Source organism: Salmonella sp. HY31, from assembly GCF_042604575.1.
In the GTDB taxonomy this organism is placed as follows: Bacteria; Pseudomonadota; Gammaproteobacteria; order Enterobacterales; family Enterobacteriaceae; genus Salmonella; species Salmonella diarizonae.
Genome location: NZ_CP170479.1, coordinates 57,672 through 115,342, shown reverse-complemented (window position 1 = coordinate 115,342; position 57,671 = coordinate 57,672). Strand labels below are relative to the sequence as shown.

The 57,671-nt window shown below is 51.8% G+C and carries 47 protein-coding genes, 1 tRNA gene and 6 pseudogenes (2 of these 54 cut by a window edge); 22 read left to right on the top strand and 32 right to left on the bottom strand.

The window, feature by feature from the left end; all coding sequences use genetic code 11:
* The 4 genes in view from ACE15A_RS00535 to rfaQ are tightly spaced (at most 54 nt apart) and all read right to left on the bottom strand, a layout consistent with a single transcriptional unit that may run on beyond the window.
* On the bottom strand, positions 1–538 hold the 5' portion of the coding sequence (locus tag ACE15A_RS00535) for a glycosyltransferase family 52 (protein WP_077950628.1). It extends 386 nt beyond the left edge of the window; only the first 538 of its 924 coding nucleotides appear in the window; it begins with the start codon at positions 536–538; its stop codon lies off the left edge, out of view.
* Positions 539–592: 54 nt separating this feature from the next.
* Positions 593–1,390, bottom strand: coding sequence for a lipopolysaccharide core heptose(I) kinase RfaP (gene rfaP / locus ACE15A_RS00530; RefSeq protein WP_053509314.1), 798 nt, complete (start codon positions 1,388–1,390; stop codon positions 593–595).
* The gene (locus tag ACE15A_RS00525) at positions 1,383–2,507 is read right to left on the bottom strand and encodes a glycosyltransferase family 4 protein (protein ID WP_053509312.1); all 1,125 of its coding nucleotides are present in this window, start codon (positions 2,505–2,507) and stop codon (positions 1,383–1,385) included. The genes rfaP and ACE15A_RS00525 overlap by 8 nt, the downstream gene beginning before the upstream one ends.
* Entirely contained in the window at positions 2,504–3,574 is a 1,071-nt protein-coding gene (gene rfaQ, locus ACE15A_RS00520) for a lipopolysaccharide core heptosyltransferase RfaQ (protein WP_071790770.1), read from the bottom strand. The genes ACE15A_RS00525 and rfaQ overlap by 4 nt, the downstream gene beginning before the upstream one ends.
* Before the next feature lie 408 nt (positions 3,575–3,982).
* Between rfaQ and waaA the strand changes: the two genes are divergently transcribed.
* Together waaA and coaD are read left to right on the top strand one after the other, a co-directional pair.
* Positions 3,983–5,260, top strand: a complete 1,278-nt coding sequence (gene waaA / locus ACE15A_RS00515; protein ID WP_023247297.1) for a lipid IV(A) 3-deoxy-D-manno-octulosonic acid transferase — start codon at positions 3,983–3,985, stop codon at positions 5,258–5,260.
* A gap of 8 nt (positions 5,261–5,268) precedes the next feature.
* Complete coding sequence (gene coaD, locus ACE15A_RS00510) at positions 5,269–5,748, top strand: pantetheine-phosphate adenylyltransferase (protein ID WP_001171884.1); 480 nt, start codon at positions 5,269–5,271, stop codon at positions 5,746–5,748.
* Between the two features lie 23 nt (positions 5,749–5,771).
* On the opposite strand, the gene mutM is transcribed toward coaD, so the two are convergent.
* The 4 genes from mutM to radC form a co-directional block, all read right to left on the bottom strand.
* A complete protein-coding gene (mutM, locus tag ACE15A_RS00505; protein WP_023247296.1) occupies positions 5,772–6,581 on the bottom strand; it encodes a bifunctional DNA-formamidopyrimidine glycosylase/DNA-(apurinic or apyrimidinic site) lyase in 810 nt (269 codons plus the stop codon).
* Positions 6,582–6,679: 98 nt separating this feature from the next.
* The gene (gene rpmG, locus ACE15A_RS00500; RefSeq protein WP_001051798.1) at positions 6,680–6,847 is read right to left on the bottom strand and encodes a 50S ribosomal protein L33; all 168 of its coding nucleotides are present in this window, start codon (positions 6,845–6,847) and stop codon (positions 6,680–6,682) included.
* A 20-nt stretch (positions 6,848–6,867) separates the two neighbouring features.
* Complete coding sequence (gene rpmB / locus ACE15A_RS00495; RefSeq protein ID WP_001519051.1) at positions 6,868–7,104, bottom strand: 50S ribosomal protein L28; 237 nt, start codon at positions 7,102–7,104, stop codon at positions 6,868–6,870.
* A gap of 216 nt (positions 7,105–7,320) precedes the next feature.
* The gene (gene radC, locus ACE15A_RS00490) at positions 7,321–7,986 is read right to left on the bottom strand and encodes a DNA repair protein RadC (RefSeq protein ID WP_023247295.1); all 666 of its coding nucleotides are present in this window, start codon (positions 7,984–7,986) and stop codon (positions 7,321–7,323) included.
* A gap of 175 nt (positions 7,987–8,161) precedes the next feature.
* Here radC and coaBC point away from each other — a divergent pair, with 175 nt between their 5' ends.
* The 3 genes from coaBC to slmA all read left to right on the top strand — a co-directional run bounded on the left by coaBC (position 8,162) and on the right by slmA (position 10,522).
* The gene (coaBC, locus tag ACE15A_RS00485; RefSeq protein ID WP_114048390.1) at positions 8,162–9,382 is read left to right on the top strand and encodes a bifunctional phosphopantothenoylcysteine decarboxylase/phosphopantothenate--cysteine ligase CoaBC; all 1,221 of its coding nucleotides are present in this window, start codon (positions 8,162–8,164) and stop codon (positions 9,380–9,382) included.
* Positions 9,360–9,818, top strand: a complete 459-nt coding sequence (gene dut / locus ACE15A_RS00480; RefSeq protein ID WP_000976078.1) for a dUTP diphosphatase — start codon at positions 9,360–9,362, stop codon at positions 9,816–9,818. The genes coaBC and dut overlap by 23 nt, the downstream gene beginning before the upstream one ends.
* Positions 9,819–9,925: 107 nt before the next feature.
* The gene (slmA, locus tag ACE15A_RS00475; RefSeq protein ID WP_023247292.1) at positions 9,926–10,522 is read left to right on the top strand and encodes a nucleoid occlusion factor SlmA; all 597 of its coding nucleotides are present in this window, start codon (positions 9,926–9,928) and stop codon (positions 10,520–10,522) included.
* An 81-nt stretch (positions 10,523–10,603) separates the two neighbouring features.
* Here the strand turns inward: slmA and pyrE are convergent, their stop codons facing one another.
* Both pyrE and rph read right to left on the bottom strand, forming a co-directional pair.
* Positions 10,604–11,245 (bottom strand): orotate phosphoribosyltransferase, encoded by a 642-nt coding sequence (pyrE, locus tag ACE15A_RS00470; protein ID WP_023247291.1) that lies wholly within the window; start codon positions 11,243–11,245, stop codon positions 10,604–10,606.
* A gap of 78 nt (positions 11,246–11,323) precedes the next feature.
* The gene (rph, locus tag ACE15A_RS00465; RefSeq protein ID WP_001247078.1) at positions 11,324–12,040 is read right to left on the bottom strand and encodes a ribonuclease PH; all 717 of its coding nucleotides are present in this window, start codon (positions 12,038–12,040) and stop codon (positions 11,324–11,326) included.
* 125 nt (positions 12,041–12,165) lie between these two features.
* On the opposite strand from rph, the gene ACE15A_RS00460 reads away from it, so the two are divergent.
* Positions 12,166–13,029 carry a YicC/YloC family endoribonuclease gene (locus ACE15A_RS00460; RefSeq protein ID WP_053509308.1) on the top strand — a complete coding sequence of 288 codons (864 nt, stop codon included), beginning with the start codon at positions 12,166–12,168 and terminating at the stop codon, positions 13,027–13,029.
* 49 nt (positions 13,030–13,078) lie between these two features.
* On the opposite strand, the gene ACE15A_RS00455 is transcribed toward ACE15A_RS00460, so the two are convergent.
* Positions 13,079–13,981: a LysR family transcriptional regulator gene (locus tag ACE15A_RS00455; RefSeq protein ID WP_023247278.1), complete on the bottom strand. Its 903-nt coding sequence runs from the start codon at positions 13,979–13,981 to the stop codon at positions 13,079–13,081.
* Between the two features lie 73 nt (positions 13,982–14,054).
* Here ACE15A_RS00455 and ACE15A_RS00450 point away from each other — a divergent pair, with 73 nt between their 5' ends.
* Together ACE15A_RS00450 and ACE15A_RS00445 are read left to right on the top strand one after the other, a co-directional pair.
* A complete protein-coding gene (locus tag ACE15A_RS00450) occupies positions 14,055–14,936 on the top strand; it encodes an HARLDQ motif MBL-fold protein (protein WP_053509305.1) in 882 nt (293 codons plus the stop codon).
* A 250-nt stretch (positions 14,937–15,186) separates the two neighbouring features.
* On the top strand, positions 15,187–15,804 hold the full coding sequence (locus tag ACE15A_RS00445) for a trimeric intracellular cation channel family protein (protein WP_000924334.1): 618 nt from the start codon (positions 15,187–15,189) through the stop codon (positions 15,802–15,804).
* On the opposite strand, the gene ligB is transcribed toward ACE15A_RS00445, so the two are convergent.
* Positions 15,801–17,486, bottom strand: coding sequence for an NAD-dependent DNA ligase LigB (gene ligB / locus ACE15A_RS00440; protein ID WP_053509303.1), 1,686 nt, complete (start codon positions 17,484–17,486; stop codon positions 15,801–15,803). The two genes, ACE15A_RS00445 and ligB, sit on opposite strands and share 4 nt — an antisense overlap.
* 256 nt (positions 17,487–17,742) lie before the next feature.
* Between ligB and gmk the strand changes: the two genes are divergently transcribed.
* The 5 genes from gmk to recG all read left to right on the top strand — a co-directional run bounded on the left by gmk (position 17,743) and on the right by recG (position 23,808).
* Positions 17,743–18,366, top strand: coding sequence for a guanylate kinase (gene gmk / locus ACE15A_RS00435; protein ID WP_000046966.1), 624 nt, complete (start codon positions 17,743–17,745; stop codon positions 18,364–18,366).
* A 54-nt stretch (positions 18,367–18,420) separates the two neighbouring features.
* Positions 18,421–18,696 (top strand): DNA-directed RNA polymerase subunit omega, encoded by a 276-nt coding sequence (gene rpoZ, locus ACE15A_RS00430; RefSeq protein ID WP_000135058.1) that lies wholly within the window; start codon positions 18,421–18,423, stop codon positions 18,694–18,696.
* A gap of 18 nt (positions 18,697–18,714) precedes the next feature.
* On the top strand, positions 18,715–20,826 hold the full coding sequence (gene spoT / locus ACE15A_RS00425; RefSeq protein ID WP_000280481.1) for a bifunctional GTP diphosphokinase/guanosine-3',5'-bis pyrophosphate 3'-pyrophosphohydrolase: 2,112 nt from the start codon (positions 18,715–18,717) through the stop codon (positions 20,824–20,826).
* A gap of 205 nt (positions 20,827–21,031) precedes the next feature.
* Positions 21,032–21,721, top strand: coding sequence for a tRNA (guanosine(18)-2'-O)-methyltransferase TrmH (gene trmH, locus ACE15A_RS00420; RefSeq protein WP_053509301.1), 690 nt, complete (start codon positions 21,032–21,034; stop codon positions 21,719–21,721).
* A 5-nt stretch (positions 21,722–21,726) separates the two neighbouring features.
* The gene (gene recG / locus ACE15A_RS00415) at positions 21,727–23,808 is read left to right on the top strand and encodes an ATP-dependent DNA helicase RecG (protein WP_053509299.1); all 2,082 of its coding nucleotides are present in this window, start codon (positions 21,727–21,729) and stop codon (positions 23,806–23,808) included.
* Between the two features lie 35 nt (positions 23,809–23,843).
* Here the strand turns inward: recG and gltS are convergent, their stop codons facing one another.
* Positions 23,844–25,049: a sodium/glutamate symporter gene (gltS, locus tag ACE15A_RS00410; RefSeq protein WP_000462243.1), complete on the bottom strand. Its 1,206-nt coding sequence runs from the start codon at positions 25,047–25,049 to the stop codon at positions 23,844–23,846.
* Between the two features lie 227 nt (positions 25,050–25,276).
* Between gltS and xanP the strand changes: the two genes are divergently transcribed.
* Both xanP and ACE15A_RS00400 read left to right on the top strand, forming a co-directional pair.
* A complete protein-coding gene (gene xanP, locus ACE15A_RS00405) occupies positions 25,277–26,668 on the top strand; it encodes a xanthine/proton symporter XanP (RefSeq protein WP_053509297.1) in 1,392 nt (463 codons plus the stop codon).
* Between the two features lie 120 nt (positions 26,669–26,788).
* A complete protein-coding gene (locus tag ACE15A_RS00400; RefSeq protein ID WP_053509296.1) occupies positions 26,789–28,498 on the top strand; it encodes an AsmA family protein in 1,710 nt (569 codons plus the stop codon).
* A 102-nt stretch (positions 28,499–28,600) separates the two neighbouring features.
* Here ACE15A_RS00400 and yicI read toward each other — a convergent pair whose 3' ends face one another.
* Both yicI and ACE15A_RS00390 read right to left on the bottom strand, forming a co-directional pair.
* Positions 28,601–30,919, bottom strand: coding sequence for an alpha-xylosidase (gene yicI, locus ACE15A_RS00395; protein ID WP_053509294.1), 2,319 nt, complete (start codon positions 30,917–30,919; stop codon positions 28,601–28,603).
* An 11-nt stretch (positions 30,920–30,930) separates the two neighbouring features.
* On the bottom strand, positions 30,931–32,313 hold the full coding sequence (locus ACE15A_RS00390; protein ID WP_053509292.1) for a glycoside-pentoside-hexuronide family transporter: 1,383 nt from the start codon (positions 32,311–32,313) through the stop codon (positions 30,931–30,933).
* A gap of 286 nt (positions 32,314–32,599) precedes the next feature.
* On the opposite strand from ACE15A_RS00390, the gene ACE15A_RS00385 reads away from it, so the two are divergent.
* Positions 32,600–32,694, top strand: a tRNA-Sec gene (locus ACE15A_RS00385).
* A gap of 49 nt (positions 32,695–32,743) precedes the next feature.
* On the opposite strand, the pseudogene ACE15A_RS00380 reads toward ACE15A_RS00385, so the two are convergent.
* Positions 32,744–33,068 (bottom strand): annotated as a pseudogene (locus tag ACE15A_RS00380) (transposase); the annotation flags it as partial.
* 1,277 nt (positions 33,069–34,345) lie between these two features.
* Between ACE15A_RS00380 and ACE15A_RS00375 the strand changes: the two are divergent.
* Together ACE15A_RS00375 and misL are read left to right on the top strand one after the other, a co-directional pair.
* Positions 34,346–34,963 (top strand): helix-turn-helix transcriptional regulator, encoded by a 618-nt coding sequence (locus tag ACE15A_RS00375; RefSeq protein WP_053509290.1) that lies wholly within the window; start codon positions 34,346–34,348, stop codon positions 34,961–34,963.
* 74 nt (positions 34,964–35,037) lie between these two features.
* Positions 35,038–37,879, top strand: a pseudogene (gene misL, locus ACE15A_RS00370) (intestinal colonization autotransporter adhesin MisL).
* A 267-nt stretch (positions 37,880–38,146) separates the two neighbouring features.
* On the opposite strand, the gene ACE15A_RS00365 reads toward misL, so the two are convergent.
* Together ACE15A_RS00365 and ACE15A_RS00360 are read right to left on the bottom strand one after the other, a co-directional pair.
* Positions 38,147–38,611, bottom strand: coding sequence for a hypothetical protein (locus ACE15A_RS00365; protein ID WP_023247267.1), 465 nt, complete (start codon positions 38,609–38,611; stop codon positions 38,147–38,149).
* A gap of 10 nt (positions 38,612–38,621) precedes the next feature.
* Positions 38,622–39,479, bottom strand: coding sequence for a transcriptional regulator (locus tag ACE15A_RS00360; protein WP_077944430.1), 858 nt, complete (start codon positions 39,477–39,479; stop codon positions 38,622–38,624).
* A gap of 783 nt (positions 39,480–40,262) precedes the next feature.
* Between ACE15A_RS00360 and ACE15A_RS00355 the strand changes: the two are divergent.
* A pseudogene (locus tag ACE15A_RS00355) lies at positions 40,263–40,942 on the top strand (hydrolase).
* Between the two features lie 103 nt (positions 40,943–41,045).
* Here ACE15A_RS00355 and cigR read toward each other — a convergent pair.
* The 5 genes from cigR to ACE15A_RS00330 form a co-directional block, all read right to left on the bottom strand.
* A complete protein-coding gene (gene cigR / locus ACE15A_RS00350) occupies positions 41,046–41,525 on the bottom strand; it encodes an anti-virulence regulatory inner membrane protein CigR (RefSeq protein WP_053509286.1) in 480 nt (159 codons plus the stop codon).
* Positions 41,526–41,626: 101 nt separating this feature from the next.
* A complete protein-coding gene (gene mgtU / locus ACE15A_RS00345; RefSeq protein ID WP_252997328.1) occupies positions 41,627–41,713 on the bottom strand; it encodes a magnesium transporter protection protein MgtU in 87 nt (28 codons plus the stop codon).
* Between the two features lie 12 nt (positions 41,714–41,725).
* Positions 41,726–41,818, bottom strand: a complete 93-nt coding sequence (gene mgtR / locus ACE15A_RS00340) for a protein MgtR (RefSeq protein ID WP_001082119.1) — start codon at positions 41,816–41,818, stop codon at positions 41,726–41,728.
* A 21-nt stretch (positions 41,819–41,839) separates the two neighbouring features.
* Positions 41,840–44,566, bottom strand: coding sequence for a magnesium-translocating P-type ATPase (gene mgtA / locus ACE15A_RS00335; RefSeq protein ID WP_063389918.1), 2,727 nt, complete (start codon positions 44,564–44,566; stop codon positions 41,840–41,842).
* Between the two features lie 216 nt (positions 44,567–44,782).
* Positions 44,783–45,478 carry an MgtC family protein gene (locus tag ACE15A_RS00330; protein WP_064055762.1) on the bottom strand — a complete coding sequence of 232 codons (696 nt, stop codon included), beginning with the start codon at positions 45,476–45,478 and terminating at the stop codon, positions 44,783–44,785.
* Positions 45,479–45,985: 507 nt separating this feature from the next.
* Between ACE15A_RS00330 and ACE15A_RS00325 the strand changes: the two genes are divergently transcribed.
* The gene (locus ACE15A_RS00325; protein ID WP_023247261.1) at positions 45,986–46,888 is read left to right on the top strand and encodes a carboxylate/amino acid/amine transporter; all 903 of its coding nucleotides are present in this window, start codon (positions 45,986–45,988) and stop codon (positions 46,886–46,888) included.
* Between the two features lie 31 nt (positions 46,889–46,919).
* Here ACE15A_RS00325 and ACE15A_RS00320 read toward each other — a convergent pair whose 3' ends face one another.
* The 4 genes and pseudogenes from ACE15A_RS00320 to dagR form a co-directional block, all read right to left on the bottom strand.
* Complete coding sequence (locus tag ACE15A_RS00320; protein WP_053509281.1) at positions 46,920–47,873, bottom strand: Rpn family recombination-promoting nuclease/putative transposase; 954 nt, start codon at positions 47,871–47,873, stop codon at positions 46,920–46,922.
* A 235-nt stretch (positions 47,874–48,108) separates the two neighbouring features.
* Positions 48,109–48,748: pseudogene (locus ACE15A_RS00315) on the bottom strand (KDGP aldolase).
* Positions 48,735–49,235 (bottom strand): annotated as a pseudogene (gene dgaE, locus ACE15A_RS00310) (D-glucosaminate-6-phosphate ammonia lyase); the annotation flags it as partial. The pseudogenes ACE15A_RS00315 and dgaE, both read right to left, overlap by 14 nt.
* Positions 49,231–50,754: pseudogene (gene dagR / locus ACE15A_RS00305) on the bottom strand (transcriptional regulator DagR); the annotation flags it as partial. The pseudogenes dagR and dgaE, both read right to left, overlap by 5 nt.
* A gap of 196 nt (positions 50,755–50,950) precedes the next feature.
* Between dagR and ACE15A_RS00300 the strand changes: the two are divergent.
* Positions 50,951–51,244 carry a YicS family protein gene (locus tag ACE15A_RS00300; protein WP_053509279.1) on the top strand — a complete coding sequence of 98 codons (294 nt, stop codon included), beginning with the start codon at positions 50,951–50,953 and terminating at the stop codon, positions 51,242–51,244.
* Positions 51,245–51,348: 104 nt separating this feature from the next.
* Positions 51,349–52,731, top strand: a complete 1,383-nt coding sequence (locus tag ACE15A_RS00295; RefSeq protein WP_053509277.1) for a glycoside hydrolase family 1 protein — start codon at positions 51,349–51,351, stop codon at positions 52,729–52,731.
* 59 nt (positions 52,732–52,790) lie between these two features.
* Here ACE15A_RS00295 and nepI read toward each other — a convergent pair whose 3' ends face one another.
* The 5 genes from nepI to uhpB form a co-directional block, all read right to left on the bottom strand.
* Positions 52,791–53,984 carry a purine ribonucleoside efflux pump NepI gene (gene nepI, locus ACE15A_RS00290; protein ID WP_023247253.1) on the bottom strand — a complete coding sequence of 398 codons (1,194 nt, stop codon included), beginning with the start codon at positions 53,982–53,984 and terminating at the stop codon, positions 52,791–52,793.
* 128 nt (positions 53,985–54,112) lie between these two features.
* Positions 54,113–54,565: a DUF1198 domain-containing protein gene (locus ACE15A_RS00285; RefSeq protein ID WP_023247252.1), complete on the bottom strand. Its 453-nt coding sequence runs from the start codon at positions 54,563–54,565 to the stop codon at positions 54,113–54,115.
* A 192-nt stretch (positions 54,566–54,757) separates the two neighbouring features.
* Positions 54,758–56,149 carry a hexose-6-phosphate:phosphate antiporter gene (gene uhpT / locus ACE15A_RS00280; RefSeq protein WP_129382336.1) on the bottom strand — a complete coding sequence of 464 codons (1,392 nt, stop codon included), beginning with the start codon at positions 56,147–56,149 and terminating at the stop codon, positions 54,758–54,760.
* Between the two features lie 142 nt (positions 56,150–56,291).
* Complete coding sequence (locus ACE15A_RS00275; RefSeq protein WP_053509275.1) at positions 56,292–57,620, bottom strand: MFS transporter; 1,329 nt, start codon at positions 57,618–57,620, stop codon at positions 56,292–56,294.
* A gap of 9 nt (positions 57,621–57,629) precedes the next feature.
* Positions 57,630–57,671, bottom strand: the 3' portion of a protein-coding gene (uhpB, locus tag ACE15A_RS00270; protein ID WP_053509273.1) for a signal transduction histidine-protein kinase/phosphatase UhpB. Its footprint extends 1,461 nt past the window's final position; the window shows 42 of its 1,503 coding nt (coding positions 1,462–1,503); its start codon lies off the right edge, out of view; it ends in the stop codon at positions 57,630–57,632.

Below are 57,671 nucleotides of genomic sequence, written 5' to 3'. Positions count from 1 at the left end.
GAAGACCGTTGTGGTGTACCAATATAATTCCTTCGGTTTTTTTAATTATGTTGGTTCTGTTAGGGAATAGAGTATAATGTTTTGCGTCTAACTTTAATATTTCATCTTTATGATATTTACGCCCCATCAGTTTTCGTATTAACTTTGATGTTGCGCTTATATTCTTATTTTCATACATTATACTTTTCTGATTGATATTATTTGTACCATCATCAAAGGTTTTTATTTCAGAAAAAGAGATACACGATAAAATATGGTGTATAAGTGGGACATGAAAATTCGCAAAGAAAACGGTATGATATTCTCTGGCATATGATTCCATGATTTTTTTAGCATACCGTGTTCTATGAATCGTTTTAAATGCCGAAAATTTTGAAACCTGAGAGACTATGCTTGAGTACCGACATAACGGTTGCATTTTTTTTAAATAGTACTGATTTTTTACGTTATCTACATCGCCAATAAATAAAACATCAACACTCTTCAACTGCTCTTTTTCTATAATTGACCGCGCAATGAGCAATTGTAAATTAGTCATGCATATGAAAAGGAACATACAGCCTCTATGCTATTTATAAATACAGCATTTATATTAAAGATTTTTCCTTATTGTTCTTTCTTTGATTCGTGCGGCTTTAACATCCGCCTGATGAATCAACCCCGATTCTTTTCGCAAAATCTCTCGCAGGGGAAGAGAGAAATACTCACGCATAAACCGGAATATATCTCGCTGAGTCAGGCCAATATTCATTGAAGAAAAATAAAGCCCAATTAAATCTTTATCACGCCAGCGAAGGGGAACGCGCTGGCGTATCTGCGCGCGATGCAGGTCGATTACGGAGATTTTTAAATCCTCTTCGCGGCCAGTGAAAGGCAAATGCAGAAGAAAGTGGCAAATATAACAGTCGCGATGGTTAATTCCCCCGACGTGCATTTTACGTACCATGGTCGCAACACGCTTAATGATCATCCGCTTCACCTGCACGTCCGGTGGATTAACAGCCCAGTCAGCGCAGTAGTCTTCAAGGCTAATCGTGGGCGTTAAATCTTCGGTGATAATAAATGATGTTCTGGTTAGCGGGTTTACGCCTTTTTCACCAAAACCAACGCCGTGCATCGTATCTACCCCTAGCTCTTGCAGGCGGTGAATGGCGTGCCATTCTCTGTCAGCGCCCAGAACAGGCATACGTAATGAAATCAGATTCTTCACAATTTCTTTTAGAGAAGTACCTTTATGCCACTTCAGGAAGTAGCTTTTGCCGTCCAGCTCAAACCGCAATGTTCGACGCGTCTCCAGCTCTCTGAACACTTCGCCCTGTAACGTTTTCACTTCCTCAAAAGCATCTTTACCGCGCCATAGTGTGGTTAACGGCGCTTTCAGCTCAACCATCTAAATCACCTGTAATAATATCTGCGGCCTTCTCCGGTAAGCTGTATAAATCCTGGGTATCAGCATAATACCGCGCATTTTCAGCCCAGGCGCTGCGTAAGGAAGGCTGTGTCAGCGCTTTGAGTAAAACCTCATTTAGCACATCCTGACGGAAAGGTTCAGCCATCGCTTCGCCACAGTTTGCATCCACAATATAATGTGCATAACCGCACACCGCGGTTGTCAATACCGGCAAACCAGCAGTAATGGCTTCCAGCAAAACAATACCAGCGGCTTCCTGATAGGCTGGATGCAGTAAAAGGTCGGCTGCCGCCATTAATTCCGCGATATCACTACGTCCGGAGAAAAAATGCACATTCGTGCCGACGCCGCTTCTTTCAGCCAGTGCTGCAAACTTCTTCGGCTTATCCTGTCCGACAACATAGAGCACCGTATTTTGTCGTAAAGATTCGGGTAGCGATGCCAGCGCTTCAATAGAGCGATTTACACCTTTACGGGTAAAGTCAGACCCTACTTGCAACAGTAATTTTTGCTGTTCTGAGATACCATTTTTCTGACGATAAATTTGACGACTGTTCGGGATCTGTTGGCTATATTTTCTGTCCGGGTAAATCCCCGGAGGAAGAATATGGAAACGCTCCGCTTCAGTCTGATAATGTTTTTGGAAGTCAGCAATCTGCTTATTCGTCAGCATTAATAGCTGCGTCTGCTTGCCGTGTTCAAACGTGGCGCGTTCAAAAGCAGCATAATGCCGGTAACGTGATGTCAGGCGATAGAAAAAACCTTTTTCCTGTGCGACTTTTTCGGCGTAACACACGTCCGCGGCATAATACACATCAAGGCCCGGCATCTTATTGAATCCAACAACCCGATCGACGGGGTGGTCGCGCAAATGGTGTTGTACCCAGGCATAATATTCTGCGTTACGACCGTGGTTCGTACGGGATTTAACCGGCACGCGGATTAATTCAAAGTTATCCGGGCATTCCCCCTCCCATGTCTGAGTATAAACACGAACCTGATGACCTCGCGCCGCCACGGTTTGGGCAATGCGCATAAAATCACGCTGCAGACCACCAAAAGGAAAATATTTATATAAGCAAAAGGCAACTCTCATAGCAGGCTGTCCAAATCTATTGGGCGTGCCTCATGCGGCAGCATTTTTTCCGTCGCGGCGATAACATCTTCAGCCGGAATAACGGAAAGGTATTTTTTATTACGATCAAGCTCATGCCGTTCAGGCATCGGCTGATAATTCCCTGCCCAAAACTGAATCATGTCGTCGGTCCAGGGACGCCAGAACACATGATCCGTCGCGCCGAAAAGGCAAATGACCGGCGTTTTGACTGCTGCGGCGATATGACCGGGGGCCGAATCAACACCGATAAACAGATCCGCATGGTCAATCAATGCGCCCAACTCAGGAAAGCGAGTTTTACCCGCCAGACCGGTAATCGGTTTTGTCTCACAGCCGCGTGCAATATCATCCACGCAGGCCATCTCGTCTGCGGCCGGGCCTGACGTCAGTACAACCTGATAGCCACGGCGCTGCACGGCATCAATAACCTGAGAGAATTTATCGTTATCCCAGCACTTAAATAGCTGCCGTGCCGTAGGCTGAATAACGACATATTGCCGGGTTACGCCAAGTTGTTTGAGCTGTTGTCGCATGTTTTCCCAATGTTCCGGGCGATAGCTCATGGTGGTTTCCGTGACATACTGTTTTAGCGCTAACGGCTTTAGCGCGGATAACGTGCGCTCGACAGCATGCTCTCCCGCATAAGGCACTAAATGCGTAAAGCTCTTTTTCCATAAAGCAGACTGACGATTACCGAAATCCTGCGAGATTTTTATTTTTGCGTCTAAAAAACGCACAATAAGCGCCACGCTCCACTGATCGGTAAGATTGACAACCAGATCATACGGGTTAGCACGCAATTTTTTGATCAGCGATAGCGCGTTTTTAATCTTCTCTTTTGTTCCTGCGCCTTTGTTACTGATGCCATAGAGTGCATTAATCTCCGGATTTTCCGACAATATCGGTATGGTGTTCTGATAAAGAAGCACATCGATTTTTGCATCGGGATAATTCTGCTTCAGCGTACTGATGACTGGGGTGGTAAGTAACATGTCTCCATGAAAACGCATTTTTATAATCAGAATTCTTCGAAATGGCTTTTCCACAAGCGACTCTTTGGTTGAAATTGTCCGGATAAATAAGCAGAAAAAAGCACGCTACCGCCCCAGGCTTCACAGCAACCCGATGGCTAATACCGCACTCATTTTAGATGCGCTAGTGTAACACTTCTTTCGCAGCAATCCGATACGAATAAATTTTATACACAATCATTTTTTTAATTATAAATTCAAAGAGATATTAATTTACCCCTCTATTTTGAATGGTCATTCCAATTGCCTGGGGCGACAAGGGCGGCAAATTTCAATGGATTGCGTAAAAATGCAAAAATAATGAGGTTTCGCGCCTGGAATCCCCGCTTCTGAGCCAATTTGGCGCAAAAATGGGAAAAGTAATGGTAAAGCCCAGGCTAAATACATAGAATCCCCAGCACATCCATAAGTCAGCTATTTACTATGCTCGAATTGCTTTACACCGCTCTTCTCTACCTTATTCAGCCTCTGATCTGGATACGGCTTTGGGTGCGTGGACGTAAAGCGCCGGCCTATCGTAAGCGCTGGGGTGAACGCTACGGATTCTACCGCCGTCCGTTGAAACCGGGCGGAATCATGCTGCATTCCGTCTCAGTGGGCGAAACTCTGGCGGCCATCCCATTGGTCCGCGCTCTCCGTCATCGCTATCCCGATCTGCCTATTACCGTAACGACCATGACGCCGACCGGCTCGGAGCGCGTCCAGTCTGCCTTTGGCAACGATGTTCAGCACGTTTACTTGCCTTATGATTTGCCCGATGCGCTCAATCGTTTCCTCAATAAGATTGACCCTAAGCTGGTATTGATCATGGAGACTGAGCTCTGGCCAAATCTGATTGCTGCGCTGCATAAGCGTCATATTCCGCTGGTAATCGCTAATGCGCGGCTTTCCGCCCGTTCCGCCGCGGGTTATACGAAGCTTGGCAAGTTTGTCCGTACGCTCCTGCGCCGTATCACCCTGATTGCCGCGCAAAACGAAGAAGATGGCGAACGTTTTGTGGCGTTGGGCGCGAAGAACAATCAAGTCACGGTCACAGGTAGTCTGAAATTTGATATTTCAGTTACGCCGCAACTGGCGGCTAAAGCCGTTACGCTACGTAGCCAGTGGGCGCCGCACCGGCCAGTCTGGATTGCCACCAGTACCCACGATGGCGAAGAGAGTATCGTTATCGCCGCTCACCAGGCGTTATTACATCAATTCCCGAATTTATTACTGATTCTGGTGCCTCGCCATCCGGAGCGTTTCCCGGATGCTATCAATCTTGTGCGCCAGGCAGGGTTAAGCTATATCACTCGCTCTTCGGGCGAAGTGCCGTCCGCCAGTACTCAGGTCGTGGTAGGCGATACCATGGGCGAGTTAATGTTGCTCTATGGAATTGCCGATCTCGCCTTTGTCGGTGGTTCACTGGTTGAGCGCGGCGGTCATAACCCGCTGGAGGCTGCCGCCCATGCGATTCCGGTACTGATGGGGCCGCATACCTTTAACTTTAAAGATATTTGCGCCCGTCTGGAGCAGGCGAGTGGACTTATCACTATTATTGATGCGGCTACGCTGGCAAAAGAAGTTTCCTCTTTACTGACCGACGCTGATTATCGTAATTTCTACGGACGTCACGCAGTTGAAGTGCTCTATCAAAATCAGGGCGCGCTCCAGCGTCTGCTGCAACTGTTAGAACCCTATCTGCCACCGAAAACGCATTGAGGGCTGTCATGCAAAAACGGGCGATTTATCCAGGCACGTTTGATCCGATTACCAACGGTCATCTCGATATTGTGACGCGCGCAACGCAGATGTTCGACCATGTCATTCTGGCCATCGCCGCCAGCCCCGGTAAGAAACCCATGTTCACTCTGGACGAACGTGTGGCGCTGGCGCAAAAAGCGACCGCACACTTGGGTAACGTAGAGGTGGTGGGCTTTAGCGACCTAATGGCCAATTTCGCCCGCGACAGACAGGCGAATATCCTGATTCGTGGTCTGCGCGCGGTGGCGGATTTTGAATATGAAATGCAGTTGGCGCATATGAATCGTCATCTGATGCCGCAACTGGAAAGCGTTTTCCTGATGCCGTCCAAAGAGTGGTCGTTTATTTCATCGTCGCTGGTCAAAGAAGTGGCGCGCCATCAGGGCGATGTGACCCACTTTCTGCCGGACAATGTGCATCAGGCGCTAATGGATAAGTTGAAATAAGTCTCCTTGCCGGGCCTGGCGTTTTACTTCTGACAGTGACGGCAATAGAACGTCGCACGCTGTGCGTGTTTCGTTGCGACTATCGGCGTACCGCATACCCGACACGGCTCGCCTTTGCGCCCGTACACCTGCAACTCCTGCGCAAAATAGCCCGGTTTTCCATCGCTTTGCAGAAAATCCTTCAGCGTTGTCCCGCCTTGTTCGATAGAGCGCAGCAAAACGGCTTTAATCACTCGCGCCAGCAGGTCGCACTCCTCTGTCGAGAGTGACGACGCCAGGCGGTCAGGGTGAATACCAGCGGCAAACAGCGACTCGCTGGCGTAGATATTCCCCACGCCGACCACCAGCTTGTTATCCATCAGCCAGGGTTTAATCGCCGTCTTCTTCTTCGCGCATTTCTGCTGCAAATATTCGCCATTAAACTCATCGCTTAGCGGCTCCGGTCCCAGATGCGCCAGTACGTTATGCCCTTCCAGCTCTTTGGTCCATAACCAGGCGCCAAAGCGGCGAGGATCGGTATAACGTAGAATTTTGCCATTGCTCATCACCAAATCGACATGGTCGTGCTTTTCCGCCGGCAGCGCTTCCGCCAGTATCCGCAAGCTTCCCGACATCCCCAGGTGAATGATTATCCAGCCGTCAGGCAGCTCCAGCAGCAGATACTTGGCACGACGCTGCACGCTGAGGATGGGCGTATCGCTCAGACGATAAATTTCATCTGAAACCGGCCAGCGCAGACGACCGTTACGGATATGGGCGTGCAGAATAGTAGCGCCAACTAAATGGGGTTCAATACCCCGGCGGCTGGTTTCAACTTCGGGTAATTCAGGCATAACGTCTCCGGCAGTGTGACAGGTCTTATTAATATGGGGACGGCCAGAAAAACAAAAAACCCCGCCGAGGCGAGGTTTTTGTTACATCAAAGCGAGAATTATTTGATTTTCGCTTCTTTGTAGATCACGTGCTGACGGACAACTGGATCGAATTTTTTCAGCTCCAGTTTTTCCGGTTTAGTACGTTTGTTCTTCGTAGTGGTATAGAAGTGACCAGTACCAGCAGAAGAAACCAGCTTGATTTTCTCACGAATACCTTTAGCCATGATTTATTTCCTCTTAGTACTTAGTACTTTTCGCCACGGGCACGCAGTTCAGACAGAACTGTTTCGATGCCTTTTTTATCGATGATACGCATACCTTTAGCAGATACACGCAGGGTGACAAAACGCTTCTCGCTCTCAACCCAGAAACGGTGAGAGTGCAGGTTAGGCAGGAAACGGCGTTTAGTCGCGTTCAGTGCGTGGGAACGGTTGTTACCGGTCACCGGACGCTTGCCAGTAACTTGGCAGACTCGGGACATGTCTATTCTCCAAAAATCAAATTAGCTCGAGCTTCGTATGGGGTATTGGCGCCTCGTCAGGCTGTAAAGCCCGGTCACGACGGTTCTAAGTGAACCCCCGATTGCCAGGCCCAAATGCCAAACCCGAGATTCTCAAAGGTGGCGTAGTATACGCTGACCCGGCGATATGCTCAAGTCCCGAACAGACAAAGATCCCGATGGATCGCGCAAAGTACCTTAAATCCAGCCGCGTTCGGCAAAAGAAACGTACTCTCCGCGGCCAATTATCAGGTGATCGAGCACCCGGATATCCATAAACTGGCAGCATTTTATCACGCGCTCGGTGATAAGTTTATCCGCTTTACTCGGCTCTGCGCAGCCTGAAGGGTGATTATGCGCCAGAATGACCGCCGAGGCATTGAGTTTAATCGCTTCCCGGACAATCTCACGCGGATGCACCTCTACGTGGTTAAGCGTGCCGGAAAACAGGCGGCTGTGCTGAAGCACACGGTGTTGGGCATCGAGGAAGATCACCAGAAAGATCTCACGCTCCTCGCCCGTCAGTTGGCTTTGCAGAAATTCCCGCGTCATTTCCGGACTTAGCAACGCACTTTCCTCATTCATGCGCACGCTGTAATAGCGCCTTGCCAGCTCAGCAATGCCTTTCAACTGCGCGAATTTCGCCAGGCCGATACCGTTTACGCCGCGAAACTGCGCAAAGTCCGCCGACAGCAGGCCATACAGCGACCCAAAGCGCTGCAACATCTCTTTTGCCAACGTCATAACATCTTTTCCCGGCGTGCCGGTACGTAAAAAAAGCGCCAGCAACTCAACATCGCTAAGGGAAGCAATGCCGGATCTGAGCATTTTTTCACGCGGCAATAATCCGTCCAACGTATCCATACGCGCACCTCCTTTTTTAAGGAAGCGGCATAGTGGCACAGCCTTTGGGAGAGATCGACGCCCCGATTTTGTTCTTGCGTAGCGCCTCGCAAAGTGGAGCGCAGGCAAAGACACGACGCCGTAGAGATTGTGATAAAATAGCCGCCTTTCAAAATCACCCAACAGGAAAGACATGATGAGCCTGGCCGGTAAAAAAATTGTTCTCGGCGTTAGCGGCGGTATCGCTGCGTATAAAACGCCGGAGCTGGTACGCCGTTTACGTGAGCGCGGCGCTGACGTGCGCGTGGCAATGACCGAGGCGGCAAAAGCCTTTATTACCCCCCTGAGCTTACAGGCAGTGTCGGGTTATCCGGTGTCCGACAGTCTGCTTGACCCTGCCGCCGAAGCCGCGATGGGGCATATCGAGTTGGGGAAATGGGCCGACCTGGTTATTCTTGCCCCCGCGACCGCCGATCTGATCGCCCGTGTAGCATCGGGTATGGCTAATGATTTAGTCTCCACCATCTGCCTGGCGACGCCAGCCCCGGTAGCCGTTCTTCCGGCCATGAACCAACAGATGTACCGCGCTGCCGCCACGCAACATAATCTGGAGGTACTCGCCTCTCGCGGTCTGTTCATTTGGGGGCCGGATAGCGGCAGTCAGGCATGTGGCGATGTAGGTCCTGGCCGAATGCTGGACCCATTAATTATCGTCGATAAGGCCGTCGCGCATTTCGCTGCTGTCAACGATCTGCAACATCTTAATATCATGATTACGGCAGGTCCGACGCGCGAACCGCTCGACCCGGTGCGTTATATTTCCAACCACAGCTCCGGTAAAATGGGCTTCGCTATTGCGGCGGCCGCCGCGCGTCGCGGCGCAAATGTCACGCTGATCTCCGGTCCCGTTTCGCTACTGACGCCGCCTTTTGTAAAACGGGTTGATGTCATAACTGCGCTGGACATGGAAGCCGCTGTTCAGTCCGCCGTTCAGCAGCAGCATATTTTCATTAGCTGCGCCGCCGTGGCTGACTATCGCGCAGAGACTATCGCCAGTGAAAAAATCAAAAAACAGGCGGCGCAAAGTGATGAATTACTAATAAAAATGGTCAAAAACCCGGACATTATCGCTGGGGTGGCCGCGCTCAGTGACAATCGCCCCTACGTTGTTGGGTTTGCCGCGGAAACGAATAATGTGGAAGAATACGCCCGGCAAAAACGTATCCGTAAAAACCTTGACCTGATTTGTGCAAATGATGTTTCACTTTCAAATCAGGGATTTAATAGCGATAAAAACGCTTTACACCTTTTCTGGCAGGATGGAGATAAAGTCTTACCGCTTGAGCGAAAAGAACTCCTGGGCCAATTATTACTCGACGAGATCGTGACCCGTTATGATGAAAAAAATCGACGTTAAGATTCTGGACCCGCGTGTTGGTCAGCAGTTTCCGCTGCCGACTTATGCTACTTCTGGTTCTGCCGGGCTTGACCTGCGCGCCTGTCTCGACGACGCCGTAGAACTGGCGCCTGGTGCAACGACGTTGGTGCCTACCGGACTGGCCATTCATATCGCCGATCCATCACTGGCGGCAGTCATGTTGCCGCGTTCGGGCCTGGGCCATAAACATGGTATCGTGCTGGGCAACCTGGTCGGGCTGATTGATTCCGATTATCAGGGGCAACTGATGGTTTCGATCTGGAACCGTGGTCAGGACAGTTTTACCATTGAACCGGGCGAACGTATCGCGCAAATGGTGTTTGTTCCGGTCGTTCAGGCCGAATTTAATCTGGTGGAAGCATTTGACGCCACCGAACGTGGCGAGGGCGGCTTCGGTCATTCTGGCCGTAAGTAAATTGTACGCATCCCAATAACGTCATAATACTGCCGCAAGCGCTGAGTTTGCGGTTATAGCGTGGGTGCTCGCCTGGCAAGTGCTTATTTTCAGGGGTATTTTGTAACATGGCAGAAAAACAAACTGCGAAAAGGAATCGTCGCGAAGAAATACTTCAATCACTGGCGCTGATGCTTGAATCCAGCGATGGAAGTCAACGCATCACGACGGCAAAACTGGCGGCCTCGGTCGGCGTTTCCGAAGCGGCGCTATATCGCCATTTTCCCAGCAAGACCCGCATGTTCGATAGCCTGATTGAGTTTATCGAAGATAGTCTGATTACCCGTATCAACCTGATTTTAAAAGATGAAAAAGACACCAGCACGCGTTTGCGACTGATTGTGTTGCTGATTCTGGGTTTTGGCGAACGCAACCCTGGCCTGACGCGCATTCTTACCGGGCACGCGCTGATGTTTGAACAGGACCGCCTGCAGGGGCGCATTAACCAGCTTTTTGAACGCATCGAAGCGCAGCTCCGCCAGGTGCTACGAGAAAAAAGAATGCGTGAAGGCGAAGGCTACGCGACGGATGAAACACTGTTGGCAAGTCAACTGCTCGCCTTCTGTGAAGGTATGCTTTCACGGTTCGTGCGTAGCGAATTTAAATACCGTCCAACGGACGATTTCGACGCCCGCTGGCCGCTCATTGCCGCTCAGTTACAGTAACGCTAACCGGATAGCGGCTCACGCCTTATCCAGGCGACAGAAACATAGGCCCGGTAAGCGTAGCGCCACCGGGCAATTCGCTTACACCCCAAATTCTTCCCGGTATGCCCGCACAGCAGCCAGATGCTCAGCCATATCAGGTTTTTCTTCCAGATAGGCAATCAGGTCTTTCAGCGTAATGATGGAGATAACCTTACAGCCATAGTCACGCTCCACTTCCTGAATCGCGGAAATCTCGCCGCGGCCACGTTCCTGGCGATCCAGCGAAATCAGTACGCCTGCCAGCGTGGCCCCGTGCGCCTGAATAATCTCCATAGACTCGCGAATCGCCGTACCTGCGGTAATCACGTCATCCACCAGCATCACGCGGCCCTGTAGCGCGCTGCCCACCAAATTCCCGCCTTCGCCATGATCTTTTGCCTCTTTGCGGTTAAAGCAGTACGGCAGGTCTTTATCGTGATGTTCCGCCAGCGCAACCGCTGTCGTCGTCGCGATCGGAATACCTTTGTATGCGGGGCCAAACAGCAGATCAAATTCAATACCGGAATCAACCAGAGCTTCGGCATAAAAACGGCCTAACAACGCCAGGTCGCGCCCGGTATTAAACAGCCCGGCGTTGAAGAAATAGGGGCTTTGGCGCCCGGATTTCAGCGTAAACTCGCCAAACTTTAGTACCTGCTTGTTAAGCGCAAACTCAATAAACTGGCGCTGATACGGCTTCATGGATTCGCTCCTTTTCTTACTTTCATCATTTACGAAATTTACGGACAAAAAAAAGGCGACTTTTCAGTCGCCTTAAAATCAATTTTCTAACGCCGCCTTCTGCGTCGCTACAATGGATTCAATTCCCCCTCGGGCCAGCGCCAACAAAGTGAGAAGTTCTTCATGGCTGAACGGTTCGCCTTCCGCGGTGCCCTGTACTTCAATGATGCGGCCGTCTTCGGTCATCACGACGTTCATGTCGGTTTCTGCGGCGGAATCTTCAACATACTCCAGATCGCAGATCGCTTCGCCGTTAACGATGCCTACGGAAACCGCCGCCACCATGCCTTTCATCGGATTGGTTTTCAGCTTACCGTTTGCAACCAGCTTATTCAGCGCATCCGCCAACGCCACGCAGGCACCGGTAATAGACGCTGTACGCGTACCGCCATCGGCCTGGATTACATCGCAGTCCAGCGTAATGGTAAATTCGCCGAGCGTTTTCAGATCGACCGCCGCACGCAGCGCACGCGCGATCAAACGCTGAATTTCCATAGTACGACCACCCTGCTTACCCTTTGCCGCTTCGCGCGCGTTACGGGTATGGGTGGCGCGAGGCAACATGCCATACTCAGCGGTGATCCACCCCTGGCCTTGTCCTTTCAGAAAACGCGGGACGCCTTCTTCAATGGAGGCGGTGCACAACACTTTGGTATCTCCAAATTCGACCAGTACCGAGCCTTCAGCGTGTTTTGTATAGTTACGGGTCAGGGTTACGGGACGCACCTGATTAGCGCTACGGCCTGCTGGACGCATATTGAGATCTCCGACTTAAAACGAATGTGGCTGCGCATTATACGGACTTCCGATGGTTATTCCTATCCTGACAAGGCCTGGATAGCTATAATCCCCTCATCTCTCCTTTAAAAACGGGAACATCTATGATCCGCAGTATGACCGCCTACGCCCGGCGTGAAATTAAGGGTGAATGGGGTAGCGCGACCTGGGAAATGCGCTCGGTAAACCAGCGTTATCTGGAAACTTACTTTCGTCTGCCGGAACAGTTCCGTAGTCTTGAACCCGTCGTGCGCGAGCGCATTCGTACACGTCTGACGCGCGGCAAAGTCGAATGCATGCTGCGTTTTGAACCCGATGCCAGCGCGCAAGGCGAGCTTATTCTGAATGAAAAGCTGGCAAAACAACTGGTTAGCGCCGCAAACTGGGTCAAAATGCAGAGCGACGAAGGGGAAATCAATCCGGTTGATATTTTGCGCTGGCCAGGTGTCATGGCGGCGCAAGAGCAGGATCTGGACGCGATTGCCGCAGAAATTTTAGCCGCGCTGGACGGTACGCTGGACGACTTTATCGTAGCGCGTGAAACGGAAGGCCAGGCGCTAAAAGCGCTGATTGAACAACGGCTGGAAGGCGTCAGCGCCGAAGTAGCGAAAGTTCGCGCGCATATGCCGGAAATCTTGCGGTGGCAGCGTGAACGCCTGGTTGCCAAGCTGGAAGACGCGCAGGTACAGCTTGAAAACAACCGTCTGGAGCAAGAACTGGTGATGATGGCGCAACGCATTGATGTGGCGGAAGAGCTGGATCGTCTGGAAGCGCACGTCAAAGAGACTTACAACATTCTGAAGAAAAAAGAGGCGGTAGGTCGCCGTCTGGACTTCATGATGCAAGAATTTAACCGTGAGTCGAACACCCTGGCGTCCAAATCCATCAACGCTGATGTAACTAACTCCGCTATTGAATTAAAAGTGTTGATCGAGCAAATGCGCGAGCAAATTCAGAATATCGAATAATTCTGGCGCTCAATACGTCACAGCGCCCGCCTTATGCGGGCTCTCGCGTTTATTGGTAGTACGTTTTTAATTTCCGGCGAATGGCTTCGATAAGGCGTCGCTTCCACTCTACCGTCGAAGCCCGGTACTGCATGAAAATCGCGCCTTCCGCCTGCTCTCCGGCAAGCGGCAGGACAAAAAGACCACGCTTATCGGATAAATTTTCATACCAGGGGCACGGTACAATAGCCATCAGCGGTGCCGACTGGACAGCAGGCGCAAGTTGGCTGTAATCATGACAAACAAACGCCAGCGGACGTTCAAATCCGGCACGAGCCTGCTGCCTGTCCAGTTCGTTGTTCTCTTTTGTCCATGGCAAACAGTAAATGTGCTGATAATGCTGTAGATCAGCAAAATTCAACGCTGCGGCATTCTCCAGACGTGAACGCAATGGCGTGCCATAAACCGCGATCAAACGCGTAGTCCCCACCCGTTCGTAATGCAGAGCGCTGACCTGCTTTTGATGGTCGCCAATTGCCAGCACCAAATCAACCGAGCTATCCAACAATTCATCACGCCAGGGTCGGCGGGCAAAAGGAAGGCACTCGATCACCGCCTGATGAAGATAACCTTTCTCTGCGAGAACGGGCGTAAGCAGCGCGTTCAATGCGGGAGGAAGTACCACCCGGAAACAACGGGAGCCGTTCTCTTTATCGCCAAACAGCTCCTCATTAAGCGAAACAAACACAGGCGCCAATTTGTCACGTAGCGCCTGCGCATAAGGCGTAGGAATTTGGCGGTTCCCTTCCCGTCGAAACAACGGATCGTTTAGCGCATCGCGCAATCTCATTAGCGCATGACTTACCGCAGAAGGCGACAAAGCCAGCTTTTGCGCCGTTTTCCCCGTAGAGCTGGTCTCTAGCAGCACATACAGTACTTTTAACAGGTTCATATCCATTTGCAGCAAGTTCATTAAATGTCTCTCTTATTGAACCTGGCTAAATTACTGCCAGGTATACTGCGGGCGCTTCAATCAGGAGAACATTATGAATCGCTATGTATTATTCTTTGTATGTATATTTTCAACATCAGCACTTCCTGCAATGGCGGCATTAGATCCTTCACAACCGTTATCACCCGCTCCGCCGTTGTCACTGTTTAAAGCGTGGGCTAAGCCTATGGAGCCGTTTCAAATCACGGAAGGCGTGTGGTATGTCGGCACAGAAAATCTCTCTTCTATTCTACTGACCACCCCGGCAGGGCATATTCTTATTGATGCGGGGTTGGATGAAAGCGCACCGCAAATTAAAGCGAATATTGAAGCGGCAGGATTTCGCCTCACTGACGTGCGCTATCTGTTGAACAGCCATGCGCGGCTGGATCAAGCGGGGGGCATGGCACGTTTAAAAGGGTGGAGTGGCGCACAATTGGTCGCCAGCCAACCCAACGCCGATCAGATGGCGAGGGGTGGACGACAGGATTTTGCGCTTGGCGATGCGCTCCCCTTCCCGCCCGTCACCACCGATAAAATTATCCACGACCAGGAAAGTATCAGCCTCGGAGGGATAACCGTGACAGCACTATTCACGCCTGGACATCTACCCGGCTCAACCTCCTGGCGCGTAACGCTCCGCAACGGCAAGACGCTAATTTACGCCGATAGTCTCGCCACACCCGACTATCTGCTGATTAACAACAAAAATTACCCTGACCTGGTTACTGATATTCAGAGCAGCTTTAAAACACTGGCCGCCCAGCATGTTGATATCTTTATTGCCAACAAAGGTGACCGCTTCGGGCTACTGGAGAAACGACAGCAACTTCGCAACGGCGATACACAGGCATTCTTTGATTCCAATGGCTTGCAACAGTATGTGGAACGCTCGCGTCAGCGCTTCACCACACAGCTTACCGCACAGCAGCCATAATGAAATGACGAATCGGCGGCGCGTCCAGGGCGCCGTTCAGGTAATTTATCTAAGTCAAAATAGAAATGCTTCACATAAAATAAACCACAAAAATGATGTTCAATTTATTGATATTTATAATAAATAATTATTAATCATAAATTTAAAATCATTACTAAAATTTATTAATAGAGTAATGCCTTAGAAAATCTCAATCGTGATACAGCGCACAAATCGTTAATCTTCGCCCCCAGTAAATTAGGGGGAAATCATGCTGTTGCACGTTCTTTATTTAATTGGCATTACTGCCGAGGCCATGACGGGCGCACTCGCTGCGGGTCGTCGTCGCATGGATACATTCGGCGTAATTATTATTGCTACCGCTACCGCCATTGGCGGAGGCTCGGTTCGCGACATTCTGCTCGGTCACTATCCGCTAGGTTGGGTGAAGCATCCCGAATATGTCATTATTGTGGCGACTGCCGCTGTATTGACCACAATTGTTGCTCCCGTCATGCCCTATTTACGCAAGCTTTTCCTGGTACTTGACGCGCTGGGGCTGGTAGTTTTCTCTATTATTGGCGCTCAGATAGCCCTTGATATGGGCGAGGGGCCAATTATTGCCGTAGTGGCCGCCGTCACTACCGGCGTCTTTGGCGGCGTACTCCGCGATATGTTCTGTAAACGCATCCCACTGGTGTTTCAAAAAGAGCTATATGCCGGCATTTCGTTCGCCTCGGCGGTGCTCTATATTGCGCTACAACATTACGTCATGAATCCGGATGTCGTCGTTATCTCTACGCTACTGTTTGGCTTTACAGCAAGGTTATTAGCGCTACGTCTTAAACTTGGCCTGCCGGTATTTTATTACCGCCATGAAGGACACTAAGATCCGAATCCTGGAATATGCTGAGCAGCCAGCCATCTGCTCAGCGCCTTGATCTGCGGATTATCCCGCCAGTCGATAACTCTCCCGGCACGACGCTCGCTCGTCGCTGGCAACTGCCGCCATTGTTGATCTGTTCGCATTAATAACTGTTCCCATGAACGATCGCCGCTGGCCTGTAATGCGGCCTGCGTTAAGGGGATATCCATCGCAATGATCCAGCGGGTAAACGACTGCCGACGCGCCAGGTTAAATTGCCGCCATATCTGCTCGCTTTTTCCTTTAGCAAAGCCTGGCGTATTAGCTATTTGCGCTGGCGTCAGGGCAAGCCAGGAGAAGATATGCGCAAAGCGATGCGTCTGATGCAAAGCCCGCCAACTGGCTTCGCCCATTCCGCCCAGACCCAACGCCGACCGTGACCCCAGCCATACCAGCCTGGAGATAAACTGTTCCTGACACATTGCCGACGCGTAAAAGCAGGTCAGCGAGTTAAAATGGCTACCAGGCGGCACAGGCTTACTCCGCTCACGACTCCGCCAGACAACCTCATCAAGCCGGGGAATGCCTTGCCCGGCCAGACTCACCAGGATCTGATCGCCCGGCGCTATATCCCACGCTTCCCAACGTTTCACAGAACCGATATTGACCCGCTGAACCCGCTTATCATCCAATATAATGGGGACAAGTGACGCTACTACGGCAATTTTGCCGCTTTTCCCCACCGAGAATTGAATAGCGCTCACTTGCGCGACCTGCGCTACCGGTGGATATTTCCATGCCGCCAGCCAGTCGCCCTGCCCAGGTCGCCAGTGTTGTGATGCGGGCTCTTTAGCCATGCGTATCACTACGCCATCCGTCACAAAGGGTAATGCTGACGTCAGCCATGACTGGCGCGCGCGCTCGACCTCGCTGGCATTTTTTACCGCCAGGGAATATGTCTGCGTCAGACTGAATCCAGCCTTAGCAAGTTGACTTAATCTGTCGGACATATTTGCCGGACCATCCGGCCACGCCCAAATAAAAATACCCAACGAATTTAGCGCGGAGGCGTTATCCTGGCGCATTAACATCCCTGCGACTTTCGAGCGCGCATTCATCCCGCCCATTTGTTGCTGGATATGACCCTCGCGCTGTAGAAAAATTTCGCCCTGCAATACCGCGTTGGCAAGCGCGCCTCGCGTTGTCTGCGGTATAGAGGGGATCTGGCGAATTTTTGGCGTCCAGTCCTCGCCTTGTAGTCCGTTACCCCGGCTGATAGCCCTGATCAGTTTACCGTTCTGATAAACCAGCGTTACCGCTACGCCATCCACTTTTGGTTGTACCCAAAGCTCGCTGCGCCCGCGCATCCACTGCGCTACCGCCTGCCGGTCCGCGAGTTTACGAACGCCCGTATGTGCAACAGGATGCATTGTTGTACCGTTTAACGGCGGTGAAACCGGAGTAGATGAAACATCCTGACCAATACAACGTTGCCACAGAACCAGCCTTGCGCTGAGCTGGTCGTACACACTATCGTCAACCGCGCTAACACCTTGTTTCCAGTAGATGTCATTCCAGTCAGCGAGCTGTTGCTGTAAACGGGCGATTTCTTCAGTGGCCCTTGCTGGTGGCCAGGCCGGGCAAAGCGCCCCACTCTGCGAATGCCACAATAAAATGCCCCACGCCACGCTTTTCCATAATCTCATCACGACCTCCTGTGCATATTGCCCGGCAGGTATAACGCTTCAGGGAATAAAAACCGAGAGGTAAAAACGCATCATCCGAGCCGCTTTCCAGATTTTTTAGTGGGTTGCTGCAACGACGCGATAAAAGCGGAAAAAGGGACGCAAAATGCAATAATCTGGCGCAAAAAGTGTGACAAAGACTACGTCGCATAACGGCGATGTGTATAATAAGCCCGTATCAAGGCTCTATTTCGATAATCACATACGTAAGATACTCATGGCTCAAGGTACGCTTTATATTGTTTCTGCCCCCAGTGGCGCGGGTAAATCCAGCCTGATTCAGGCTTTATTAAAAACCCAACCGTTGTATGACACCCAGGTTTCCGTTTCACATACCACGCGCGCGCCGCGTCCGGGTGAAGTGCACGGTGAGCACTATTTCTTTGTAAATCATGACGAGTTTAAGACCATGATTGGCAGGGAGGCGTTTCTGGAGCACGCGGAAGTGTTTGGCAATTATTACGGCACTTCTCGCGAAACCATTGAGCAAGTGCTGGCAACCGGCGTCGATGTTTTTCTGGATATCGACTGGCAGGGCGCCCAGCAAATTCGCGAAAAAATGCCGCAAGCACGCAGCATTTTTATTTTGCCGCCGTCAAAGATCGAACTGGATCGCCGTTTACGCGGTCGCGGGCAAGATAGCGAAGAAGTCATTGCCAAACGAATGGCGCAAGCGGTTGCAGAAATGAGCCATTACGCCGAATATGATTATCTTATTGTGAATGACGACTTTGATACCGCGTTAAGCGATTTGAAAACCATCATTCGCGCTGAACGTCTGCGTATGAGCCGCCAAAAGCAGCGTCATGACGCTTTAATCAGCAAATTGTTGGCAGACTGAACCCACTTTCAGTATCATGCCCAGTCATTTCTTCACCTGTGGAGCATTTTAAGTATGGCACGCGTAACTGTTCAGGACGCTGTAGAGAAAATTGGTAACCGTTTTGACCTGGTACTGGTCGCCGCGCGTCGCGCTCGTCAGATGCAGGTAGGCGGAAAGGATCCGCTGGTACCGGAAGAAAACGATAAAACTACCGTTATCGCGCTACGCGAAATCGAAGAAGGTCTGATTAACAACCAGATCCTCGACGTCCGCGAACGCCAGGAACAGCAAGAGCAGGAAGCCGCTGAATTACAAGCCGTTACCGCTATTGCTGAAGGTCGTCGTTAATCACAAAGCGGGTCGCCCTTGTATCTGTTTGAAAGCCTGAATCAACTGATTCAAACCTACCTGCCGGAAGACCAGATTAAGCGTCTTCGGCAGGCGTATCTCGTTGCACGTGACGCTCACGAGGGTCAGACACGTTCAAGCGGTGAACCCTATATCACACACCCGGTAGCGGTGGCCTGTATTCTGGCCGAGATGAAACTCGACTACGAAACGCTGATGGCTGCTCTGCTGCATGACGTGATTGAAGATACCCCCGCCACCTACCAGGACATGGAACAGCTTTTCGGTAAAAGCGTTGCCGAGCTGGTAGAGGGGGTGTCGAAACTTGATAAACTCAAGTTCCGCGATAAGAAAGAGGCGCAGGCCGAAAACTTTCGCAAAATGATTATGGCGATGGTGCAGGATATCCGCGTCATCCTCATTAAGCTTGCTGACCGTACCCATAACATGCGCACGCTGGGCTCGTTACGCCCGGATAAACGTCGTCGTATTGCCCGTGAAACCCTCGAAATCTACAGCCCGTTGGCACATCGTTTAGGTATTCATCACATTAAAACCGAGCTGGAAGAGCTGGGTTTTGAAGCGCTGTATCCCAATCGTTACCGCGTCATCAAAGAAGTGGTAAAAGCTGCGCGCGGCAACCGTAAAGAGATGATCCAAAAAATCCTCTCTGAAATCGAAGGACGTTTGCAAGAGGCGGGAATTCCGTGTCGCGTTAGCGGTCGCGAAAAGCACCTTTACTCGATCTACTGCAAAATGGTGCTCAAAGAGCAGCGTTTTCACTCGATCATGGATATCTACGCGTTTCGTGTGATCGTCCATGACTCCGATACTTGTTATCGCGTACTCGGCCAGATGCACAGCCTCTATAAGCCGCGTCCGGGACGCGTTAAAGACTATATTGCCATTCCCAAAGCGAACGGTTATCAGTCTTTGCACACCTCGATGATCGGCCCGCACGGCGTTCCTGTTGAAGTCCAGATCCGTACCGAAGATATGGATCAGATGGCGGAAATGGGGGTCGCAGCGCACTGGGCGTATAAAGAACACGGCGAGACCAGCACCACGGCGCAGATCCGCGCTCAGCGCTGGATGCAGAGCCTGCTGGAGCTACAACAGAGCGCCGGTAGTTCGTTTGAATTTATCGAAAGCGTAAAATCCGATCTCTTCCCGGATGAGATTTACGTTTTCACCCCGGAAGGGCGCATTGTCGAACTGCCCGCTGGCGCTACGCCGGTGGATTTTGCCTATGCAGTGCATACCGATATCGGCCACGCCTGTGTCGGCGCGCGTGTTGACCGGCAGCCTTATCCGCTGTCGCAGCCGCTTAGCAGCGGTCAGACCGTCGAAATTATTACCGCGCCGGGCGCGCGTCCCAACGCCGCCTGGCTAAACTTTGTCGTCAGCTCTAAAGCGCGCGCTAAAATTCGTCAGTTGCTGAAAAACCTCAAACGTGATGACTCCGTAAGCCTGGGGCGCCGTCTGCTTAACCATGCTTTAGGCGGTAGCCGTAAGCTGGCGGAAATTCCGCAGGAAAATATTCAGCGTGAGCTGGATCGTATGAAGTTGGCAACGCTTGACGATCTGCTGGCGGAAATCGGTCTCGGCAACGCGATGAGCGTAGTGGTCGCAAAGAATCTTCAGCAAGGTGAAGCCGTGGTGCCGACCGTTGCGCAATCGAATCATGGCCACCTGCCGATTAAAGGCGCCGATGGCGTGCTGATCACCTTTGCGAAGTGTTGTCGTCCGATCCCAGGCGACCCAATCATCGCTCACGTCAGCCCAGGTAAAGGACTGGTGATCCACCATGAATCCTGCCGTAATATTCGTGGATACCAGAAAGAGCCAGAGAAATTTATGGCGGTCGAATGGGACAAAGAGACGGAGCAGGAATTCATTACCGAAATCAAGGTGGAAATGTTTAACCATCAGGGCGCGCTGGCTAACCTGACGGCGGCGATTAATACGACCACCTCCAATATTCAAAGCCTGAATACTGAAGAGAAAGATGGTCGCGTCTATAGTACCTTTATTCGCCTTACCGCGCGCGATCGCGTACATCTGGCGAATATCATGCGCAAAATCCGCGTGATGCCAGACGTCATTAAAGTCACCCGTAACCGAAACTAATTTTTTACGCAAAATCATTCGCATTGCATTAAAACGGCAAGCGAATGACTCCCCAGAAGCGTACAGAAGTACGTGGCTGGGGTGAATGACAAATCTGTCAGGAACAGATTTGAACACCGCAAAGCGGTGGCCCGCAGGGCGAGGCTCATGGACGAGCCGAGTAACCAGCAGCTAACGCCGAGGCAATTTGAAGGATGAAGTATCAATGAATGCACAACGTTATGCGCGTATATGCGAAATGCTCGCCAGGCGTCAGCCTGATCTCACGGTCTGCATGGAGCAAGTCCACAAACCTCATAACGTTTCTGCAATCATTCGTACCGCAGATGCCGTTGGCGTCCATGAAGTCCATGCTATCTGGCCAGGTAGCCGGATGCGCACCATGGCTTCCGCGGCGGCGGGCAGCAACAGTTGGGTACAGGTGAAAACTCACCGTACCATTGGCGATGCGGTAGCCCATTTGAAAGGACGGGGAATGCAGATTCTGGCAACCCATCTTTCTGATAAGGCCGTAGACTTTCGCGAGATTGATTACACGCGCCCGACCTGTATTCTGATGGGTCAGGAGAAAACCGGTATTACTCAGGAAGCATTAGACCTGGCGGATCGGGACATCATCATTCCGATGATCGGCATGGTACAGTCGCTGAACGTTTCCGTCGCCTCCGCGCTCATTCTTTATGAAGCCCAGCGCCAGCGGCAGAACGCGGGCATGTATCTGCGTGAAAATAGCATGTTGCCGGAAGATGAACAGCAGCGCCTGCTGTTTGAGGGTGGTTATCCGGTGCTGGCGAAAGTCGCTAAACGTAAAGGTCTGCCTTATCCTCGCGTCAATCAGCAGGGCGAAATAGACGCCGATGCTGACTGGTGGGCGACGATGCAGGCGGCAGGGTAATCACCATGTCAGGCCGCTTGTTAGACGCTGTTCCGCTCAATTCCCTGACAGGCGTCGGCGCAGCGCAAAGCAGTAAACTGGCGAAAATTGGCCTGCACACCGTGCAGGACCTCCTGCTCCACCTCCCTCTGCGTTACGAAGACCGCACCCATCTCTACCCCATTGGCGAACTGCTGCCTGGCATCTACGCCACCGTTGAAGGCGAAGTGCTGAACTGCAATATCACTTTCGGCGGTCGTCGGATGATGACCTGCCAGATTAGCGACGGTTCCGGCATTCTTACCATGCGCTTTTTCAATTTTAACGCAGCGATGAAAAACAGCCTGGCGACGGGACGACGTGTGCTGGCCTACGGGGAAGCGAAGCGCGGCAAGTATGGCGCAGAGATGATCCATCCGGAATATCGCCTGCAGGGCGATCTCAGCACGCCGGAACTTCAGGAAACGCTCACCCCCGTCTATCCGACCACCGAGGGCGTGAAGCAAGCGACACTGCGCAAGCTTACCGATCAGGCGCTGGGGTTGCTCGACACCTGCGCCATTGCCGAACTACTGCCGCCGGAACTGGCGCAGGGTATGATGAGCCTGCCGGAGGCACTACGTACCCTGCATCGCCCGCCGCCGACGCTCCAGCTCGCCGATTTAGAAACCGGCAAACACCCGGCGCAGCGACGGCTTATTCTTGAAGAGCTACTGGCTCACAATCTCAGTATGCTGGCGCTTCGCGCAGGTGCGCAGCGCTATCACGCCCAGCCGCTAAGTACAAACGATACCTTAAAACAGCAACTATTAGCGTCGTTGCCGTTTAAACCCACAGGCGCTCAGGCGCGGGTGGTGGCAGAGATCGAGCGTGATATGGCGCTCGATGTGCCAATGATGCGTCTGGTTCAGGGCGACGTGGGTTCCGGTAAAACGTTGGTTGCGGCGCTTGCCGCCTTGCGCGCTATTGCCCACGGTAAGCAGGTCGCGCTGATGGCGCCGACCGAACTGCTGGCGGAGCAACATGCGAATAACTTCCGTAACTGGTTTGCGCCGCTCGGCGTAGAGGTCGGCTGGCTAGCCGGTAAGCAGAAAGGCAAAGCGCGCGTGGCGCAGCAAGACGCTATAGCCAGCGGACAGGTGCAAATGGTGGTAGGCACGCACGCCATTTTTCAGGAGCAGGTGCAGTTTAATGGGCTGGCGCTGGTGATTATCGATGAGCAGCACCGCTTTGGCGTCCACCAGCGTCTGGCATTGTGGGAAAAAGGCCAGCAGCAGGGCTTTCATCCGCATCAGTTAATTATGACCGCAACGCCCATTCCGCGCACCCTGGCGATGACCGCGTATGCCGATCTCGATACCTCAGTGATTGACGAACTACCGCCGGGCCGTACCCCTGTCACTACCGTTGCTATTCCGGATACCCGTCGCCATGAAATCATTGATCGTGTGCGCAACGCCTGCACAACCGAAGGCCGTCAGGCCTACTGGGTATGTACGCTGATTGAAGAGTCCGACCTCCTGGAAGCGCAGGCGGCGGAGGCCACCTGGGAGGAGCTCAAGCTGGCGTTACCGGAGTTGAATATTGGCCTGGTACATGGCCGCATGAAACCCGCCGAAAAACAGGCCGTTATGCAACGCTTTAAGCAGGGTGAAATGCATCTGCTGGTCGCCACCACGGTGATTGAGGTGGGGGTCGATGTTCCTAACGCCAGCCTGATGATTATTGAAAACCCGGAACGACTGGGCCTGGCGCAGTTACACCAGCTCAGAGGACGCGTTGGCCGTGGCGCGGTCGCGTCGCACTGTGTGCTGCTCTATAAATCGCCGTTGTCGAAAACGGCGCAGAAGCGTTTGCAGGTATTGCGCGACAGCAATGACGGCTTTGTGATTGCGCAAAAAGATTTGGAAATACGCGGCCCGGGGGAATTACTGGGCACCCGCCAGACGGGGAACGCCGAATTTAAAGTTGCGGATTTACTGCGCGATCAGGCCATTATTCCCGAAGTTCAGCGTATTGCCCGTCATATTCATGAACGTTATCCGCAGCAGGCGGCGGCGCTGATTGAGCGCTGGATGCCGGAAACTGAACGCTATTCTAACGCCTAGTGAGCACGGCGGCTTAAATGCCGCCGTACAAACCATTATTGCGCGAAAATCGGTAACAGCAGATACAGCTTAATCACCAGCGCATTGACGATATCGATAAAAAACGCGCCGACCATCGGCACGACCAGGAACGCCATATGCGAGGGGCCAAAACGGTCGGTAATCGCCTGCATATTGGCAATGGCGGTCGGCGTTGCGCCCAGGCCAAAACCGCAATGTCCCGCCGCCAGCACCGCCGCATCGTAGTTTTTCCCCATCATGCGCCAGGTGACAAAGATCGCGTATAGCGCCATGAAGATGGTCTGTACCACCAGAATCGCCAGCATCGGCAGCGCCAGCGACGCCAGTTCCCACAGCTTCAGGCTCATCAGCGCCATTGCCAGGAATAGCGACAAACTCACGTTCCCCAGCACCGAAACTGCACGCTCAAATACGCGATAAAAGCCCGCCAGCGCCAGACCATTGCTGAGGATCACCCCAACAAAAAGCACGCAAACGAAGACCGGCAGTTCAAGCACCGTTCCCGCCAGTAGCTGCGCTACGATTTTGCCCACCGTCAGACAGATAGCAATCAGGGCGATGGTTTCGATTAGCACCAGAGAAGTGATCATACGACCCACGTCCGGCTTTTCAAAGGCCGTCGGCACGGCCTGATCGTCAGGCATTCCATCCGGCGTGGTGGAGTGTTTTACCAGATAACGCGCTACCGGGCCGCCAATCAACCCACCCAGTACCAGGCCAAAGGTCGCACAAGCCATCGCAACTTCGGTGGCGTTGGCAAAACCATAACGTTCGATAAACAGCTTACTCCACGCCGCGCCGGTACCGTGCCCGCCGGACAGCGTAATCGATCCGGCAATCAGCCCCATTAACGGGTCCAACCCCAGCAGACTCGCCATGCCGATACCGATGGCATTCTGCATCAGCAGTAATCCGACCACGACGATCAGGAAGACGCCAACGACGCGTCCCCCTTTCCGCAGGCTGGCAAGGTTGGCGTTAAGGCCGATCGTCGCGAAAAACGCCAGCATCAGCGGATCGCGTAGGGTCATATCAAAGTTGACCTCCCAACCGACGCTTTTTTTCAGCACCAGCAGCGCAATAGCGACCAGTAACCCACCCGCCACCGGTTCCGGAATCGTATATTTCTTCAGTAAGGAGACAGACTGGACCAGCTTGCGACCCAGTAGCAGCACCAGCGTGGCGGCGACAAGGGTCGATAAGGTATCGAGTTCAAACATTTAAAGCTCCTGTAGTGCGCTGTGACATGTGCGCACAAATCATTTCCTGAGTCAGTTTTTTAGCTCTTTGCGAGTCGTCGGCATGGATTTTAAGCAGAAAAAGGCAAAAAGTTATATAAAAAGGTGCATTTATCTTTTTTAAATATTAAGAATATTCGCTCGCAATCGTTTGCTTTTACCAGCCGGTCAGATAAAATCACCGCTTTTCCACCACGAGAATGTCCCTGATGTCCGTTAACGCCATCGAGTCGGCAGATGCGCAACCGGTTGCGCAGACGCAAAACAGCGAATTGATTTACCGCCTTGAAGATCGCCCGCCGCTCCCTCAAACCCTTTTTGCCGCTTGTCAGCATCTGCTGGCCATGTTTGTCGCGGTAATCACGCCAGCGCTATTAATCTGCCAGGCGTTGGGTTTACCGGCGCAGGATACGCAGCACATTATCAGCATGTCGCTGTTCGCCTCCGGCGTAGCCTCTATTATTCAAATTAAAGCGTGGGGGCCGGTAGGATCGGGGCTGTTATCCATCCAGGGAACCAGTTTTAACTTTGTCGCTCCACTGATTATGGGCGGTACCGCGCTGAAAACCGGCGGCGCGGACGTCCCGACGATGATGGCGGCGCTGTTCGGCACGCTGATGCTGGCAAGCTGCACCGAGATGGTGCTTTCACGCATTCTACATCTGGCACGCCGGATTATCACGCCGTTAGTCTCCGGCGTAGTGGTGATGATTATTGGCCTGTCACTGATTCAGGTGGGGCTAACCTCCATCGGCGGCGGCTATGCCGCCATGAGCGACAACACCTTTGGCGCACCGAAAAACTTGTTGCTGGCCGGCGTCGTCCTGGCCATTATCATCCTGCTGAATCGGCAGCGTAATCCCTACCTGCGCGTGGCTTCTTTGGTTATCGCCATGGCGGCAGGCTATCTTTTGGCCTGGTTTATGGGCATGTTGCCTGAAAACAACGCGCCGATTTCACAGGACATCATCATGGTGCCGACTCCGCTGTATTATGGTCTGGGCATTGACTGGAACCTGCTACTGCCGTTGATGCTGGTCTTTATGATTACCTCGCTGGAGACCATCGGCGACATCACCGCCACGTCTGATGTCTCCGAGCAGCCGGTATCCGGCCCCTTGTACATGAAGCGGCTAAAAGGCGGCGTACTGGCTAACGGCCTGAACTCCTTTGTTTCAGCGGTATTTAATACGTTTCCGAATTCCTGTTTCGGTCAGAACAACGGCGTAATTCAGTTGACTGGCGTCGCCAGTCGCTATGTGGGATTTGTCGTCGCGCTGATGCTGATTGTGCTCGGCCTGTTCCCGGCGGTAAGCGGTTTTGTGCAGCATATCCCGGAACCGGTGCTCGGCGGCGCCACGTTAGTGATGTTTGGCACCATTGCCGCCTCCGGGGTGCGTATTGTCTCGCGTGAGCCGCTGAACCGCCGCGCGATTCTGATTATCGCCCTATCGCTGGCCGTGGGTCTTGGCGTCTCGCAACAGCCGCAGATCCTGCAGTTCGCGCCGGAATGGGTGAAAAATCTGCTCTCATCCGGAATTGCCGCTGGCGGCATCACGGCCATCGTTCTGAACCTGATTCTCCCGCCGGAAAAACCGTAAAAACCCTGCGGCGGCGACCCGATTCGCCGCCGCTGTAACGCTCTTTCACCATTCCTGTCTTGAGGATTGCACGCAAATCGTGCATAAATCCCCTATGTGCATTTCACGGGATGGAAGACCATGAAATTGATTGGGAGGTTGCTTCTCTACGTGCTGATCGCCTGTTTAGTGGTGATTTTCGGCTTTTATTTTCTGCTGCAAACGCGCTGGGGCGCAGATCACGTCAGCAACTGGGTATCAGAGAACAGCGGTTATCACCTCACATTCGACGTGATGGATCATCGTTTTTCCGCCCCATCCCATCTTTTACTGGAGAATGTGACCTTTGGTCGTGATGGTCAGCCTGCTACCCTGGTCGCGAAAACCGTAGATATCGGTCTGAGCATTCGCCAGTTAACCGCGCCACTGCATGTCGACACGATTCTGTTACAGGACGGCACGCTGAATATTTCAGTGCAAACCGCGCCTTTCCCGTTTGAGGCCGACCGCCTGCAACTTCGCAATATGGCGCTCAATAGTCCCGGCAGCGAATGGCGGTTGAGCGCCCAGCGCGTTAACGGCGGCATTATGCCCTGGCGCCCCGAAGCCGGTCAGATATTAGGCAATAAAGCCCAGATTCAACTGAGTGCCGGTTCGCTGACGTTAAACGACGTTCCCGCCACTAATGTGCTTATTGAAGGCAGTATCGACCATAATCAGGTGATGTTAAACACCGTCGGCGCCGATATGGCGCGCGGAGCGTTGACTGGCGTCGCCCGGCGTAATGCTGACGGTAGTTGGGTCGTTGAAAATCTGCGGCTGAATGATATTCGGTTACAAAGCGATAAATCCCTGAGCGAGTTTTTCGCGCCGCTTACTACGGTTCCATCTTTGCAGATTGGTCGACTTGAAGTGACGGACGCCAGCCTGCAAGGGCCAGACTGGGCAGTCACCGATCTTGACCTGAGTTTGCGCAATCTGACTCTGCGCAAAGAAGACTGGCAAAGTCAGGAAGGTAAATTATCGATGAACGCCAGCGAGTTTATTTACGGCTCGCTGCACTTTCTCGATCCGATCCTGAACGCCGAATTTTCACCACAGGGCGTTGCGCTACGCCAGTTCACCACCCGCTGGGAAGGCGGTATGGTCAGAACTTCCGGCGCCTGGTTACGCGAGGGCAAAGCGCTTATTCTGGACGATACCGCTATCGCCGGGCTGGAGTATACGCTACCGGAAAACTGGAAGCAGTTATGGATGAAGCCGTTGCCTGACTGGTTGAACAGCCTGACGCTGAAAAAATTCAGCGCCAGTCGCAACCTGGTGATCGATATCGACCCGGCCTTCCCGTGGCAAATCACCGCCCTGGACGGCTACGGCGCGAACCTGGAACTGGTACAACATCATCAATGGGGCGTCTGGAGTGGTAATGCGACTCTAAACGCCGCAGCGGCAACCTTTAACCGCGTGGACGTGCGCCGCCCGTCGCTGTCGTTGACGGCCAATGCCAGCACGGTCAATATCAGCGATCTGAGCGCATTTACTGGAAAAGGGATACTGGAAGCCACTGCCAGCGTATCGCAACTTCCGCAGCGTCAGACGCAAATCAGCCTGAACGGACGCGGCGTACCAATGGATGTGCTACAGCAGTGGGGCTGGCCGGCATTACCGATTGCTGGTGATGGCAATATTCAGCTCACGGCCAGCGGCAATATTCAGGCCGATGTGCCGTTGAAGCGGACGGTAAACGGGCAATTACACGCGGTCAACGCACAAAAGCAGCAGATAACGCAGACGATGCAAGCGGGCGTGGTGTCCGGCGGGGAAGTTACGTCAACGGAGCCAGCGCTGTAATTGAGGGCTTGCCCGGTGGCGGTGGCGCTTACCGGGCTTACGGTTCTGGCACATTTGTAGGCCGGATAAGCGCAGCTCACAGCGCCATCCGGCGATTCAAATTTAAAGCGTAATCACCACCTCATTTCCCTGCGGGGTGACCACTACGCCCAATTCACTTCCCGCATATGAACCGCATTTGGTACCGCTAATCTGCGTAATATTACGCAGACACAACGTCCAGTTGCGCGCCTCACCTTCGCCGCTCACCGTAATGGTATTGCCTGTGCGTTTCGCCTTCAGCATAAAGATTGTCGAACCATCCATAGCAGGGACTTCGCAGACCGCTTCGCAGCCGTCATCCAGATGGAACAACTGGAAGGCCGTACCCTCATGCCAGGCGTAATCGGGCTTCTGGCTATTGTTGCCCAGCGCCAGTAGTGTATTGTCACGCACGTATACTGGCAGGCTCAGGAAGCCATGCTGCTGTTTATGCCAGCGGCTGCCCTGCACTTCATCGTTGCGCCACAGGTGCGTCCAGCGGCCTTCTGGCAGGTAGAACTCCACGTCGCCCGCTTCACTAAATACCGGCGCGACCATTACCGCCTCTCCCAGCATGTACTGGCGATCAAGATAATCACACGCCGGATCGTCCGGGAACTCCAGCATCATCGCCCGCATCATTGGCGTACCGGCTTCGTTGGCGCGCGCCGCTTCCCGATACAGATACGGCATCATCCGGCACTTCTGTTCGGTGAAGAAGCGCACCACGTCACAGGACTCGTCGTCATAAGCCCACGGGACCCGGTAGGATTTGCTGCCGTGCAGGCGGCTGTGGCTGGAGAGCAGCCCGAATGCGCACCAACGCTTATAGACATGCGCCGGCGCGGTATTCTCGAACCCGCCGATATCGTGGCTCCAGAAGCCAAACCCTGACAGGCCGATGGAAAGCCCGCCGCGCAGGCTTTCCGCCATCGATTCGTAGTTGGCGTAACAGTCGCCGCCCCAGTGTACCGGGAACTGTTGCGCGCCCACCGAGGCGGAACGGGCAAACAGCACGGCGTTTTCAACGCCTACGGTTTCTTTCAACACGTTCCACACCAGTTCGTTGTAGATGTAGGCATAATGGTTATGCATTTTTTGCGGATCGGTGCCGTCGAACCACTGGACATCGGTCGGAATACGCTCGCCAAAGTCGGTTTTAAAGCAGTCGACGCCAATATCTACCAGGCCTTTCAGCTTGTTGACATACCACTCGCAGGCTTGCGGGTTGGTGAAGTCGTAAATCGCCAGTCCAGGCTGCCATTTATCCCACTGCCACAAGGAGCCATCCGGGCGTTTAAGCAAATACCCTTTCTCTTTCAGCTCCCTGAAAACAGGTGACTTTTGCCCAATATACGGGTTTATCCATACGCAGACTTTCAGCCCTTTCGCTTTCAGGCGGCGAATCATCCCTTTCGGATCGGGGAAAGTCACCGGGTCCCATTCAAAATCGCACCACTGAAAAGCTTTCATCCAGAAACAGTCGAAGTGGAAAACATGCAGCGGCAGATTGCGCTCGGCCATGCCGTCGATAAAGCGGTTGACCGTCGCTTCGTCGTAATTGGTGGTAAACGAAGTGGTCAGCCACAGACCAAACGACCAGGCGGGCGGCAGCGCCGGACGCCCCGTAAATTGGGTATAGCGGTTGAGTACCGCTTTTGGCGTCGGGCCGTCGATGACGAAGTATTCCAGATACTCGCTCTCGACGCTGAACTGGACTTTGGAGACTTTCTCGGAGCCAATTTCAAACGACACGCACTGCGGATGATTCACCAGCACGCCGTAACCACGATTGGTCAGATAAAATGGGATATTCTTGTATGATTGCTCGGTGCTGGTGCCGCCGTCGCGGTTCCAGGTATCCACCGTCTGACCGTTGCGCACCAGTGCGGTAAAACGCTCGCCAAGCCCGTAGACGGTTTCGCCCACGCCGAGATCCAGACGCTCGAACATGTAGTTGCGCCCGCTGTTGGCGTCCTGCACATAGCCGTTATTTTTCAACTGGCTGCCGGTGATACGTACCCCGTTGCGCAGAAAATCCAGTGACCAGAACTCGCCTTTGGTGACGCGCACGCTCAGGCTGCCGCTCTTGAGTTCGGCAAATTCGGCGTTGTTCTGCATCTCCACGTTGATATCCTGCAAAACATTGAGCGGATAATGTGGACCATTATCCAAAGCGCCCTGGAAGTGTTCCATCCGTACACCTATCACTCCCTCCTGCGGCGAGGAAAAGCGCAGGGTAAACAACGGGGTATCCAGTTGCCAGGTTCGTTCGCGGACATCGCGCGGCGCGGCATAGACCACCATCTCATTCCCCTGTTGTTCAACGTCGAACACCTGAACCGGGTGAATCAAATTAAGGCCAGGCTGGATCAGCCAGTTTCCGTCGCTAATTTTCATGGTCTGTTCCTTTAGTTCTGCAATTCTTTATGGGTAAATTCTTGTTCGTTGCGGTGTGCCCCCTGCGCCAGTTGTTCCAGAATGGTTTTCAGGAACGGGCTTTTCAGGGTGTAGTAGCGTTTGGCGATCGCGGCGCTCAGCAGATAACAGATGGCCGGGACGATAGTGAACAGAGCGATGATGATGCTGATCGTGGCGCTGTTTTGCGTTTTCGCCGCCGCGTCGTAACCGCCGCCTGCCAGCATCCAGCCAATCAGCGCCCCGCCGAGGGCAAGACCCAGTTTCAGCACGAACAACGTGCCAGCAAAACTGATCCCCGTCAGGCGTTTGCCGTTACACCATTCGCCGTAGTCGACGGTGTCAGACATCATCACCCACTGGATAGGTGTGACTAACTGGTGCAACACGCCAATCACGAAGATAAAGACGAACATAGCGATCGTGGCGTGCATCGGTACGAAGAACATCGCCACGCTGATTACTGCGAGCAAGGCGTTGGTCCACCAGAAAACGCTCACTTTGCATTTCCAGTCGGTCAACGGTTTTGCCAGCGCCGAGCCAATCAGGTTGCCGACGCAATAGGTGGTGAGGAAGGCGACAAACACGCCCGGCTTGCCCAATATCCAGGTGACGTAATACATCATCGCCCCGCCGCGCACGCATACCGCCAAAATATTCAGGATGGTGAGCAGGCCGACTATGCGCCACTGGTCGTTGTGCCAGATATCACGCAGGTCTTCACGCATGGAGGTATGGGTGGCAGGCGCATCAACGCGCTCTTTGGTGGTAAAGAAGCAGAACGCCAGCATCAGGAACGCCACCACCGAGAGCACCGCGATACCCCCCTGGAAGCCCAGCGCCTTATTCTCACCGCCAATCAGTTTCACCAGCGGCATCATCAGTACGGTAGAGAGCATTCCGCCTGCCGTAGCCAGCACAAAGCGCCACGATTGCAAGGAGATACGCTGCGTCGGGTCATTGGTTATTACACCACCCAGCGCACAGTAAGGGATGTTGACCACAGTATACAGAAGAGTTAGCAACGTGTAGGTGATGACGGCATAAATCATTTTGCCGTTCAGACTAAGATCCGGCGTGCTATAAGCCAGCACACAGACGATGCCAAACGGCAACGCGCCAAACAGCACCCAGGGTCGGAATTTGCCCCAGCGGGAGCGGGTACGGTCGGCCAGTAGGCCCATGCAAGGGTCGGAGATGGCATCAAGCGCACGCGCCAGTAAAAACATGGTGCCGACAAAACCAGCGGGAATACCGAAAATATCGGTATAGAAGAACATCATATATAACATGACGTTATCGAAGATGATGTGGCTGGCGGCATCACCCATACCATAGCCAATCTTCTCCTTAACGGAGAGAATCTCACTTTTCATTACGCATCCTTAACGCTCACAACGCTCACTGATACCGGTTACAGTTCTTGTAAACCTTCCCTGCGAGCGCGAATATTCCGTTATTTGGTTATCAAATTACGATTCTTGTTTTCTGTGATCAGGGTAGCGCCAAAAATGTGATGAAATGTAACTAATGGATTTTATGGGGATTTATATGAAACCGATCATGGCAGAACGAAAGGGAAGTTAAAAAAGCGCGGGAGGGGATGTGGAAACACCAGGAAGTAGCTATAATGCGCGCGCCTCCATGTAGCAATCGAGGCGCGGAAGATCGTCGTCTCCGGTGAGGCGGCTGGACTTCAAATCCAGTTGGGGCCGCCAGCGGTCCCGGGCAGGTTCGACTCCTGTGATCTTCCGCCAATTAAACTCTCCCGACCTCAACAAAATGAATCGTTACGCGCCCGTGACTTCGGTATCCGACCTGAGCCTTTATTCCCACACGTTGCATCAACCACCAGACTTTGTTTACTCCGCATTGTTCCCGATATCCCGCAGATCGAGACAGATCTTGTGATAACCATAAACACAACCCAATTCCAGCCAGAACTGCCTGTATGCCCCGTCAGATTCAGGTCAACATGATACCGTCGTGAATGTGGCGGCTTTATCCAAGCGTAAAGACTGTGGGTAGTAATATCAAGACGTGTTGCGACGTTGGAAACAGAATGGCCACGCTCAACAACCTGTTTTACCGCTTTAATTTTAAACTCTTCGGGATAACGTTTACCGCTCATGGGCTCCTCTCTTTAAGTCATCTTAAATGACTCTGCGGTGTCTGTTAAACCTGTGGCGATTCACTCCTCTGTTTTATCCAGACGAAATTATCCTGATAATGTGCTGTAGCGGCTGAATGACTTAATGTCACATCAACCTAAACATTGAATAGTTTCTCAGTTACCTGATTTTTCATTGTTATCTATTAGATACTGCAAGCATTTCATCTTTATACCCTTGTTCTCCTATACGTCCTGTTTATTCGTAACCCCTCCCATTATTATATTTCAGTAGTAAAATATCCGTATACATTCTTATACCAGGCATTCATATTACTGGCAGTTGGTTTAATTTTTTTGTACGTATCCCATATAATCGTGCTATTCACATTTAGAGATCACGTAATCGATCTGCTGACGAAGGAATATCTATGCGTAAAGCCCGTCTCACTGAGCATCAGAACATCGCCGTAATTAAGTTGGTCTAAGCTGGACGAATGGTTAAAGATATCTGCCAGGAGGCGGATATTTCTGAAGTGACTGACGACATCTATGGACATTGAGTTTCACCACATCCTGTTTCTCACTAATGTGCTCCGGGAAAGAGTTTTCATCAGATGAACGATTGAAAAGAGAAGCCAGAAGCTGAAGTTGCTTCGACCGATAAGTCGGTCGGTTGCTCAGACTGACACGATCAGAATTAAGTCAGATCAACTTATTGGCAAGGTATAACTCCCAGCGTTAAGTTACAAAATTTTCTCATGGCAGTAGCATTACACCCTCTTAAAGTTTACATGTGTCTCTATAAAATGGTCTTAAATTTGTATATAAGAAGTTGATGAGAGCATAAACGTCACCATTAAGTCATTAAATAACAATGCAATGAAAGAAAAAATCTTAAATTAGGTTTTAATAATAAGAATTCATTACAGGTTTACAGGAATTACTTTTATATTTCATCACATCACCCCGATAGTGACGAAGGCAGCAGACAGATGGTATTGAGAACCGTTATTTATCGCTCTCATGATTTAGCAAATAGTGCTGTTTTAAGATTTTTTATGATATTGGAGATTATGTATAAAAATCTCAATGAGTGAAATGCAAATCCGAAATCATGTATTACGACTGCCGGATCTGTCATGGTTTTTTAAAGCTGTATTTTAGTGCTTTCCAGGAGTTTATGACACTGACAATATTTCGCAACTTTTGACAGCCGTAGCACTGTATATTATCTGGATTGACACATTTATTTACCAATGAAATATTAATAGAAACATCGGCAGGAGTCGTTCAGGATGATGAGAAAGCCTTCACAAATTGTCCATTGCATTAGTTGCGAGTTATCCTGTCAATTATTTCCTGACAGCGCAGTACGGGTGCAATACTGTCATAATGCGGCATTTTCCATCTGGCCAGATGGTAATGCTTTCCTGAAAAAAGGGTTTATTGAAAAGTTATTGCTTGATAGACACAACCATTTATCCAGCGGTTTTATCTTTGTTGATTTTTCTTTCCCGAATCTCCGACGATTTACCGATTTGCAATGGGCTGACAGTCTGGCAGACAGTGGCATGCATATTGTCCTGATTTCTGACAGAAGTTTAACTCCGCTGGCCAATTACTGGATTTTGAAAAGCAATAAAATACAAGGAATTATCTATTCCGATGACGATGATATTGTGCAACAGCAAAAGATGCACCGCTTGTTTACCGGTCGGCTTGCCAACAGTAAACGTGGACGAACGCTTAACTATACGGAATTTATATTACTGAAGCGCTTTGTATCAGGAATAAGTATTCAGCAGATTGTAAATATTGACAATATTGATATTAAGAAACTCTATGTACATAAGCTGCGGCTTGAAAATAAGCTAGGGCATAGCATTCATAAAATAATATCAAATATTTTATAGATCCGTTTCCATTTTTATTATTTCCATATTATTGCGATGTGGAAGACGCTTTACGCCATAATGCAGGAGGCAGAATGCCAACTCCCCAAAATTACTCATTCATCGCCATAGCGGTATCAGCAGCATTAGCCTCTATGGTATTTTCCTCCCAGGCGGCCTGGGTTGACGTTGATAGTCTGCCATCCAGTGGGCTTGCCGCCGGAATTACAGGCTATTATTCCCGCTCAGGCCAGTGTCGGTTTCACCAAAGTCGGTACCATGCCCAACTACGTTTATCAGTGGAACACCGGCACCATCCCGGTTTATGGCAATGGCCTCACGCTTAATGGGCCGGGCGCGGAGGCGTTTGAACACACTGTCACGGTTATTCAAAACAGCGGGACGGGAAGTCCGGGCGTGATTTTTGGCAACGACCTGACCATTCGGACGCAGTCGGCGAATGCCGCGAATAATGGTAGAGACGTCGATGGCATCCGTACTCACGGCGCTAATACTCCGGATAACCCGGTATTTATTGTTACCGGTGACCGTACCCGCATTTACGTGGATGGTCAGGATGGTGACGGTATTAACGCCGGATATAACTCACTGGGTCAGGGTTGGACCGGATCGGCCAATATTTACGTCGGCGACGATCTGTATATCAAAACGACCGGTAGCCAGGGACGTGGAATTACAGCTAACGCCATGAGGGATGCGTCACGTGCCAAAAATACGATTGTCGTCGGCAATCGCGCACATATTGTTACTACTGGCGACAGTTCGGAGGGGCTGCGTACCGGACAAAGTGGTTCGTTGATTCGTCTGGGTGACGATGCAACCATCGAAACCTCAGGCGCATCCTCAACGGGGATTTACGCAGCATCCTCCTCCAGAACCGAGCTTGGCAACAACGCTACTATTACGGTGAACGGTGCCAGTGCACACGCGGTATATGCAACTAACGCTACCGTTAATTTGGGAGAGAATGCCACTATTAGCGTTAACAACGCCAGTAAGGCTGCATCCTATAGTAAGGCTCCTGCCGGTTTATACGCCCTCTCCCGAGGCGCCATTAATCTGGCAGGCGGTGCAGCTATTACTATGGCGGGCGATAACAGTAGCGAAAGTTACGCCATCAGCACGGAGACTGGCGGTATTGTTGACGGTTCTTCAGGAGGACGTTTCGTCATCGACGGTGATATTCGTGCTGCTGGCGCCACCGCTGCTAGCGGTACGCTACCGCAGCAGAACAGTACGATTAAGCTCAATATGACGGACAACTCGCGGTGGGACGGGGCGTCGTACATCACCAGCGCTACGGCGGGCACAGGCGTTATCTCTGTACAAATGAGCGATGCGACCTGGAATATGACCAGCAGCTCAACGCTCACTGACCTGACGCTGAATAGTGGCGCAACCATTAACTTCAGCCATGAAGATGGCGAGCCATGGCAAACGCTCACCATCAATGAAGATTATGTAGGCAACGGCGGTAAGCTGGTCTTTAATACTGTGCTCAACGATGATGATTCCGAAACGGACAGGTTGCAGGTCCTGGGCAATACTTCAGGCAACACATTTGTTGCAGTAAATAATATTGGAGGAGCCGGGGCTCAAACCATTGAAGGTATTGAAATTGTTAACGTTGCTGGCAATTCCAACGGTACTTTCGAAAAAGCAAGCCGTATTGTTGCCGGAGCCTATGACTACAACGTGGTGCAGAAAGGTAAAAACTGGTATCTGACCAGCTACATTGAGCCGGACGAACCGATTATTCCCGATCCGGTAGACCCTGTTATCCCTGACCCTGTCATTCCCGATCCGGTGGACCCTGATCCAGTAGACCCGGTCGTCCCTGACCCTGTTATTCCCGATCCGGTGGACCCTGATCCAGTAGACCCAGTCATCCCTGATCCGGAAATTCCTGGCATAGGAAAATCTGACACACCGCCGATAACAGAACATCAGTTCCGACCGGAAGTGGGCAGCTATCTTGCCAACAACTATGCGGCAAATACACTGTTCATGACGCGTCTCCATGACCGTCTGGGTGAAACCCAGTACACCGACATGCTGACGGGTGAAAAGAAGGTCACCAGCCTGTGGATGCGTAACGTCGGCGCCCATACTCGCTTCAACGATGGCAGCGGGCAGCTAAAAACCCGCATCAACAGCTATGTGTTACAACTGGGAGGCGATCTGGCACAGTGGAGCACTGACGGTCTTGACCGTTGGCATATTGGTGCAATGGCAGGTTATGCCAACAGCCAGAACCGCACGCAGTCGTCCGTGAGTGACTATCATTCCCGTGGTCAAGTCACCGGTTACAGCGTCGGCCTTTACGGCACCTGGTATGCTAACAATATCGATCAGTCTGGGGCTTATGTGGATACCTGGATGCTGTACAACTGGTTTGATAACAAGGTTATGGGTCAGGATCAGGCCGCTGAGAAATATAAATCCAAAGGAATTACCGCCTCGGTTGAAGCCGGTTACAGCTTCAGGTTAGGTGAAAGCGCGCATCAAAGCTACTGGTTGCAGCCCAAAGCGCAGGTGGTATGGATGGGCGTGCAGGCTGACGACCATCGCGAAGCCAATGGTACTCTTGTGAAGGATGATACCGCCGGTAATCTGCTAACCCGCATGGGCGTAAAAACCTATATTAACGGCCACAACGCTATTGATGACGATAAATCTCGAGAGTTCCAGCCGTTCGTGGAAGCGAACTGGATCCATAGTACGCAGACTGCCAGCGTAAAGATGGACGATGTCAGCAGCGATATGCGTGGTACGAAGAATATTGGTGAACTGAAAGTGGGTATTGAAGGACAAATTACCCCGCGCCTGAACGTATGGGGTAACGTGGCGCAACAGGTAGGTGACCAGGGCTATAGTAATACCCAAGGCCTACTGGGGGTTAAATACAGTTTCTGATTCAGGTAACAACAGAGCCGCTGATCTTCAGCGGCTTTTACCCGGAAGCGCTTTCATTTGGCTGATACGTTTCATGAACGGCTCCCAAAACAGGGAGCCATTTTAACGCCTACGTAACCTGCGTAAACCGCATGCCAATTGAGCCGTAATAATATGATGAATATAGCGATTATTCGCTCGTATACCGACATATTCAGCAAGCTCGCCTTCTTAGATCTTCAGGGGAAGCCCGGAACTGAGCTATTCCGGGAGGAAAAGCAAAACCGCTTAATGTGTACAGAAAAATATCGGGCGTTTCCCGATGGTGAACATAAAGCCACGATGGCCCTGAGTCAGGATGGTGTAACTGATACTTTTCCCTGGATAGACATAAAAATCGGGTAAAACCGTCTCGATAACCGCATCGGACAGTGTTTCGTCACGCGTGACTTTGTTGATATCCGTCGATATAAAATGGGTGCTGTCTTTATTTTCACTCCATACATAGGAAACATCACGGCGGATCACGCCGCTCATTTTATTATCGACGTAATACGTTCCGCTGATGGAGACCACCCCAGTGCGTTTTTTCATCGAATACATAAAGTCCAGCGTCAGGTTAGCCTGAGTGTTGTTATAAAACACAATCACAGGCGCCGTACATTTCTCTGGATCCCGGTTCTTTTCCGTATACAAATGAAAAAGATGCCCAAGCCCTACTCCCAGAAACAGTAGCGTCAGGCAGGCTAACATCAGTGCCTTTTTACCCATGTGTCACCCCGCGGAAAAAAAGCGTCACGCAGCCTGTATCGCCGCGCGTTTTATACGGTTGCTGACAAATCAATGCCGTAACCGCTGGGGTGCGACTGCTGGAAGGGAAATAGACCCATGGGTATTTCTGACAATCCATACCGGTTTTTAGAATCATTGACTTATAGCTTGCAAAGCGGCTGCCGCTTTCGATATCTTCATTCCGCGAGAAAAAATGACAACCCTGAGTTGTTTCAACCAGCGTGTAGCGATCATAAAAATCCTTATCGGGAACGGTTTGCCAGCTTATAGTGCCAAGCAAAATACCGACAGCAAATGTCCCGGTCATCCAAAGTACAGGTACATAATGTTTAAACCAACGCCCTGACATACGCGGTGGCGTCTCACCCTTTTTTTCTATTGCCTGAGCGAAGTCTTTGCGGATGGTCATGATGCTCACACCAGGCTCAATCTGAAAGCCTCTACGCGGAACCGTGATTATCAGCGTATCTTCATTTTCGCCAACGGTACGTAATCCGCGGCGAATAATGGAGATATTCTGATAAAGCGTATTTGCCGACACCACCATGCCGTCTTCTTCCCACACTTTTTGAAAGAATGTTTGTTGTGAGACGACGGAGGGGGCGTTTTCCAGCAGAAGGCGCAAGCAGCGGCTGGCGGGCGTTGTCAGAATAATGTTGAGATCTGGCCTCGATAATGACGCCAGGCGATTCATTTCTGGATTAAATTCAATATTATCGTTAATTATCCATAACATCGCATTGTTACCATGCCAAAACATAACGTCGTTGGAGAGGGTTAATAGACACCACTGAGTATAGTCTGATGCTGTGGCTGCGTAGCAGGACATGGATTGCCCCCTGCACATACCGATCATATAGAACATGACAAAAAGAGCGAGAGGCATAAGACATTAACAGGTAAGCGTAGACACCGCTTTTCTCATTATAGCAGACTCAGGGGTGAAAGTACGTTTGGTTTTCTTGTTCGTTAAGTCTCCTGTTTTGTGTTGAGGTGAGAATATCACCTTTAATCAGGTGGCCAAATTTACTGTGCCGCTACGCTTTAATATCTCATATATAAATCATGAGAAAAATGCCTCCTGATAATCTATACTACATGAAAGACAGGGTTTTATTCAACGTGCTCTCTATAATGGCTTGTAATATCCAAAAAAGCAGCACTCGTTATGTAGGGATAGTTTTCAATTTATTAAGAGTTACAGTAGCCATACTTAATATAAGTACGCTTCCCTCTTAATATTTAAGCTACGCTTTATATTATTTAAATAGAACTAAGTTAATACTTAATTAACCTATTTCAAATTTATACTAAATAATTTTAAAACCATCTAGCAGAAATAATTAGTAATGATATAGTCTGTTTTTTCAATCAATAATCCTCACTGACATGTAAAGTAGAAACATTTATTCATGATATGAATATTGTTGTGACAGCAGATTAGCGTGAAAGTAAATCGACTGAAGGAGATGCCGATGAATATTCCTTCAGAAAAAACTCAATACGGTAATCCAGGATCGGCAACGGATTACTGTCATTAGCTTAACCCGGCGATTAATGACTTTAACACTGATAGTGATTGTCAGTGAAAGGCAACAACAAGGAATGAATTATGTCTACACCCGCGAATTTTAACGGTCAACGCCCTGCCATTGATGCTAACGACGCAGTAATGCTGCTGATCGACCACCAAAGCGGCCTGTTTCAGACCATCGGCGACATGCCGATGCCGGAATTACGCGCACGCGCCACGGCGCTGGCTAAAATCGCTACCTTATGTAATATGCCGGTCATTACCACCGCATCCGTACCACAGGGACCAAATGGCCCGCTGATTCCGGAAATCCATGCGAATGCGCCTCACGCGCATTATGTCGCGCGTAAAGGGGAAATTAATGCCTGGGATAACGCCGATTTTGTACAGGCGGTAAAAGCGACAGGCCGTAACACGTTGATCATTGCTGGTACTATTACCAGTGTCTGCATGGCTTTTCCAGCCATCAGCGCGGTCGCGGAAGGGTACAAGGTATTTGCGGTGATCGATGCCTCCGGTACGTACAGTAAAATGGCGCAGGAAATTACGATGGCCCGCGTGGTGCAGGCTGGCGTAGTGCCGATGGATACCGCAGCGGTAGCATCTGAGCTGCAACGTACCTGGAATCGGGAAGATGCCGCAGAATGGGCGGATGTGTATACCAAAATATTCCCGGCCTATCAGCTACTGATTGAAAGCTATACCAAAGCGCAGGAGGTAGAAAAAATAATGAACTGCTGGATTCTCAACGCGCATAAATAACGTCTTGAAGAGGCTAAATAGCCCCATTTAATGGGGCTATTTTATCTATCGCCTGTTTATTCTGCCTACAACCAGGTCGATGAACGCCGTACGACACGCTTAATCAAACACGCCATTAATAATCGCCGTGACCACCGCAGTACTGAGCGCGATCAACACCAGGTTATCCCCAACGATTTTCCACTCGTAGCCCGGATAATAAGGTAATTGTCCCAGCATAGACGCCGGCACCGTTTTTTTAGCGATTCCCGGCGGCAACGGTTTTCCTCTCGCCAGATTTTTCGCAACCCCCGGTGGTAAAGATTGATAGCCCGTCAGCCCTAAATTCACTGCCAGTTGCCTGGCGGCAACGTAGCTAATATCCGACTCGACGTGATCCGGTTTACCGCCATTTTTACGGTGTTCCGTTTTTTGCCCGGCGTTTCCTTTATATCCGTTGCCGTTATTACCCTGATTAGCCACGTTATTACCATGTCCGCCGCCATTGCCATTTCCCGGATTCGCCAGCACAGGCGTAGCGCTCAGGGAAAACGTAATCAAAGTCGCCAGGACGGCTGTTAAACCACGACGATTGTTCATGATATTGCCCTTTTGATGTGGGATACCATGAAAATAGCGCCCCGCCATAAAAAGAACAACTACATCGATTCTTATTTTAAGCGGGGTTCGCCAACAGCAGCTTATCGTATCCAGATAGTCAGTAGAATCAGGATGATTGCTATCAGGACAACCTGAAAAAAGATTTTGTCCAACCCTCTTTTTTGCATGGCGTCACCTCGTTATAAAACGATTTGCCAGAGGGCTAAAAACAACACCAACAGGCTAATCAGTAAAAATATTAGCGCGATGATTTTATCGGGTGAACGATTCATCTGTGCGCTCCTCAAACATCATTAAAACCATTGGCCAAAGCGTTTGATATAAAAGCGCTTCATGCCTTGCGCCACCAGACAGTAACTCAATAATGTCGCCACCAACCACGGGAAGTAGCTCAGTGGCAGCGGCTCCAGTCCAACCATCGCGCCTAAAGGTGAGAATGGAATATAAATGCCTATCGCCATAATCAAGCCGGTCGTCAATAATACCGGCAACGTCGCCCGGCTTTGGATAAACGGTATTTTCTGCGTCCTTAGCATATGCACGACCAGGGTCTGCGAGAGCAGACCCTCAATAAACCAGCCGGACTGAAAGAGCGCCTGCGCCTCTACGTTATTAGCCGCAAAGACGTACCACATCAGCGCAAAGGTTGTGATATCGAAAATAGAAGACGTTGGGCCAATCCATAGCATAAAACGACCAATATTTTTCGCGTCCCATTTACGCGGCTTACGCAGGAACTCTTTATCCATTTTGTCCCACGGCAACGACAACTGCGAAATGTCGTACATCAAATTCTGGATCAACAGATGAATCGCCAGCATCGGCAGAAACGGAATAAACGCGCTGGCTACCAGTACTGAAAAAACATTGCCGAAATTAGAGCTGGCGGTCATATTCAGGTACTTAATGATATTGCCAAAGGTTTCTCGCCCTTTGATAACGCCCTCCTCAAGGACCATGAGATCTTTTTCCAGCAGAATAATATCTGATGATTCTTTAGCAATATCGGCGGCGCTGTCGACGGAGATCCCCACATCCGCATCACGAAGCGCGGGCGCGTCGTTAATCCCGTCCCCAAGAAAACCAACGGTATGACCATTTTTCTGTAGCGCTTGCAAAATACGCGTTTTTTGTAACGGCGTCAGCCGGGCGAATACTGCGCGTTTCTCCACTTCAGACGCCAGTTCGGCATCTGACATCGCCTCAACCTGGGTTCCGGTCAGGATATCGTGCGTATCAATACCCACTTCCAGACAGATACGCGCCGTCACAACCGGATTATCGCCGGTGAGGACTTTGACCGCCACGCCGTTATCCCGCAACGCGGAAATGGCTTTTCCGGCGCTCTCTTTCGGCGGATCGAGAAAAGTGAGCATCCCTTCGATGGTAAGTGCGGTCTCATCCTCCACACGTAATGTCGGGTTGTTCCCGGAACCATCCAGCTTACGTGTCGCTATCAGCAATACACGGAATCCTTGCGTATTGTAATCTTCGGTTTTCGCCAGCAACAGCTCACGGCGTGTTTCCGTCAGCGCCACCACACGATCACCTTCGCGAAGATGGGTGGCTACCATCAGCATCTCTTCGACAGCGCCTTTGCAGATCAGGGATCTGTCTCCATGCTGCACATCCTCCACCAGCACCGATACCCGGCGACGTACAAAGTCGAATGGCAGTTCATCAAGTTTAACGAAGCGCGCTTTTGTCGATGGTGCGATGCGGCCCTCGCCAAAACGCAATACAGCGCGATCCATCACATTCCGTGCGCCGCTCTGGCTGCTACTATTCAGCCAGGCCAGCATCAATACCCGGCTGCTTTTTACACCGCTCACATCCAGATGATGCTCCAGAAAAATATTGTCCTGGGTTAAGGTGCCGGTTTTATCCGTACACAACACATCCATCGCGCCGAAGTTTTGAATAGCGTTCAGGCGCTTAACGATCACTTTGCGCCGCGACATCGCAATCGCGCCTTTTGCCAGGTTAGAACTGACAATCATGGGCAACATTTCCGGCGTCAACCCCACCGCAACCGCCAGCGCAAACAGCGAAGCCTCTACCCAGTCTCCCTTACTGAAGCCGTTGATCAGCAGGACAACCGGCACCATGATCAGCATAAAGCGTATCAACAGCCAGCTCACGCTGTTGACTCCCCGATCGAAAGCCGTCTGGGTACGCGTACCCACAATGGATTTCGCCAGCGAGCCGAACCAGGTACGACTTCCCGTCGCGACGACGACCGCTTGCGCTCTGCCGCTGGTCACATTGGTTCCCATCAGACAGATATTGCCCAAATCCAGCAGGCTTTTATCTTTGTCAGGCAATTGCTCGCTGTCTTTACCCGCCACATCAGCCATAACATCATATTTTTCTACGGGTAATGATTCACCACTAAGAATTGACTGACTGATAAAGAGATCGCGTGACGCCAGCAGTCGGACGTCTGCGGGCACCAGATCGCCCGCCGCCAGCAAAACCACATCGCCCGGCACCAGCTCTTCAATGGGAATCTCTTCCTGCACCGCGCCTATATTGCCCGGCCCACGACGCAACACCGTGGCGGTGGTACGAACCATCGTTTTCAGCGCCTGTGCTGCTTTGTTAGTGCGAAACTCCTGCCAGAAACGCAATAACCCGCTCAAACTGACCATCGTCAGAATAATCAGCACGCCGGTGAGATCGGTCTCTTCGCCACGGCGTAACGGGAGCCAGTAATCAGTAACGAAACTGACCCCTGCCAGCGCCATCAGAACGTAAATAAACGGGTTATTGAATGCCTGCAAAAGCTGAACCAGCACCGGAGGAACCTGCTCATGCGCTACTTCATTGCGCCCATACACTTTCAGCCGTTGACCAGCCTCTTCCGTCGTGAGCCCCTGACGATGGCTGTTCAGCCGCGCCAGCGTCTGCTCCGGGCTATGAAAAGCTTCCGCTTCGATCGGAAATATTTTTTTATGCTGCTTATCATTTTCTGACGCCGGGCGATTGAGTTTCCGGTTTTCAATGTTCATGTCAGTCATGATGAATCCCCAAAATTAAGGTGTAGTGTTTCCTGCATATCACTCCCAGGGAATATTAAATTCACGATTTGAAGGTGAATGCCCCGGGAGAATTCTCTATGCATAAAAAAGGTTATTGCTCACTCACTATTTTGAGTGAGTTTTATTTTATAGTCTCGGGAATATCCATCATTCCCTCCTTATACGTCTGGCGTAATGTTGAAATTGAATAAACTATTATTGGCCGTCAATACTCCAGTGAATAGCGGTGATATTATCGTTATCACCTATTCTGGATATAATCAGTTCTCGCGTTTTACGATAATCAGCATGACCAACGAGCTCGGTATGAATTTCTTTATAACCCTGTTCTTGAGCGGGGACCGAACCTAACCCCTGTAAGCAAATCGCTGCCTCTTTTACGATATTCAGTAACCACTGACGAACCGCGCTCTCATCTTCTTTATTGCAGGTCACTTTCAGGATATAACGTTTTTCTTCCTCGGCGGATACCGGGAGTTGATTTATACGCTGCGCCGCTTCACGCAGTAAAATATTGGCGCAAAGAATAATGATCGTCGCCGCCAACGCATTTTTGAACTGCCCTAAGCCGCATAACACGCCGATGCCCGCCGAACACCATAGCGTTGCCGCGGTGTTCAGTCCGCGCACATTCATCCCTTCGCGCATGATGACGCCCGCCCCCAGAAAGCCAATACCAGAGACAATCTGTGCCGCAATTCTCCCGGGGCTGTCTGGCGATGTCGTCATGGAGCTCAGAATAAAAACGGCGGCGCCTGTCGCCACCAGCGCATTGGTGCGTAATCCCGCCATACGTTGACGCCATTGTCTTTCCGCACCAATCAGCGCGCCCAGCAGCATAGCGGTCAGTAAATTTGAAATATAAGGAAACATTAACATACGTTCCTCCATTTTTTCTGGAAGAATAATACGTGCTGTATTTAGCACACGACAAATTGCTGCCCTGAGGCAATTAGCGTTGTGTTGACGGTGGAGGAAATAAAGCGTGTTTAAACATGAACATGACGATTACCTCGCGACAATGCGCGTGTTGTAACATTATTGGGATGACAATCGTCACAAGGGGAGATTGCTGCCCGCCGGTTCGGCAAGCAGCGCAGGAATAGCGTGCGTTAACTTGCCAGATGATTTACGTAAAAGTGACTGTCCAACATATTACTCCTGCATGAATTTGCGCTTATTATAGTCAGTCAATATGTTCCGTAAAGTGCAAAGGCGGGTTTAGTGACGATCTGTTTAAGTTTGTCTGATATTTTTTCTTATGACAAAAAAATGACAATATTATGTCGATAACAGGCTCGTCTGAAATCATTAAACAATAAATTCCTGCTTAATACCGGCGATAGCTCTGTTATGATGCCTGCACGTAAAAAAATAAAACAACATGACGAGGAAAAAATGGGTTCCACCAGAAAAGGGATGCTAAACGTCCTGATTGCCGCCGTATTGTGGGGGAGTTCAGGCGTTTGCGCACAGTACATCATGGAGCAAAGCCATATGTCGTCACAGTTCCTGACGATGACACGTTTGTTATTCGCCGGGCTGATCCTGGTGACATTCTCCTTTATGCACGGCGATAAAATATTTTCGATTCTTAAAAACCGCAAAGATGCACTGAGTCTGCTGATTTTTTCCGTAGTGGGCGCGCTCACCGTTCAGCTAACCTTCCTGCTCACGATTGAAAAATCCAATGCCGCCACCGCGACAGTACTGCAATTTTTATCGCCGACCATAATTGTAGCGTGGTTTGCATTAGCGCGAAGAACACGACCAGGCATTCTGGTCTTAACCGCCATTCTTACATCGCTGATCGGCACCTTTTTACTGGTGACTCACGGTAACCCAACGTCGCTGTCGATCTCTTCAGCCGCGCTGTTCTGGGGTATCGCCTCCGCGTTTGCCGCCGCCTTTTATACGACCTGGCCTTCCAGGCTAATCGCCCACTACGGCACGCTGCCAGTGGTCGGCTGGAGCATGTCCTTTGGCGGCCTTATTCTGCTGCCCTTCTACGCTAAAGAAGGAACGCACTTTGCGGTGAGCGGCAGCCTGATTCTGGCCTTTTTCTACCTGGTGGTGATCGGTACGTCGCTGACGTTCAGCCTGTATTTGAAAGGCGCGCAACTGATTGGCGGCCCCAAAGCCAGCATTTTAAGCTGCGCGGAACCGTTAAGCAGCGCCCTGCTGTCGCTGCTGCTGTTGGGGATTAGTTTTACCTTGCCGGACTGGCTGGGCACGCTGCTGATTCTCTCGTCAGTGATCCTGATCTCCCTCGATTCCCGTCGACGCGTGCGGGCCGCTTAACGCCGTTGATAAGCACGATTACCGGGCAAGTTTAATGGCGCTTTGCCTTAATCTCTTCGTCAGAAAGCCCGGTAATCATCAGCACCATCTCCCGATCGATCCCCTGTTCCAGCATCGTATGAGCAATACGCAAGGCCTCCTCCTGCTTACCTTGATGTATACCTTGATGTATACCTTGCTGTATGCCTTGTTGCACGCCTTCACGCTTACCTTTTCTGCGCCCCGATTCTCGTATTCTGTCTACGATCGTCATTAATCTCTCCTTGTGTTGGGGAACATGACGCGCCACCTCGCGGATAAACTTGCCAAAACGAGGCGAACTGCCATGCTGTATTAGCAAATAATTAAACAGCTCTTTTAGCTGACTGTCATTAGCGTTTCCCGTAATCAGAAGTACCGCTAAGCACTCGACCAATCCCATCAGGTCGCGCTGACGTATATGCTTTTGTACCAGCTCCAGCATCGCGATACGTCGATGCTGCATAATCTCGTTATCCGGCACCACCGTAATGTCTACCAGTGGAAATGCCGTAGCATAAAGCTGACGCGCCAGTGCAGGATCGTCAAACTCATCCAGCCAGCAAAGCGAAAAGGGATACGGGCTTTTCGCGCCATGGTAAAACAGCATGGGAATCACCAGCGGTAACGTTTTATGGCCAGCATCCAGATGGCGCTGCATCGCGGCAGTCGCGTAACGCATTAACCGGAACGCCATATGCGCGTCCGGCGTACTCTGATGCTCTATAACGACATAGATATAACCGTCGCCTTCACACGTTTTTAGCGACCAAAGGACGTCGGAATAAAACGCGCGTAAATTTTTCTCGATAAAACTGTCCGGCGCCAGTTTCAACGTCGTCAGATCGCAACGTATTCTTAGCGAATGGGGAAGATGAATATTGAGAAAATCCCGCGCGGTATCCGGATGGCGTAAAAACGTTTTGAATACCGCATCATGAGGCGTGGACGTGGGGCTTTTTTTCATGGCGATCCGTCACCTGAGGAATAAGATGACGCAACTGTACTCGCCAAAAATACAGACAGCATTCAGGAGAATTTAACCCTGCGAGGAGGCTCGAAAGGGAATAACTGACGGCTGCAATACGTACATTTTTGCCCAGCCTGCTACGCATTATCACCCGGTAGCGTAACGCTGACTGGGCCTACAAATACACGCTATCTGTAGACCTGGTAAACGCAGCGCTCTTCGGCGATAAACCTCACACCAGCGCTTTGACTATCTCCATCAACCGAATGATGTCTTCGGGGCGCGTATTGCCGGTTTGCGGATCGATAATCGAGCTGTAAACATGCGGCATAATGCGCGGCACGCCTGCTTCCAGGCAGGTTTGTAGGATAATACTGAAATTATCCAGTGAGATACCGCCGGTCGGCTCGATGAGCATCATGCCGTGGCGGGCGGCGGTTGTCGCCAGCGCATATAATTCCGGTAACGACTTTTCGCCGCCCATCGGGAAAAACTTCGCCGCATGTGCGCCCATATCCTGCATCATGCGTACCGCCGCATCACAGGAAACGCGGGCTGGCGTTCCCTGGCTGCTGCTGACGCCGGTAGAAATCAACACCTCTCCAGGCGTTCCCGTCGGGCTAACCAACGCGTTAATATGTGTTTGCTCGCCGCCTGTCGCCGCCAGTGCCCAGTCCCACCGAGATAGACGGCACCTCCGCCATCCAGCGTTTCACCTCCGGCACGCCCTCTTCTACCGTAGCGAACTGCGCGGAAAGTACGCCAATGACCGCATGGCCTTCGGCGGCTTCATAGATAGCCTTCGCGTTGGCGATATCCTTTGCCAGCACGTTAATCGCTACCCGCTGACGATAAAAATTAATCTGCTGCATGTTCTGCAATCTCCCTGAGTCGCGCCACAATCAATGCCATTTCCCCTTCGGCTACCGTGCGTGGATCGAGGCTAAGAACCCCCTGATGAAGCTGATATTTGCGGGCGTAAATCGCTATCTCGCCGCCGCGCAACTGCGCTTCGACGTCCTGCGCGTTCAGCCCCAATTCTGGCGCGTTCACCCGCACACGAATACGCCAGATTGCACGCCCGGCCTCATCCTGTTCGATATCGGCATAAAGCCCATGGATGGCGGAAATCGCTTCTGCGACCGGCTGTAACTGTGTTGCAGTCACGATCGTCTTGCCCTGGTGGTAATTCTCCAGCGCATACACCAGCCCGACCATGTTTTCCTTGCCGATTTTCATCGCCCTGGCAATCCCCTGGTACTGCGCTTTGCAGGCGGCAATCCACGTTTTCTTACCGGTGATAAAGCCGGAGGTTGGCGCATTAAAGGCTTTCGCGCCGCTGTAGATAACCATATCCGCGCTGCACGTAGCCTATCAGCGCCAGGAAGTGTTTACGCAGTGGGTTAACCAGATTTTCCGGCAGCGAAAAGTCCAACACCTGCTCTACGCAGCCAATCAGCAGCGTCACGCGCTCTTCAATCTGGTCGCCATAGCGCGGCGGATGCGCCACGCTGTCGCGGATGTAGAGACCGTATTCAAAAATAGAGCTGAGTTTATTTTTCAGGATCGCCAGCGTCTCCGCCGGGGGGACGTTACTGTTGCGCAAATTAACATATTCGCGCGTCAGGAAGCTGTAAAAGAGGTCGCTCTCTTCAATTTCCGCCCCGGTCGCCAGCGACGTCTTCAATGCGGGCAGCGTGCGCGCGTCTATATTTAGCCACGCTTTACCGTCAAATAGGGTATCCACCAATAAACGCTGTTCCGGCGTCGGGTTAACCGACATCTCCGCCAACCGTTTGTCCAGTTGTAGCGTGTCGTTATACTCGGTCATTCCCGCTGCCCACGCCTGAGAGCAAAGAAACTGAATATCACTTTTAAGCTGACCGATATTGCCTTCCAGGGGTTTATTCAGCAACCAGAGCAACAACGGTTTATCAATGCTGACCGTGCGTTCTATTTTGCGACTTTCCCGCTGTAAGAATCCCACGATCAGTTCGATCTGTTCTTCAACGGAGCGCTGGCGAATGCCCGGCAAATCAATACACGCCTGAATACGCCGCTGGAAAGTACGTAACAGCACCGACCCGATCGGCTCAGTAGTGGCACAAATCAGGCGTACCGAAATTGATCGCGGCTGGCTGCTTACGCCAAGCGGACGATACTCGCCTTTATCCAGAATAGAGAACAGCTTTTCCTGCCCTTCATAAGACAGACGGTGCACCTCATCCAGCAGCAGATAACCGCCGTCCGCCTGCTCCACGAGGCCTGTTTTATGTTCATTTGCACCAGTAAACGCCCCCTGTCGATGACCAAACAGATGCGAGGAGAACAGTTCCGGGTTATGGGCGTATTCCGTGCAGTTAAAGTGGACCAGCGGCGGGATAGCGCCGCTCGCCTGTTCACAGGCGAAACGGTGCATCAGCTCCACAAAAAAGGTTTTACCGGCGCCGGACGGCCCGGTAAGCAGAACGTGTAAACCGTGCGGATAGAGCACCGCCGCACGGCCTTTTTCTACCGCATCGCGCAGGCTGCGATCGTAACCAATCAGGCTGGTAAACGGATCGTCGGGCACGTAATGCTCTTCATGCGGCAGCACATCCGCCACCGACCGCACCTCACGTTCAGACTCTTCTAGCTGACGTCCCAGCAACGTTTCCAGTGCCTGGCGATGCATAAAATAGACCGGGCGACCATGGCTTTTGATTGCCAGGCCGTCATTCCATAACTGATTGAGATCTTTGCTGACGGAGTTACGCGCCAGCCCAAGATTGAAACCTATCGCCTCCGCCGTAAACGCCGTCTCCTGCGCCAGATCGGCAAGACATAGCCCGCGCGTTAGCCGTTCCAGCTCTCCCAGTACGATCTCAATACGTCTCATTACACTACCGCTTACGAAATCAAAGAGTGTTCAGAACATACCCTATTCTGCTATGCAAGAAAGTGAAGGCGCAGCGAGAAACCGCTTTCCCACTTTTGTCTGAGTTCAGCACCAGCGGATCGCACGCCCCGACGAGTGAACGCCACGCGGTCTACACTTACTCTTGAGAAGGTGCAAACCGATAAGGATACCGTTTATGAAACGAAAAACGCTTCTGCTTATTGCCGCGCTTGTCGCGCTACCGGGCATCACGTATGCCGATTCTCCGTTTAGCTCGCTTCAGACGACGCATGAAAAAACCACGATTTTAAAGGACTTGCGCAAAATGTGTACGCCGAAAGGCGCGTTAACTGATGAAGCCTGGGAGAACAAAATCATGGCGGGAGAGGGGAACCAGCAGCATATTCGGGAGGCGATGACCGCGATAGAGCGCAACAATCAGCATAACTACTGGCAGGCTCTCGGTAAGGTGGAATGCCCGGAGATGTAGCACACCACTTCCGTTTTTGGTCGCGAAAATGCGTACTGTAACCGGTTTCTGTTTACGGAAACCGCGTATTCTGGAGCGAATTTATGCGAGCAAGGAGCACGACAATGCGATACCGTTTTCCCGATAACTTCTGGTGGGGCAGCGCCTGCTCAGCGTTGCAAACCGAAGGGGATAGTCTGAATGGCGGTAAAAGCCAGACCACGTGGGATGTGTGGTTCGAGCGCCAGCCTGGCCGTTTTCACCAGGGCGTCGGTCCGGCGGAAACCTCAACGTTCTATCGCCGCTGGAAGCACGATATCGCGCTACTGAAGCAGTTAAAACACAACAGTTTTCGCACCTCGCTAAGCTGGGCACGTCTCATTCCAGACGGCGTAGGCGAGGTGAATCCACAAGCGGTGAGCTTCTACAATAACGTCATCGACGAGCTACTGGCGCAGGGCATCACGCCGTTTATTACGCTGTTCCATTTTGATATGCCGATGGTCATGCAGGAGAAAGGCGGCTGGGAAAATCGCGACGTCGTAGAGGCGTTTGGTCGGTACGCGCAAACGTGTTTTACCTTGTTTGGCGACCGCGTGAAGCACTGGTTTACCTTTAACGAGCCGATTGTGCCGGTGGAAGGCGGCTATTTGTACGACTTCCACTATCCCAATGTGGTGGATTTTAAACGTGCGGCCACCGTGGCGTACCATACCGTGCTGGCGCACTCGACCGCCGTGCGCGCCTGGCGCGCCGGGCGCTACGACGGTGAAATCGGCGTGGTGCTGAATCTGACGCCGTCCTACCCGCGCTCGCAGCATCCCGCCGATGTGCAAGCCGCGCATCATGCGGATCTGTTATTTAACCGCAGTTTTCTTGACCCGGTATTAAGGGGAGAATACCCGGCGGAACTGGTGGCGCTGCTGAAAATCTATGACCAACTGCCCGCCTGTCAGCCAGGCGACCGTCAGCTTATTGCCGACGGCAAAATCGATTTGCTGGGGATTAACTATTATCAGCCGCGCCGCGTGAAATGCCGTGATACAGCGGTGAATCCGCAAGCGCCGTTTATGCCGGAGTGGTTATTTGACTATTACGACATGCCGGGGCGCAAGATGAACCCTTATCGCGGCTGGGAAATTTACGCGCCGGGAATTTACGACATCATCACCAACCTGCGGGATAATTACGACAATCCGCGCTGTTTTATCTCCGAAAACGGGATGGGCGTTGAGAACGAGCAACGTTTTGTGCAAGCGGGACAGATTCACGATGATTACCGAATTGACTTTATCTCTGAGCATCTTAAATGGCTGCATAAAGGCATTAGCGAGGGCTGTCACTGTCTTGGCTACCACATGTGGACCTTTATCGATAATTGGTCATGGCTGAACGGCTATAAAAATCGCTATGGTTTTGTACAACTGGATTTAGCCACCCAAACGCGCACGGTGAAAAAAAGCGGAGAATGGTTTGCCGCCACCGCAGAGCATAACGGTTTTGATTAAGCGTTTATTATTGCCGGATAACGACTAACGTCGTATCCGGCCTAAAAATGGCAGCAATATCAACTCATTGGCGTAATACGGACTTTCGCCGCCACGACTAACGCCGTCAACAGCATCAGGCTGCCGGAAAGCGCCAGCGGCGAAAGCAGCCCGAAATTGTCGAGCGCATAACCGCCCACCGCCGCGCCACAGGTATTCGCCAGTTGAATCACCGCGACCTGGACGGAACCGGCTTTTTCCGCCTGATCGGCAAGGGAACGAGTGATCCACGTTGACCAACCCACCGGCACCAGCGCAAACGCCAGTCCCCAGATAATCGCTATTACCGCCGCCACGGTTTTGTCGCTTCCCCACACGATGAGCGTCAGCGCGCTCAGCGCCAGTACCAGCGGCGCACCGGCCAGCGCCAGTTTTACCGAACGTTTCAGGACGTAAGATGAGAAAGAAGTGCCAACGAAGCTGGCAATGCCAAAACTTAGCAACACCAGAGTCAGACCATCAACGTCAAAGCCCGCCAGATTCATATAGACCGGGCGAATATAGGTAAAGAAAGCGAACTGCCCGGCAAAAGACATAAAGATGGCGATCATCCCGGCCATCACGCCAGGGCGTTGCAACAGGCTAAACATATTCTGTTTTTGGTGGGAAGGTTCGCCCGGCAGCGACGGCAGTGATTTCACCACCCAGATGACGCACAGTACGCCCATCATCGCAGCGGCGTTAAAGACATTACGCCAGCCAATAATACCGCCCAAAAAACTGCCCAGCGGCGCGGCGATCACTAATGCGATGGAGACCGCGCCAAAAATTACCGACAGCGCTTTCGGCACGGTACGCGCGGGAACCAGTCGCATGGTCAGCGACGCCGACATCGCCCAGAATCCGCCCAGTGCCAGCCCAAGACAAGCGCGGCCCAGCAATAGCAGCGTAAAGCTGTTAGCAAAGGAAACCATTAAACAAGAAGCAGTCAGCAAAACGGCGAACAGAATAACGATATAACGTCTGTCGGTCGCCTGAATAATCTGGGTAATAAACAGGCTGGAAAACATCGCGACAAACGCCGTAACGGTGACTGACTGACCGGCGACCCCCTCGGAAATCCCCAGATCCTGCGCCATCGGCGTCAACAGACTAACGGGCAAAAACTCAACGGTAATCAGGCAGGCGACACAAAACGCCACGGCAAAAACGGCTGACCAGTTAGGCCTGGCAACCTCATCTGCGCGGGTTGTTTCTGTGAGATTTTCATTCATTGTTATTACCTGCGTGTTTTATTGCGGAAAAGCCACGCAGTGTAACATTACAAAATGTGATCTGATTAACGTTTAGCAACTATTTACCAATGACGGCTTTCGCCTGCTCCTTATCACCCATCGTGCTATCAATGCAGCCAGTGGACACCCTCTTCTGGCTGAAAAAAGGCGTTATAGCGCAGTTGAAACGCGTTGATCTCCTGCATATTGGGTTCCATTTCGCGCAAAAAGCCCAGCGCCAGCCGTACCTGTGTATCGGTGATCGGCGCAGCTAAACGCGCTTTTTGCAGCAACCGATGCCACCGCTGCAAATTCTGATCGCCGCCATCGACAATCACGATTTGCCAGATCAGTAACACCTGAGCGGCATTTTGCAGATGCGACTCATCAGGGCGATGCAGATACTGTAAAAATTCACCGCCCGCCGTTTTACCCATCTGATCAATCATCGATTCTATCGGCACTACATCAATATTCAGGCGTTCGCTCAGGCGGCGAATCGCCCGGCGGGTATCCGATGTCAGCACCCGAAACCCCACAATAAACACCACCACAAACGTGGCCAGAATCAACCAAATCATGCGCACATCCGTCACCAAACAGGATGCCCATCATAGCGGTAAATTTATAGCTGTCGACGTTCTGGCCTGTCAGAATGTAATTTATTAACGCCAGTCTTCATTTACGCGAGATACCGGATGTCCTGTCTGACGAACGCAAGGCATAAAAAAGCCCGGTGTTAAACCGGGCAAAACGTTACCAAATGCACACATTTAAGCGATATTGACTTGCTGAATTTTTTTCTCACGGCGGATTTTTCGCTCTTCCATCACGGCGACCATCGCCATCAGGCAGATACAGCCGATCGCAGCGGCGTCCAGCGCGGCGAAGGTACCCGCCCAGCCGGTCAGACCAAAAACTGGCGTGCCGTCGGCAATCATGCCCAGACCCAGCTTGGCAAAGCTATCGCCGATAAGATAAGCGAAGGTTCCCTTAATACCGTCTGCAGCGCCAATAGCTTTTTTCGGTACGAAACCGACTGCCGCCACGCCAATTAATAGCTGCGGCCCAAACACCAGGAAACCGAGCGCGAACAGCGAGGCCAGATAGATGTACTGGTTGCTGGCGTGCTGGTAGACGCCGAGGGTGGCGATGATCAATGCCAGCGCCACACAAGCTACCAGCGCGCGGCGGCCGTTCGCCAGGTCAGAGAGCCAGCCCCACAGCAACGTGCCGACCAGCGCGCCCACCTCAAACAAGGTAAAGCCCTGAATCGCCACCTCTTTAGAAAGTTTCAGTTCCTGGAAAGCGTAGACGGTTGACCACTGGTCGATACCAATACGCACCACATACAGGAAGATGTTGGAGAAGCACAGCAGCCAGATCACTTTGTTTTTCAACACGTATTCAACAAAGATCTGCCACTTGGTCATTTCGTTTTCTTCGGTCTCTTTATCCTCTTCACTGATCTCTTCGCCGAACAGTTCTTCAGCTTTACCCAAACCGTAAGATTCCGGGGAGTCGCTGCCAAAACGCAGACCGATAAAGCCAACAATCAGCGCGATAATCGACGGGAAGATAAACATGCCGATGACGTGACCGTCGAACAGGTAGTTGGCGCCGAACAGCGCCACGCCTGCCGCACCCGCGCCACCGAGGTTGTGGGAGATATTCCAGAAGCCGAGAAAAGTGCCGCGTTTACGACGCGGAGTCCATTGGGTGATGGTCGAGTAGCTGCACGATCCGCCGGTACTCTGGAAGAAACCGCTCAGGGCATAGAAAGCGATCATCAGAAACAGACTGGTTGACCCCGCGCCCATGCTGGCGCTGAAACCGAGCATACAGATAGCGGAGAGGATCAACATAAACGGTAGAAACTGCTTGGTATTTTTACCGTCAGCGTAGTAGGAAACCAGCGTTTTCCCCACGCCGTAGGTAATCGAGAAGCCCAGGCCAATCATCCCCAGCTCAGTCATGCTCAACCCGTAGGTAGAGATCATGTCGTTCTGCGCGATGTTAAAGTTTTTGCGGATCAGGTACATGGTCAGGTAGCCGATAAAAACCACCAGATAGGACTGCATGAACGGCTTGAACCACATTTTACGCCGCACATCGAGCGGCAGATCCAGGGTCGGCTTGCGCACCTGGTTTAAGAAGGCCAGCATGGATTACTCCTGAGCTAATTTTTATACCTGCGAATGGCAGGCATTGTAAAAATCCACAGGAAAAGTGGCCTGCGACAGCGTCCAGGCAAAACCGGGAAAATTTCTTAGTTTTGCCCCATTTAGCGCAAAAAGGTGAGGTGCATCACGCTTCGCTGGTCTCGCGTGGGGCCTGGGCGTTCAAAAATGGCAGCAGCAATAGCGCAGAGATTCCTGCCGCGATGGCAATGACCGCGAAAAAACCGGTCCAGTGCCAGATCTCCAGCACTTTCGCTAACGGCCAGCCGGAAAGTGACGCGCCGAGATAGGCGAACAGGCCGACAAAGCCGGTGGCCGCGCCCGCCGCCTCTTTATGCGAGCACTCCGCCGCCGCCATGCCAATGAGCATCTGCGGGCCGAAGACAAAGAAACCGGTGGTGAAGAAACAGGCCGCCTGCATTACGTAGCTGGCGAACGGCATCAGCCACAGCGAACCCACGGAGAGCAAAATCCCGGCGGCAAAGATTAAATTCATCGGTCCGCGGTTGCCGTTGAAGAGTTTGTCCGAGCCCCAGCCCGCCACCAGCGCGCCGATAAATCCGCCCAACTCAAACATCGATACTGCCGTGTTGGCCGTCACCAAATCCACGCCCAGCGTCTCGGACATATACAGGTTGCCCCAGTCGTTAATCGCCGCGCGTACCACGTACACTAAGACATAACACAGCGAAAGCAGCCAGATATAGGGATTCAACAGCACATATTTAGCGAGGATTTCTTTGCGGCTCAGCCCCGCACCCTCTTGCTGTTGGGCGACCTCCAGCGCATCGTGCCGCCAGTCGCCTACCGGCGGTAAACCAATCGCCTGCGGACGGTCGCGCAGCCGCCAGCAAAGTACCATGCCCACCCCGATGGCAAGCAATCCGGCCACCATCATCCCGGCGCGCCAGCCATAATGCAGGGCGACAGCGGCCATGACGAGAGGGATCAGCGCCCCGCCGACATTGTGCGCGGTGTTCCATAACGCCCACCAGCCGCCGCGCTCGGTGCGCGAGTACCAGGCGGTCAGCAAACGGGCACAAACCGGCGATCCAACCCCCTGGAAAAAGGCGTTCAACGCCCATAGCAGAGCAAAGGCCCACAGCGAGGTCGAGAAGCCGAACAGAATATTCACTACGCCGGTCGCAATCAGCCCAATGCCCATAAAATAGCGGGCGTTAGAGCGATCGCTAACGATGCCGGAAACAAATTTCGACACCCCGTAGGTGATGTAAAACAGCGTCGCCAGCAGGCCGATATCGCTGCGGGTCAGAATGCCGCTGGCAAGGATTTCCGGCGCGGCGGCGCTAAAGCTTTTACGGGTGAAATAGAACAGCGCGTAACCCAACCAAATGGTGATCAGGATGTGCCGCCGCCAGTAGCGGTAGCGGGCGTCAACCTCGTGCTTATCGGTGATGAGCGGCGCGTTGGCCGGAGCTTTTAAAAACGAAAACATTATCCTTCCTTAAACGTAACGCTGGGGCAACGAGACGCTCATCCGCGTACC

Coding starts and splice junctions, on each gene's coding strand:
- rfaP (WP_053509314.1), bottom strand. CDS start 1,390: ATGGTTGAGCTGAAAGCGCCGTTAACCACACTATGGCGCGGTAAAGAT.
- ACE15A_RS00525 (WP_053509312.1), bottom strand. CDS start 2,507: ATGAGAGTTGCCTTTTGCTTATATAAATATTTTCCTTTTGGTGGTCTG.
- waaA (WP_023247297.1), top strand. CDS start 3,983: ATGCTCGAATTGCTTTACACCGCTCTTCTCTACCTTATTCAGCCTCTG.
- coaD (WP_001171884.1), top strand. CDS start 5,269: ATGCAAAAACGGGCGATTTATCCAGGCACGTTTGATCCGATTACCAAC.
- mutM (WP_023247296.1), bottom strand. CDS start 6,581: ATGCCTGAATTACCCGAAGTTGAAACCAGCCGCCGGGGTATTGAACCC.
- rpmG (WP_001051798.1), bottom strand. CDS start 6,847: ATGGCTAAAGGTATTCGTGAGAAAATCAAGCTGGTTTCTTCTGCTGGT.
- rpmB (WP_001519051.1), bottom strand. CDS start 7,104: ATGTCCCGAGTCTGCCAAGTTACTGGCAAGCGTCCGGTGACCGGTAAC.
- radC (WP_023247295.1), bottom strand. CDS start 7,986: ATGGATACGTTGGACGGATTATTGCCGCGTGAAAAAATGCTCAGATCC.
- coaBC (WP_114048390.1), top strand. CDS start 8,162: ATGAGCCTGGCCGGTAAAAAAATTGTTCTCGGCGTTAGCGGCGGTATC.
- dut (WP_000976078.1), top strand. CDS start 9,360: ATGATGAAAAAAATCGACGTTAAGATTCTGGACCCGCGTGTTGGTCAG.
- slmA (WP_023247292.1), top strand. CDS start 9,926: ATGGCAGAAAAACAAACTGCGAAAAGGAATCGTCGCGAAGAAATACTT.
- pyrE (WP_023247291.1), bottom strand. CDS start 11,245: ATGAAGCCGTATCAGCGCCAGTTTATTGAGTTTGCGCTTAACAAGCAG.
- rph (WP_001247078.1), bottom strand. CDS start 12,040: ATGCGTCCAGCAGGCCGTAGCGCTAATCAGGTGCGTCCCGTAACCCTG.
- ACE15A_RS00460 (WP_053509308.1), top strand. CDS start 12,166: ATGATCCGCAGTATGACCGCCTACGCCCGGCGTGAAATTAAGGGTGAA.
- ACE15A_RS00455 (WP_023247278.1), bottom strand. CDS start 13,981: ATGAACTTGCTGCAAATGGATATGAACCTGTTAAAAGTACTGTATGTG.
- ACE15A_RS00450 (WP_053509305.1), top strand. CDS start 14,055: ATGAATCGCTATGTATTATTCTTTGTATGTATATTTTCAACATCAGCA.
- ACE15A_RS00445 (WP_000924334.1), top strand. CDS start 15,187: ATGCTGTTGCACGTTCTTTATTTAATTGGCATTACTGCCGAGGCCATG.
- ligB (WP_053509303.1), bottom strand. CDS start 17,486: ATGAGATTATGGAAAAGCGTGGCGTGGGGCATTTTATTGTGGCATTCG.
- gmk (WP_000046966.1), top strand. CDS start 17,743: ATGGCTCAAGGTACGCTTTATATTGTTTCTGCCCCCAGTGGCGCGGGT.
- rpoZ (WP_000135058.1), top strand. CDS start 18,421: ATGGCACGCGTAACTGTTCAGGACGCTGTAGAGAAAATTGGTAACCGT.
- trmH (WP_053509301.1), top strand. CDS start 21,032: ATGAATGCACAACGTTATGCGCGTATATGCGAAATGCTCGCCAGGCGT.
- recG (WP_053509299.1), top strand. CDS start 21,727: ATGTCAGGCCGCTTGTTAGACGCTGTTCCGCTCAATTCCCTGACAGGC.
- gltS (WP_000462243.1), bottom strand. CDS start 25,049: ATGTTTGAACTCGATACCTTATCGACCCTTGTCGCCGCCACGCTGGTG.
- xanP (WP_053509297.1), top strand. CDS start 25,277: ATGTCCGTTAACGCCATCGAGTCGGCAGATGCGCAACCGGTTGCGCAG.
- ACE15A_RS00400 (WP_053509296.1), top strand. CDS start 26,789: ATGAAATTGATTGGGAGGTTGCTTCTCTACGTGCTGATCGCCTGTTTA.
- yicI (WP_053509294.1), bottom strand. CDS start 30,919: ATGAAAATTAGCGACGGAAACTGGCTGATCCAGCCTGGCCTTAATTTG.
- ACE15A_RS00390 (WP_053509292.1), bottom strand. CDS start 32,313: ATGAAAAGTGAGATTCTCTCCGTTAAGGAGAAGATTGGCTATGGTATG.
- ACE15A_RS00375 (WP_053509290.1), top strand. CDS start 34,346: ATGATGAGAAAGCCTTCACAAATTGTCCATTGCATTAGTTGCGAGTTA.
- ACE15A_RS00365 (WP_023247267.1), bottom strand. CDS start 38,611: ATGTTAGCCTGCCTGACGCTACTGTTTCTGGGAGTAGGGCTTGGGCAT.
- ACE15A_RS00360 (WP_077944430.1), bottom strand. CDS start 39,479: ATGTCCTGCTACGCAGCCACAGCATCAGACTATACTCAGTGGTGTCTA.
- cigR (WP_053509286.1), bottom strand. CDS start 41,525: ATGAACAATCGTCGTGGTTTAACAGCCGTCCTGGCGACTTTGATTACG.
- mgtU (WP_252997328.1), bottom strand. CDS start 41,713: ATGCAAAAAAGAGGGTTGGACAAAATCTTTTTTCAGGTTGTCCTGATA.
- mgtR (WP_001082119.1), bottom strand. CDS start 41,818: ATGAATCGTTCACCCGATAAAATCATCGCGCTAATATTTTTACTGATT.
- mgtA (WP_063389918.1), bottom strand. CDS start 44,566: ATGACTGACATGAACATTGAAAACCGGAAACTCAATCGCCCGGCGTCA.
- ACE15A_RS00330 (WP_064055762.1), bottom strand. CDS start 45,478: ATGGAGGAACGTATGTTAATGTTTCCTTATATTTCAAATTTACTGACC.
- ACE15A_RS00325 (WP_023247261.1), top strand. CDS start 45,986: ATGGGTTCCACCAGAAAAGGGATGCTAAACGTCCTGATTGCCGCCGTA.
- ACE15A_RS00320 (WP_053509281.1), bottom strand. CDS start 47,873: ATGAAAAAAAGCCCCACGTCCACGCCTCATGATGCGGTATTCAAAACG.
- ACE15A_RS00300 (WP_053509279.1), top strand. CDS start 50,951: ATGAAACGAAAAACGCTTCTGCTTATTGCCGCGCTTGTCGCGCTACCG.
- ACE15A_RS00295 (WP_053509277.1), top strand. CDS start 51,349: ATGCGATACCGTTTTCCCGATAACTTCTGGTGGGGCAGCGCCTGCTCA.
- nepI (WP_023247253.1), bottom strand. CDS start 53,984: ATGAATGAAAATCTCACAGAAACAACCCGCGCAGATGAGGTTGCCAGG.
- ACE15A_RS00285 (WP_023247252.1), bottom strand. CDS start 54,565: ATGATTTGGTTGATTCTGGCCACGTTTGTGGTGGTGTTTATTGTGGGG.
- uhpT (WP_129382336.1), bottom strand. CDS start 56,149: ATGCTGGCCTTCTTAAACCAGGTGCGCAAGCCGACCCTGGATCTGCCG.
- ACE15A_RS00275 (WP_053509275.1), bottom strand. CDS start 57,620: ATGTTTTCGTTTTTAAAAGCTCCGGCCAACGCGCCGCTCATCACCGAT.